The 47,882-nt window shown below is 61.5% G+C and carries 48 protein-coding genes and 1 riboswitch (1 of these 49 only partly in view); of the genes, 28 read left to right on the plus strand and 20 right to left on the minus strand.

The features are described from left to right. A protein-coding gene (gene ileS, locus ACP15N_RS17735) for an isoleucine--tRNA ligase (RefSeq protein ID WP_425093685.1) crosses the window boundary here: on the plus strand, window positions 1–1,191 show its final stretch. The gene continues 1,758 nt to the left of window position 1, outside the view; only the last 1,191 of its 2,949 coding nucleotides appear in the window; its start codon lies off the left edge, out of view; it ends in the stop codon at window positions 1,189–1,191. Here ileS and ACP15N_RS17740 read toward each other — a convergent pair. Continuing rightward, the gene (locus ACP15N_RS17740) at window positions 1,188–1,679 is read right to left on the minus strand and encodes an asparaginase domain-containing protein (protein ID WP_425093686.1); all 492 of its coding nucleotides are present in this window, start codon (window positions 1,677–1,679) and stop codon (window positions 1,188–1,190) included. The two genes, ileS and ACP15N_RS17740, sit on opposite strands and share 4 nt — an antisense overlap. Window positions 1,680–1,821: 142 nt before the next feature. On the opposite strand from ACP15N_RS17740, the gene ACP15N_RS17745 reads away from it, so the two are divergent. The 4 genes from ACP15N_RS17745 (at window position 1,822) to ACP15N_RS17760 (ending at window position 7,185) form a co-directional block, all read left to right on the plus strand. Continuing rightward, window positions 1,822–2,199, plus strand: coding sequence for a DUF3307 domain-containing protein (locus tag ACP15N_RS17745; protein ID WP_425093687.1), 378 nt, complete (start codon window positions 1,822–1,824; stop codon window positions 2,197–2,199). A gap of 140 nt (window positions 2,200–2,339) precedes the next feature. Next, window positions 2,340–3,713, plus strand: a complete 1,374-nt coding sequence (locus ACP15N_RS17750; RefSeq protein WP_425093688.1) for a TolC family protein — start codon at window positions 2,340–2,342, stop codon at window positions 3,711–3,713. Then, window positions 3,710–5,866, plus strand: a complete 2,157-nt coding sequence (locus ACP15N_RS17755) for a type I secretion system permease/ATPase (RefSeq protein WP_425093689.1) — start codon at window positions 3,710–3,712, stop codon at window positions 5,864–5,866. The genes ACP15N_RS17750 and ACP15N_RS17755 overlap by 4 nt, the downstream gene beginning before the upstream one ends. Continuing rightward, a complete protein-coding gene (locus ACP15N_RS17760; protein ID WP_425093690.1) occupies window positions 5,866–7,185 on the plus strand; it encodes an HlyD family type I secretion periplasmic adaptor subunit in 1,320 nt (439 codons plus the stop codon). The genes ACP15N_RS17755 and ACP15N_RS17760 overlap by 1 nt, the downstream gene beginning before the upstream one ends. Here the strand turns inward: ACP15N_RS17760 and ACP15N_RS17765 are convergent, their stop codons facing one another. After that, window positions 7,186–9,399 (minus strand): CHASE2 domain-containing protein, encoded by a 2,214-nt coding sequence (locus tag ACP15N_RS17765; protein WP_425093691.1) that lies wholly within the window; start codon window positions 9,397–9,399, stop codon window positions 7,186–7,188. 207 nt (window positions 9,400–9,606) lie between these two features. Between ACP15N_RS17765 and ACP15N_RS17770 the strand changes: the two genes are divergently transcribed. Beyond that, entirely contained in the window at window positions 9,607–13,263 is a 3,657-nt protein-coding gene (locus tag ACP15N_RS17770; protein ID WP_425093692.1) for an Ig-like domain-containing protein, read from the plus strand. Here the strand turns inward: ACP15N_RS17770 and ACP15N_RS17775 are convergent. Next, on the minus strand, window positions 13,260–14,273 hold the full coding sequence (locus ACP15N_RS17775) for a phosphotransferase family protein (RefSeq protein ID WP_425093693.1): 1,014 nt from the start codon (window positions 14,271–14,273) through the stop codon (window positions 13,260–13,262). The two genes, ACP15N_RS17770 and ACP15N_RS17775, sit on opposite strands and share 4 nt — an antisense overlap. Then, window positions 14,270–15,475: an acyl-CoA dehydrogenase family protein gene (locus tag ACP15N_RS17780; protein ID WP_425093694.1), complete on the minus strand. Its 1,206-nt coding sequence runs from the start codon at window positions 15,473–15,475 to the stop codon at window positions 14,270–14,272. The genes ACP15N_RS17775 and ACP15N_RS17780 overlap by 4 nt, the downstream gene beginning before the upstream one ends. Before the next feature lie 132 nt (window positions 15,476–15,607). Here ACP15N_RS17780 and ACP15N_RS17785 point away from each other — a divergent pair, with 132 nt between their 5' ends. After that, window positions 15,608–16,501, plus strand: a complete 894-nt coding sequence (locus ACP15N_RS17785) for a YihY/virulence factor BrkB family protein (RefSeq protein WP_425093695.1) — start codon at window positions 15,608–15,610, stop codon at window positions 16,499–16,501. Window positions 16,502–16,504: 3 nt separating this feature from the next. Here ACP15N_RS17785 and ACP15N_RS17790 read toward each other — a convergent pair whose 3' ends face one another. The 6 genes from ACP15N_RS17790 to fabA all read right to left on the minus strand — a co-directional run bounded on the left by ACP15N_RS17790 (window position 16,505) and on the right by fabA (window position 22,084). Next, window positions 16,505–17,764: a TCR/Tet family MFS transporter gene (locus ACP15N_RS17790; protein WP_425093696.1), complete on the minus strand. Its 1,260-nt coding sequence runs from the start codon at window positions 17,762–17,764 to the stop codon at window positions 16,505–16,507. Between the two features lie 104 nt (window positions 17,765–17,868). Beyond that, window positions 17,869–18,588, minus strand: a complete 720-nt coding sequence (locus tag ACP15N_RS17795) for an alpha/beta fold hydrolase (protein ID WP_425093697.1) — start codon at window positions 18,586–18,588, stop codon at window positions 17,869–17,871. Then, window positions 18,581–19,369, minus strand: coding sequence for a 3-oxoadipate enol-lactonase (gene pcaD, locus ACP15N_RS17800; RefSeq protein ID WP_425093698.1), 789 nt, complete (start codon window positions 19,367–19,369; stop codon window positions 18,581–18,583). The genes ACP15N_RS17795 and pcaD overlap by 8 nt, the downstream gene beginning before the upstream one ends. Before the next feature lie 140 nt (window positions 19,370–19,509). Next, window positions 19,510–20,298, minus strand: coding sequence for an enoyl-ACP reductase FabI (locus tag ACP15N_RS17805; RefSeq protein ID WP_425093699.1), 789 nt, complete (start codon window positions 20,296–20,298; stop codon window positions 19,510–19,512). Window positions 20,299–20,324: 26 nt separating this feature from the next. Continuing rightward, window positions 20,325–21,554 carry a beta-ketoacyl-ACP synthase I gene (gene fabB / locus ACP15N_RS17810; protein WP_425093700.1) on the minus strand — a complete coding sequence of 410 codons (1,230 nt, stop codon included), beginning with the start codon at window positions 21,552–21,554 and terminating at the stop codon, window positions 20,325–20,327. A gap of 20 nt (window positions 21,555–21,574) precedes the next feature. Continuing rightward, window positions 21,575–22,084 (minus strand): bifunctional 3-hydroxydecanoyl-ACP dehydratase/trans-2-decenoyl-ACP isomerase, encoded by a 510-nt coding sequence (fabA, locus tag ACP15N_RS17815; protein ID WP_425093701.1) that lies wholly within the window; start codon window positions 22,082–22,084, stop codon window positions 21,575–21,577. Between the two features lie 222 nt (window positions 22,085–22,306). On the opposite strand from fabA, the gene irr reads away from it, so the two are divergent. Further along, on the plus strand, window positions 22,307–22,726 hold the full coding sequence (gene irr, locus ACP15N_RS17820) for a Fur family transcriptional regulator Irr (RefSeq protein WP_425093702.1): 420 nt from the start codon (window positions 22,307–22,309) through the stop codon (window positions 22,724–22,726). Window positions 22,727–22,792: 66 nt separating this feature from the next. Here irr and metK read toward each other — a convergent pair whose 3' ends face one another. The 6 genes from metK to miaB all read right to left on the minus strand — a co-directional run bounded on the left by metK (window position 22,793) and on the right by miaB (window position 29,511). Beyond that, window positions 22,793–23,977, minus strand: coding sequence for a methionine adenosyltransferase (gene metK, locus ACP15N_RS17825; protein ID WP_425093703.1), 1,185 nt, complete (start codon window positions 23,975–23,977; stop codon window positions 22,793–22,795). Between the two features lie 5 nt (window positions 23,978–23,982). After that, window positions 23,983–24,031: riboswitch (SAM-SAH riboswitch) on the minus strand. 33 nt (window positions 24,032–24,064) lie between these two features. Continuing rightward, a complete protein-coding gene (gene lnt / locus ACP15N_RS17830) occupies window positions 24,065–25,564 on the minus strand; it encodes an apolipoprotein N-acyltransferase (protein WP_425093704.1) in 1,500 nt (499 codons plus the stop codon). Window positions 25,565–25,578: 14 nt separating this feature from the next. Beyond that, complete coding sequence (locus tag ACP15N_RS17835) at window positions 25,579–26,511, minus strand: hemolysin family protein (RefSeq protein ID WP_425093705.1); 933 nt, start codon at window positions 26,509–26,511, stop codon at window positions 25,579–25,581. Between the two features lie 40 nt (window positions 26,512–26,551). Continuing rightward, window positions 26,552–27,079: an rRNA maturation RNase YbeY gene (gene ybeY, locus ACP15N_RS17840; RefSeq protein ID WP_425093707.1), complete on the minus strand. Its 528-nt coding sequence runs from the start codon at window positions 27,077–27,079 to the stop codon at window positions 26,552–26,554. Next, on the minus strand, window positions 27,066–28,079 hold the full coding sequence (locus ACP15N_RS17845) for a PhoH family protein (protein ID WP_425093708.1): 1,014 nt from the start codon (window positions 28,077–28,079) through the stop codon (window positions 27,066–27,068). Before ACP15N_RS17845 ends, ybeY begins: the two co-directional genes overlap by 14 nt. 118 nt (window positions 28,080–28,197) lie before the next feature. Continuing rightward, the gene (gene miaB / locus ACP15N_RS17850) at window positions 28,198–29,511 is read right to left on the minus strand and encodes a tRNA (N6-isopentenyl adenosine(37)-C2)-methylthiotransferase MiaB (protein WP_425093709.1); all 1,314 of its coding nucleotides are present in this window, start codon (window positions 29,509–29,511) and stop codon (window positions 28,198–28,200) included. A 27-nt stretch (window positions 29,512–29,538) separates the two neighbouring features. On the opposite strand from miaB, the gene ACP15N_RS17855 reads away from it, so the two are divergent. The 4 genes from ACP15N_RS17855 (at window position 29,539) to trmB (ending at window position 32,225) form a co-directional block, all read left to right on the plus strand. Then, complete coding sequence (locus tag ACP15N_RS17855) at window positions 29,539–30,504, plus strand: hypothetical protein (protein ID WP_425093710.1); 966 nt, start codon at window positions 29,539–29,541, stop codon at window positions 30,502–30,504. A 204-nt stretch (window positions 30,505–30,708) separates the two neighbouring features. Continuing rightward, window positions 30,709–30,966 carry a YjhX family toxin gene (locus ACP15N_RS17860; protein ID WP_425093711.1) on the plus strand — a complete coding sequence of 86 codons (258 nt, stop codon included), beginning with the start codon at window positions 30,709–30,711 and terminating at the stop codon, window positions 30,964–30,966. A gap of 9 nt (window positions 30,967–30,975) precedes the next feature. Continuing rightward, window positions 30,976–31,437, plus strand: coding sequence for a GNAT family N-acetyltransferase (locus tag ACP15N_RS17865; RefSeq protein ID WP_425093712.1), 462 nt, complete (start codon window positions 30,976–30,978; stop codon window positions 31,435–31,437). Between the two features lie 68 nt (window positions 31,438–31,505). After that, on the plus strand, window positions 31,506–32,225 hold the full coding sequence (gene trmB, locus ACP15N_RS17870; protein ID WP_425093713.1) for a tRNA (guanine(46)-N(7))-methyltransferase TrmB: 720 nt from the start codon (window positions 31,506–31,508) through the stop codon (window positions 32,223–32,225). Here the strand turns inward: trmB and ACP15N_RS17875 are convergent. After that, window positions 32,201–32,362 (minus strand): hypothetical protein, encoded by a 162-nt coding sequence (locus ACP15N_RS17875; RefSeq protein WP_425093714.1) that lies wholly within the window; start codon window positions 32,360–32,362, stop codon window positions 32,201–32,203. The genes trmB and ACP15N_RS17875 overlap by 25 nt on opposite strands. Further along, window positions 32,359–33,135: an aldo/keto reductase gene (locus ACP15N_RS17880; RefSeq protein ID WP_425093715.1), complete on the minus strand. Its 777-nt coding sequence runs from the start codon at window positions 33,133–33,135 to the stop codon at window positions 32,359–32,361. Before ACP15N_RS17880 ends, ACP15N_RS17875 begins: the two co-directional genes overlap by 4 nt. A 114-nt stretch (window positions 33,136–33,249) precedes the next feature. Between ACP15N_RS17880 and ACP15N_RS17885 the strand changes: the two genes are divergently transcribed. The 13 genes from ACP15N_RS17885 (at window position 33,250) to ACP15N_RS17945 (ending at window position 43,583) form a co-directional block, all read left to right on the plus strand. After that, window positions 33,250–34,086 carry a LysR family transcriptional regulator gene (locus ACP15N_RS17885; protein ID WP_425093716.1) on the plus strand — a complete coding sequence of 279 codons (837 nt, stop codon included), beginning with the start codon at window positions 33,250–33,252 and terminating at the stop codon, window positions 34,084–34,086. A gap of 91 nt (window positions 34,087–34,177) precedes the next feature. Next, window positions 34,178–35,524 (plus strand): 3-phosphoshikimate 1-carboxyvinyltransferase, encoded by a 1,347-nt coding sequence (aroA, locus tag ACP15N_RS17890; RefSeq protein ID WP_425093717.1) that lies wholly within the window; start codon window positions 34,178–34,180, stop codon window positions 35,522–35,524. Window positions 35,525–35,526: 2 nt separating this feature from the next. Beyond that, window positions 35,527–35,931, plus strand: a complete 405-nt coding sequence (locus ACP15N_RS17895; RefSeq protein ID WP_425093718.1) for a GFA family protein — start codon at window positions 35,527–35,529, stop codon at window positions 35,929–35,931. Then, window positions 35,928–36,572 (plus strand): (d)CMP kinase, encoded by a 645-nt coding sequence (locus ACP15N_RS17900; RefSeq protein WP_425093719.1) that lies wholly within the window; start codon window positions 35,928–35,930, stop codon window positions 36,570–36,572. The genes ACP15N_RS17895 and ACP15N_RS17900 overlap by 4 nt, the downstream gene beginning before the upstream one ends. A 27-nt stretch (window positions 36,573–36,599) precedes the next feature. Beyond that, window positions 36,600–36,986, plus strand: coding sequence for an H-NS family nucleoid-associated regulatory protein (locus ACP15N_RS17905; protein ID WP_425093720.1), 387 nt, complete (start codon window positions 36,600–36,602; stop codon window positions 36,984–36,986). Between the two features lie 234 nt (window positions 36,987–37,220). Further along, a complete protein-coding gene (gene rpsA, locus ACP15N_RS17910) occupies window positions 37,221–38,900 on the plus strand; it encodes a 30S ribosomal protein S1 (RefSeq protein ID WP_425093721.1) in 1,680 nt (559 codons plus the stop codon). A 246-nt stretch (window positions 38,901–39,146) separates the two neighbouring features. Continuing rightward, the gene (gene ihfB / locus ACP15N_RS17915; protein WP_425093723.1) at window positions 39,147–39,434 is read left to right on the plus strand and encodes an integration host factor subunit beta; all 288 of its coding nucleotides are present in this window, start codon (window positions 39,147–39,149) and stop codon (window positions 39,432–39,434) included. A 4-nt stretch (window positions 39,435–39,438) separates the two neighbouring features. Then, a complete protein-coding gene (locus ACP15N_RS17920; protein ID WP_425093724.1) occupies window positions 39,439–39,804 on the plus strand; it encodes a lipopolysaccharide assembly protein LapA domain-containing protein in 366 nt (121 codons plus the stop codon). 9 nt (window positions 39,805–39,813) lie between these two features. Then, window positions 39,814–40,470, plus strand: coding sequence for a phosphoribosylanthranilate isomerase (locus ACP15N_RS17925; protein WP_425093725.1), 657 nt, complete (start codon window positions 39,814–39,816; stop codon window positions 40,468–40,470). A gap of 87 nt (window positions 40,471–40,557) precedes the next feature. Then, a complete protein-coding gene (gene trpB / locus ACP15N_RS17930; RefSeq protein WP_425093726.1) occupies window positions 40,558–41,787 on the plus strand; it encodes a tryptophan synthase subunit beta in 1,230 nt (409 codons plus the stop codon). A gap of 218 nt (window positions 41,788–42,005) precedes the next feature. Further along, window positions 42,006–42,407: a hypothetical protein gene (locus tag ACP15N_RS17935; RefSeq protein WP_425093727.1), complete on the plus strand. Its 402-nt coding sequence runs from the start codon at window positions 42,006–42,008 to the stop codon at window positions 42,405–42,407. 153 nt (window positions 42,408–42,560) lie between these two features. Then, window positions 42,561–43,034, plus strand: coding sequence for a hypothetical protein (locus ACP15N_RS17940; protein ID WP_425093729.1), 474 nt, complete (start codon window positions 42,561–42,563; stop codon window positions 43,032–43,034). A gap of 39 nt (window positions 43,035–43,073) precedes the next feature. Further along, the gene (locus ACP15N_RS17945; protein WP_425093730.1) at window positions 43,074–43,583 is read left to right on the plus strand and encodes a helix-turn-helix transcriptional regulator; all 510 of its coding nucleotides are present in this window, start codon (window positions 43,074–43,076) and stop codon (window positions 43,581–43,583) included. A gap of 3 nt (window positions 43,584–43,586) precedes the next feature. Here ACP15N_RS17945 and ACP15N_RS17950 read toward each other — a convergent pair whose 3' ends face one another. After that, complete coding sequence (locus tag ACP15N_RS17950) at window positions 43,587–43,985, minus strand: DUF2237 family protein (RefSeq protein ID WP_425093731.1); 399 nt, start codon at window positions 43,983–43,985, stop codon at window positions 43,587–43,589. 56 nt (window positions 43,986–44,041) lie between these two features. Then, window positions 44,042–44,749 (minus strand): aminoacyl-tRNA hydrolase, encoded by a 708-nt coding sequence (pth, locus tag ACP15N_RS17955; protein ID WP_425093732.1) that lies wholly within the window; start codon window positions 44,747–44,749, stop codon window positions 44,042–44,044. Between the two features lie 138 nt (window positions 44,750–44,887). Here pth and ACP15N_RS17960 point away from each other — a divergent pair, with 138 nt between their 5' ends. The 3 genes from ACP15N_RS17960 (at window position 44,888) to ACP15N_RS17970 (ending at window position 47,523) form a co-directional block, all read left to right on the plus strand. Continuing rightward, on the plus strand, window positions 44,888–46,060 hold the full coding sequence (locus ACP15N_RS17960) for an alpha-hydroxy acid oxidase (protein WP_425093733.1): 1,173 nt from the start codon (window positions 44,888–44,890) through the stop codon (window positions 46,058–46,060). A gap of 71 nt (window positions 46,061–46,131) precedes the next feature. Further along, window positions 46,132–46,749 (plus strand): sulfotransferase family 2 domain-containing protein, encoded by a 618-nt coding sequence (locus ACP15N_RS17965; protein WP_425093734.1) that lies wholly within the window; start codon window positions 46,132–46,134, stop codon window positions 46,747–46,749. A gap of 126 nt (window positions 46,750–46,875) precedes the next feature. Then, window positions 46,876–47,523: a 50S ribosomal protein L25/general stress protein Ctc gene (locus ACP15N_RS17970; protein WP_425093735.1), complete on the plus strand. Its 648-nt coding sequence runs from the start codon at window positions 46,876–46,878 to the stop codon at window positions 47,521–47,523. Window positions 47,524–47,882: the final 359 nt, after the last annotated feature.

Consider the following 47,882-nt stretch of genomic DNA (forward strand, 5'->3'; position numbering starts at 1 on the left):
CAGGTGTTTGACATCCTGGACGTCTGGTTCGATTCCGGGTCAACGCACGCATTCGTGCTGCGCGATCGTCCGGACGGGTCCGAGGATGGACGCGCCGACCTGTACCTGGAAGGCACAGACCAGCATCGTGGCTGGTTTCATTCGTCGATGTTGCAGGCTTGCGGAACGCGCGGAATGGCACCGTATCGCGGGGTTCTCACGCACGGCTTCACGCTCGATGAAAAAGGAATGAAGCAATCAAAGTCGCTGGGAAACACCGTGGCGCCCGAAGAGGTGATCAAGCAATACGGTGCGGACATCCTGAGGCTTTGGGTGGCGCAGTCGGATTATACGGTCGATCTGCGGATCGGGCCGGAAATCCTCAAGAACGTGGCCGACAGCTATCGCCGTCTGCGCAACACGATGCGGTTCATGCTGGGCTCTCTGCCGGCGACGGTGCCGTCGATGCCAGCAGAACTGCCTGAACTCGAACGTTTGATCCTGCATCGTCTGTGGGAAATCGATGCAGAGGTGCGCGAGGCGTATGCGGCGTACGACTTTCAGCGCGTCTGGCGCACCGTTTTTGACTTCGCGACGCTGGATCTGTCAGCATTCTACTTCGACGTCCGAAAGGACGCCCTGTATTGCGATGCAGAGGATAGCCCGCGCCGGATCGCATGCGAAGCGGTTCTCGGTGAATTGTTCACACGCCTGACCGGTTGGCTTGCCCCGATCCTGGTTTTCACCATGGAAGAAGTGTGGTTGGAGCGGTTCCCGGGCGATGACAACTCGTTGCATTTGCAGGATATGGTGCCGGTTCCGGACCTCTGGCGCGATGATGATCTGGCGGCGCGCGCCAAAAAGGTGCGCGCTGTGCGGCGGGTCGTGACCGGTGCCCTGGAACAGGAAAGGACGGCCAAGACTATTGGCTCGTCCCTGGAAGCGGCACCCGTCGTGTACCTGTCCGACGCGTTTGCCCAGATCATCACGGAACCTGAAACCTTCGCTGATCTTTGCATCACGTCGCAGATTGAACTGAGCAGTGATCCCGCGCCGGAGTCTGCGTTCCGTTTGGAAGACGTACCGGGCGTCGCCGTGTCTTTCCGGCATGCCACTGGCCAGAAATGCCAACGCTGCTGGAAAATCCTGCCGGATGTGGGCACCCACGCAAATCCGGGCGTTTGCTCGCGGTGCAACAGCGCTGTCGGCTAAACGTCGAACCGGCCCTGTTCGGTGTTCTTGTCAAGCGATCGGGCGGGAAAAACCCGCCCGTTCATCACCCCCCAGATGCCCGGTTCAAGCAATTGCGCCGCGACCACCGCGCCGCCCAGATTGAACTCCCCGTCAGAGGCATAAAGCGAGAAGGGCCGCATCGCCCCCGTCAGAACAATGGTTTTGCCGGAAACGCGGGTTTCCAGAAACCGCGCCGTTTCGCCCATCGTTCCGGTGCCATGGGTGATGACCAGCTTGTCCTCCGCAGCTGCACTGGCCGCTTGGGCGATCGCGTCGCGGTCGGCGTCGTCGAAATACAGGCTGTCTTTCAGCATCACGACTTCAAGACTTGGAAAGTGACACCGCCCGATCCGCAACAATTCGGGAATGTGCGTGGCGCCATCCGGAGAAAACGCCAACCCTTCGGTGCGCGGATCATGTACCTTGTCGATGGTTCCGCCCGTGACCAGAATTCGAACATCCTGCATGGATCAGCTCTCCTCCGCCCGCTTGACGATTGCGGCGGGCCCATGTCACACGAGGACGTGATTTCGCAGAGGCGGTCAAGCCGATGGTGCCTTTCCACGTGTGGTTTTCCAGGGGAGATGCGTCCCGAGACAGGCCACGCCCATGGTTCTGAGCGTGCTGCTGCTTGTGCTCATGTTGCAGATCAAGCACCTGTTTTTCGACTTCTTTTGGCAATCCAACTGGATGGCCACGCATAAAGGCACCTATGGCCATCCCGCGGGACTGGTGCATGCTGGACTGCATGGCTTCGGCACCGGGCTGGTTCTGATGGTTGTTCCGGTTCCCATCGGACTTGGTGCGATCGCGGCCCTAAGTCTGGCGGAGACCGTGTTGCACTATCACATCGACTGGGTGAAATCTCGTGTCACCCGTCGGGCCGGCGTCGATGCCTCGCAAAAGCGGTTCTGGGTGATTACGGGCACAGATCAGGCCTTGCACCAGGCCACGTATCTGGCGATCGCGGGTCTTGTATTTTCCTGAACCAGCCTTCACTGGTCTGATACCGGTGCGCGATTTCGGCGCCGTGGTGCGATTTTCAGCGCAGGTCGTGTACTAACCTGCTGCATTATTGAATGTTTTCTTTGTTTCAAGATAAATTGCCGCCCATAGGGAGGATCAAAATGTCCGGACGGAGGGGGATCGCAGCCATTGCTGTCTGTCTCGGACTGGGGCAGCCCGTTGGTGCGATGACGCTTGAACAGGCCGTCCGCGTCGCCGTCACGTCCAGCCCCACAATCAGCAAGGCCACAGCGGAAGCGCGTGCCAGCGCGCAGGATCTCGGCGCGCTGGAGCGGGAGTACCTCCCCACAGTGTCGCTTACCGCGCAGGGCGGTGCGGAGCGCGTGGACGACCCGGTTGGCCTGACGCCTGAGGACAATGACGAGACGAAGTTCGCCCGGCGTATTGATCTGAATGCGGAGTTGGTGCTGTTTGACGGCTACCGCAGGTCCAACCTCGTCTACCAGGGGGCGGCGGACCTTGATGGTAGCCTGTTCCGGATGCTTGACGCGTCCGAGACGCTCGCGCTGAACGCGACCGAGGCGTATATCGACGTGGTGCGCCATCGCCAGTTGGTCGATGCGGCACGACGCAATGTCGCGCGGCACAAGGAGATCGGTGCGCAGGTTCGCGCGCAGGTCGAAGGTGGTCGGCTGCCCGCCTCCAGCGCGCTCCAGGTCTCCGACAGGATTGATGCGGCGGAGTTGGCGGAGCTAGAGGTGCGACAGGCGCTGCGGGATGCCAACGCCCGGTTCGAGCGGATCGTGGGACAGCCGCCCGGCACGGACATGGCCATTCCGCGCCCGACGCAACTGCCGGGGACCGAGGATGATCTTGTTCAGGCGGCGATGCGCAACAGTTTCCGCCTGCGGGCTGCCCAGACCGCGATTGACCGTGCGCGCTTTGAAAAGACGATCGTGGAGTCGAACCGCTTGCCGCGCGTTTCGTTAAATGCCGGTGCGATGTATGGCGAGGACCTTGAGGGGTCGCGCGGGGAAGAGAGTGATCTTTACATCGGGTTCCGTTTGAACTGGGAGCTGTACGCAGGCGGACGATCACCTGAGAGCCGCGCCTTGGCCGAACGGGTTGTGCAAGCACAGGCAGAACGGGACGAGGCCCTGCGCGAGGTGCGCGCTTTGGCCCAACGCAGCTGGAACACGTTTCAGAGCGCTACCGAACGCGCGATCTTGTTGGAACGCCAGCTACGTGCGAACCGGTCCCTCGTGCGCCAGTACACGGATGAATTCGAAGCCTCGACCCGGTCGCTTCTGGATGTGCTGGAGGCAGAGCGCGCATTGTTCAGGGTGCAATTCCAGAAAATCAGCTCGGACGCGAGCTTTGCATTCAGTCAGTTTCGCCTTCTGGCAACGCAGAGCGTTCTGGCCGGTTACTTCGGTGTGAAGCCCACTGGCATCGCCTTGGAACCGGGTTTCCAGAGTCAGGCCTTGCAATCCCCAACAGCCGTTTTTGATACGGCGATCGAACCACTTCAGTGAGCCGCGCGCTGCCCGCCCAACCGGCCACAGCGCCGGATGTGCTCAAGGCCGATGCCGTCTTGCGCTGGATTGCGCGCGCGCATGGCCGACCTTATGCCGAAGAGGCCTTGCGTACCGGGTTGAGCGCTGGGTTCGACCCGACACGTGCGGACGACGTGATCGGTGCGCTCGCCGTCCTTGGCCTGACGGCGGAGACGTTGGTGAGAGCGCCCGACAAGGTCGATGCGGCGGTCTTGCCCGCGGTAGGTTTCCACAAGAGCGGTGCGCCCGTCATTCTGCGTGCCGGTCCGGGCGGTATCGAAGCCTTTGTCCCGCCCATATCGCAAAGCGGGGCAGAAGTTTCAGCTGCCCTGAGTGATCTCAAGGACGCTGTGATCCTTGTGCGGCCCGCCAAAGCCCTGTCCGAGGCGCGGCTTGAGCAGACTGCGAGCACGGGCGATGCCTTTGAACAACGGGACTGGTTCTGGTCGCCGGTGCGGGCGCAATGGACGGGCTGGGCGCAGCTTGCTCTGGCAGCCTTCCTGATCAATCTGCTGGGCTTGGCGTTGCCGATATTTGTCATGAACGTGTATGACAGGGTCATTCCGAACCTCGCCTTCGTGACGTTGACCACGCTGGCCATCGGAGTCGCGATCGCAATTTTCCTGGACCTGGTGTTGCGTTCGGTCCGGGCTGCCGTGCTGGACCGGATCGGACGGCGTGTGGACCTGCAGGCCGGGTCGGTTGTCTTTGCGCAGGCCATGCGTATCGGGTTGCTGGACCGTCGGGGCGGCGCGGCAGGATTGGTGCAGACGATCCGCGATTTCGAACTTGTACGCGATTTCTTCGGGTCTGCCACGTTTGTCTCTTTGATTGATCTGGCGTTCATCGGTGTCTTCATTGCTGCTCTGTTCGTGCTGGTCGGCCCGCTGGCCTGGGTGCCGTTGATTGCTGTCCCGCTGGTGCTTGTCATCGCGCTTGTCGCGCAAGCGCCGATGGGTCGTGCGGCAGCCGAAGCCCAGAGGCTGGCAACCAAACGCCACGTGGTCCTAGTGGAAACACTTAACGGGGTCGAGACGATCAAGAGCCTGAACGCAGAACCGGTCATGCAGCGCGAATGGGATATCGCCGCCGCAGCTGCCACGCAGGTGTCGGGACGCACCCGATTCTGGTCCAGTTTTGCCACGAACGGAACGCTGGCCGTTCAACAGGCGGTGAGCGTCGTCATCATCGTCTGGGGGGTCTTCCTGATTTTCGAGGGGCGCATCTCAATCGGGGCGCTGATCGCGGCGAACATTCTGGCCGGCCGCGTCCTTGCACCTCTCGGGGCCATCGCTCAGACCGTGTTTCGGTCGCAGTATGCGGTTCGGGCCAAACGCGCGTTGGATGAGTTGATGGCCTTGCCGACGGACGGGCGGCACATCAAGAGCGACCACCGGATTACGACGGGGGCAATTCAGTTTGACGGCGTACGCTTTTCCTATCCCGGCCAAACGGTGGCCGCGCTGGATGCAGTGAGCTTCCAGATCGCGCCGGGTGAGGTTGTCGCGCTTCTGGGGCGTGTGGGGTCCGGCAAGACAACAACCGGCAAGCTGTTGTCAGGGCTGATTGCACCGCAGGAGGGCAGCATCCTGATCGATGGTATCGGTATCGGACAGTATGACCGCGCCGAGTTGCGCGCCGGGATCGGGTATTTGCCGCAGGATGCGGAGTTGTTCTCCGGGACGTTGCGCGAAAACCTGACCATAGGACGCCCCGATGCCAGTGATGCCGACATTCAAGCAGCGCTTTACACCGCAGGGCTGGACCAGTTCGTGGCAGCATCCGCTGACGGGCTCGACATGCTGATCGGCGAGCGGGGGCATCGGCTGTCCGGCGGGCAGCGGCAAGGGGTGTGTCTGGCCCGGCTTCTGCTGCGCAAGACGCGCGTATTGTTCCTGGACGAGCCGACCAACGCGATGGACCAGCAGATGGAGGCGACAGTGACCGCGCGGCTACGCGCGCTTGGCGAGACCGGTATCAGCCTGATCCTGTGCACGCACCGGCAGTCACTGGCGCAGATCGCCGACAGGTTTGTCGTGCTTGATCAGGGACGCAAGGTGTTGGACGGCCCGCGCGCACAGATGATGGCGCGGCTGGCGGGCCAGAAACCGGATGCGGATGGGTCTGCGTGATGTTCGGGGCGCGGATAGAGGACAGGTACCTACAGGATCCAGCCCGCATCTCGGGGCGTGGCGGTGGAGCGGGTTGGTTCCTCTTGCTGACCATAGCAGGCGGGCTCTTGGCGTTCCTGATCTGGGCGGCGACATCGGAGATTGAGGAGGTGGCCCGGGGGGCAGGGCAGGTGGTGCCGTCCCGGCAGGTGCAAGTGGTGCAAAGCCTTGAAGGCGGCATCATCACCGCGCTGGAGGTGGCCGAAGGAGACCTGGTCGAGGCAGGCCAGCCCCTTGTTCAGATCAGTGATGTGGGTGTCGCGGCCGAACGCAGGGAACTGTTGCAGAGCCGCAATGCGTTGCTCGCCGAAGCAGCCCGGCTGGAGGCGGAAGCCTCTCTGGAGACGATGGCGCGCTGGCCCCCAAGTCTGGCGGAGCGTGCGCCGGGCGCGGTCGCAGCGGAGCTGGCCATTCTGGAGACCCGCCATGCGCAACTGGACAGCGAATTGCAGGTGCTGTCCGATCAGCGTGTCGGTCGCGAGGGAGAGTTGGCCGAATTGCGGGCCGAAGCGCTGAAACTGTCCACGGTCCTCGAACCGCTGCGCGCGGAACTTGCCCTGACCGAAAACCTCGTCGCGCGTGGCGCCCTGCCTCAGATCGAGCTTTTGCGCCTGCGCGGACGGCTGGCCGAAATCGAAGGAGATCTGGCCGTCGGTGCGGCACGCGCGCCCACTCTGGAAGCAGCCATCCGCGAGGCCGACGCCCAGATCGACGCAACGCGCGCGGCATTCGTGACGCGAGCGCGTCAGCGCCTTGCCCGGGTTCAGCTTGAACTCGCAGTGGTCGAAACTGGTCTCGAGGCGGCCACAGACCGCGTCGATCGTACTGTTTTACGCGCCCCGGCGCGTGGTATCGTCAACCGTATTCCCGCGACCACGATCGGAGCAGTGGTGCAACCGGGCGCGCCGGTTCTGGAGATTGTGCCAGTTGAGGACCGGCTGCTGGTCGAGGCGGACATTGCCCCGCGCGATGTCGCATTCATCACGGTTGGCGAGCCTGCGTCGGTCAAGATCACGGCCTATGACTATCTTGTCTATGGGGCTCTCGAAGGGACGGTGGACCGCATCGGTGCGGATGCCGTGCAGAACGGTGATGGTCTGCCGGTGTTTCGGGTGGCCATCCGGACGGATGCGGACCATCTGGCCCACAACGGCGCGCTTCTGCCGATCCGGCCCGGGATGCAGGCTCAGGTTGATATCCAAACCGGGTCACGCACGGTGTTGAGCTATCTTCTGCGTCCGCTGATGCGCACCGGGTCCGAGGCCTTGCGGGAGCGGTGATCAAGGATCAAGCGGCGGATAGGCTCCATCCCAATCGGGTCCGGGGGGAGCCGCGGCAAGGTGGATGATCCGGTCGCGGAAAAGCGCCACCAGTCCGTCAAGAGAGAGACCTGCGTCCGCGGCCGTATCTTTGATCTCGGGCAGGGCGGACAGTGCCGCACCCCAATCCTGCGCGCGATAAACACCCAAGAACAGGGTGATCGCCGTCTGCACTGCCCGAAATGCCTGGGTGCGCGCAAACTCGGCATCGCCCAGCAGGGCGTGGATCCTTTCGGGTGCCGATTTTCCCTCGACCCGGATCAGATCGAGTTCCACCGTGGCAAAGCGCCCTGCGACCGCTGCATGGGTCTTGTCGCCAAGAATGATGTCCACTGCGTAAGCCTTTGATTGTGCTTCCAACCGACTGGCGAGGTTCACCGCATCGCCCATGGCGGTGTAGTCAAATCGGGCGGGTGTTCCCATGTTGCCAACGACACAAGGGCCGGTGTTCAACCCGATGCCGACGCGTAATGGCGGCGCGGATCCGATCTCCGCACGAGCCAGGTTCAGTTGTGTCACGCCCTCTCGCATCGCCAAGGCGGCCCGGCACGCCGCAGCGGCGTGGCTTGAGTGATCGAGCGGCGCGTTCCAGAACGCCATGACCGCGTCGCCCAAAAACTTGTCGATAGTTCCGCCCTCTGACAGGATCGGCTCCGAGAGGGTGGTAAGCAGCTTGTTCATAAGGGCGGTCAACCCCTGCGGGTCGTTCCTGAACTCCTCTGAGACGGCCGTGAAGCCGCGCATATCGCTGAAGAGAAGCGTTAACTCCCGCGTCTCCCCGCCGAGGCGCAGGGGCGTGTCCGTGTCCGTCAGGCGGCTGACCAGCTCAGGCGAAACGTATTGCCCGAAGGCGGCGCGTATCCGTTGACGGCGACGTTCTTCTCGCAGGTAGTTGCCGCCCGCCATCAACATCAGCAGGCACAGCGCGGTGAGCATCGGCCATGACGGATCCAACAGCAGGCGTTCCCGCAGGAAGGCCGCATAGCTTGCCCCGCCAACCGTTGCCAGAACGCCCACGGCCCCGATGACCAGCCAGAGGGCGGGGATAAGTGGAGCCGCCAGAATGATCACAAGCCCCAGTGCCGTGCCCAGGGCCAGCTCCGCGCCGATTGCATGGTTCGGGCGCAGGAGCATCGAGTTTGTGAGAATATTCTCAAGGACTTGCGCGTGGATCTCGACACCCGACATCGGGATACCGAGCGCGGTAGGGCGAAAGTCCTCCAATCCTATGGCGGAGGAGCCGATAAGCACCAGTTGGCCCGCGAGGCGCCCGTCGGGCACGCGGTCTTCGAGCACGTCCGCCGCAGACAGTGAGCGTGTCGGTTCCGGTGGCGTCAGCCAGGGCCACAGGGTACCGTCCCTGTCCGTGGGGACCATCTGCTGTGCCAGGACCACGCCTTCGATACCGGCTTCGTTGGTTCGGATCGCAAAGGGCGCGCCTCCGGTGGCGACCCGCAGGAGTTCCGGCGCGAGGCCAAGGCGGAACTGTTCTCCCACCACAAGGGCCACGGGAATACGCCGGTACACGCCATCGCTGTCGGGCCGCACCGAAAAAAAACCCTGGCCGGCAGCCGCGGTCTCAAGGATTTCAAGGTTTCGCACCGCGCGTGGATAGGTTTGCAACCAGGGCCGCGGATCAGGGCCGATCAGGGCATGGGGTACCGGCTCAAGCGCGGTCGGGCCTGCGACACCCTCTTCGAGCCGCAGGCTGGCCTGACCGGCAATGACGCGGCTGCGTTCAAAGGCCTGCGCGAGGGCGCTGTCATTGTCCGGCAAGCTGGCAAGCGCCTCGCGCACAACCGCGGGAAGCGCGCGGTTGTCGGATGCAATCCAGGCTGGCGACAGCCGGTCAGGTTCCGAAAAGACGATATCGAACGCCAGCGCAACACTGCCTGCCGCAGTTGCTGCGTCCACCAGGTCTGCAACCCTCGTGCGAGGCCACGGCCATTGCCCAAGTTCCGCGAGGCTGGCGTCATCGATATCGATGATTGTCACGGGTGCATCAGTGTAGACGCGTGGGTGGGACTGTTGAAACAAGTCAAATGTCCCGAGCCGCAACCGCTCCAGCGGGGCGGGGTCTGCGATCCGCAGCAGGATCATGGCAAGCAACACACCAGCCCCCGCAAGACGCGTCCAGTGCACCCGTCGCATCCAATGTCCCGCGTTTTTCTTCATACTGGTCCAGCCTGCCTCGTACTCGGTATCAAGGCCTGGCCTGCGGTGCAGCGTCAAGTGGGGGCCGGGATGTCGGGCTAATCCGGCCCCGTACGCCGCCTGGGGTCGGGTTCAAAAATGACGCAGCGGAAGCCCTTATTCCCTTTGTCCCGCGCAAGGCGTGGCAGTAGGGTGCCGGGTTAAGGACTTCTTAAGGGTATTTGCCAGATGGCGCTGATCACCGAGCCAGTGGGATTTCAAGCCGAGAGCTTTGTCAGTCTGCATGCAGATCATGCTGGAGTTTTTACTGTCCCGCAGGCCGATCAGCTTTTCGGCGCCGAGTTTCGCCGATCCGGCCCCGATCTTTTACTGATCAACGAGGGCGCTCCGACCCTCGTGTTGCAGGGATACTTTGCGACCGCAACACCCGCGGACATCCTTGCCCCGAATGGCGCGGTTTTGCGGGGGCACCTTGTTGAAATGCTCGCCGGTCCGGAGGCCCCGGGTCAATATGCGCAAGCCGGCGGCGGCACCCCGGCAAGTCCGATCGGGCAGGTCGAGACGCTTGTGGGAACCGGAACGGTGCGTCGCGCCGATGGCACACAAGAGGCATTGGGCGCCGATACACGGATTTTTCTGGGCGATCTCGTCGAAACCGATGCAGGGTCTGGGGTTTCGCTGACCTTTGTTGACGGTACGATGTTCACGCTGTCGGCTGATGCGCGCATGGTAATCGACGCGCTGATCTATGATCCGAACGCCTCTGACAACGGGGCGACCTTCAATCTGATCCAGGGTGGTTTCGTGTTCATCGCGGGACAGATCGCCCCTTCGGGCGGTATCGAGGTTTCCACCCCAACTGCAACGATGGGCATCCGCGGGACAACTGTTCTGACCAACGTCTCGACCCTGAACGGCGTCGTCATTGTCGAAGTCAGCCTGCTGCAAGACCGCGATGGCAGCGTTGGTGAGGTAGGACTGTTCGACCTTATGGGGGTGCCGATTGCCGACGTGACCACCACGGATGTCAAATGGATCGTGACCTCGGATGGGTCCCCCCCGCAGCAGGTGGTCAAGACCGCGCAGGAACAGGCCGAAGATGCTCCGCTCATCGCGCAGGCGTTCTTGGCCTTTGACGGTGCAGCCGCACGGGTGGCGGGGGGCGGGACATTCGTGACAACGGGGCCATCCCTGCCTGCCCCATCGCAGGACGCACCCGGTTTTTCTCCACCGCCACAGCTCGGCATCGACCCGCAGGATGACACCCCCGCCGCACCGGATGCAGGCGGGACCGCGCCCCCGCCACCTCCGCCGCCGCGCGGGGGAAGCGATGTGCTTGAGGAGGGCAGCCTGCGGCGCGGATCGGTGCCCGAAGGACCGTTGCCCGCATCCGCGCCAGCGACCGAGCCAGGCTCGGGCCTTCTTCCGACATTCCAGGTGACGGGCCCGGAGGATGCGCCGGGCCCGGGCATCAGCGGACAGGTGGCCTTGCCCGCGGGCGCGCTGCCAAGTTTTGTCGTGGTCACACAACCGCTGAACGGGACTGTCACATTCGATCCCACCGGCGCGTTCAGTTACGCGCCGACCCCGAACTTCAGCGGCCCGGACAGTTTCACGTTCCAATTCATCGGTACCGGAGGCGGCGTTCAGACCGGTACAGTGACAGTGCTTGTCCAGCCAGTGAATGATGCGCCGACGGCTCTGGATGCAAACGTTCAACTCGACGAAGACACCGTGTTTTCCGGCGTGTTGCCTGGGACAGACCCTGATGGCGATCCGCTGGCGTTCGCCGTCGCGCAAGGGCCCCAGAACGGGACAGTCACGCTTGGTACGGGCGGGGCGTTTGCGTATACTCCCGCAACGGATTTCGCGGGTCAGGACAGTTTCTCCTATGTCGTCACTGACACGTCCGGTCTGACAAGTACCGGCACGGTCACCGTGCTCGTCGCAGCCGTGAACGATCCGCCCGTCCTGATCACACCCCCCGATGCCCTTGACGTGACGCTTTCAGAGGATGCTGGAGTTCCGGCGAGTGGAACGCTGGTCGCGCAGGATACCGATCCGGGCACGACCCTTGTCTGGAGCGGGTCGGCGCGCGGTACCTTCGGAGAGTTCACCGTCGATGCGGCAAGCGGCGCATGGACGTACCAGATCAACGCCCCTGCCGCTCAGGTACTCGATGCCGGAGACAGTTTCGTAGAGACGTTTACGGTCACGGTCTCGGATGCGGCTGGCGCCAGTGCGGAACAGATCGTCTCTATCACTTTGACGGGGTCGAACGATGTGCCTGTTGTCCGCGATGTCGTTGTGCAAACCGGCAACGGCAGCACGATTTCAGGGCAACTGACCGCGTTTGACCCCGATGCCAGCGCGGTCGTCAGTTTTGCCGCTGGTCCGGCCGGCGCACAAAACGGTCAGGTCAGCATCGCACCCGACGGCACGTTCGCTTACACGCCAGACGCCGGGTTTGCCGGACAGGACAGTTTTGAGTACACAGCTTCGGATGGTCAGGGTGGCGTCGCAGTCGCAACGGTTACGGTGCTTGTGGAAAACAGTGCGCGGACAGGGCCGGGCGGTCAGGTCATCACGCTCGGGATTGATCCGCCCGTATCAGAGCAGGCCATACCCGGACCGGTTCAGATTTCCCAGACAGCCGTTACCGCGCCTGCCGTGAATATCGCGGTCCTGCTTGACTGGTCGAGCAGCGTCGATAGCACGGATATCGCATCCATGACCGCGAACGTATCGCAAGCTTTGGAGGCTATCGCCACGCGGTTCGATGGGGCGCAGACGCAGGTTGACATCCATCTCCTCGCGCGTGGGCCGACGGGGACCTTGCAACAAACCTTCGACGTACAGGACCCTGCCCTGGGTCGGGCGCTGGACAGCTTCAGGTTCTTAGGGGAGGCGTTTCCCCTGAGCCAGTCGCTCATGGCTGCGGAAACCTTCTTCGCAAGCGAACCGCTGGGGGAAGAAAACTTCCTGTACATCGTCACGCCGGCGGATGCGGCCGATGTGTCCGCTCAGGACACACTTGCCGCGATCCAGAATGCCTCTGCCAGCGGATTCGACGTGACAGTCGAAGCGTTCATTTACGGCAATGTTGCCGATGCCGACACGCTCGCGGTTCTCAGCCCGTCACCGATTGGGCTGACTGGACCCGAAGCGATCAGCGATCTTGCCACGCCGACGCCGATCTTCGAAGCGGAGCTTGTGGACCTGTCGGTCTCTGTGATTGCCGACGGCGAGGATCGGGGCGAGGTCGCGGACGAGACCAGCGCCGCACTTGTCGATACGGGCGATGGTGTCTCGCTTGATTTGGTCGGGCTTGCCACGCTGGACCGTTTGCTCGGGTCAGAGAATGTCGTGACTGTGGCCGCAGGGTTCGACCTTGATCGAGATGCTGAAAGCATCGAATTGACCCTTTTCACGTCGCAAAGTCTGGATTTATCGGGAACGGCGACGGGGACTGGTAGTCGTTCTGTGGTGGAGCTTACGCAGGCGGGCGATTTGACGGAAGCTTTGGGCGCGCTGTCCGCATCCAGCAATATCGAAGTTGTCGATATGGACAATGAACAGGACAACACCCTGACTTTGTTCGGTTTTGATGTGCTGGGGCTGTCGGAGCGACCCGATGCGTTGCTGGAGGCTCTGCTGGGCGATCTTCCGGGCAAGGCGGTGACGGTGTACGGTGATCCGGGGGATACAGTGACGCTGGTGTCGTCAAACTCCGGAACCTTTGATGCAGCCCCGGACGCTGCCTTGGATGATGGCGCAGGCAATACCCTCGCGCTGTATAACCTCAGCGATGCCAACAGCGTTCTGGCAACAGTTGCCGTCGATGCAGAGGTCGCAGTGGCGCTTGCGTCCGCGCAAACGGCCTAGATCCCGGCGATATCCCGTCCTCTGTGCGCAAAGGCGGCTGCCATCGGGGCAAGGAGCGCAGCGTTTTCGCCCGCAGCACTCCCTGACCGGGCCCTGTCGGCGATACCGACAAAGATCACCGCAAACCGGAACATCGCGAAGGCGATGTGGAAAGGACGCAAGGGCGCTGTGGGTGGGGCGGCTTCGGTATAGGCTGCGACGAAGTCGTGGTGGGATGGCAAACCCTCAGCCTCCAGATCAAGGCCCAGCAGGCCGCCATACTCGTCCGGGGCCGAAAACCACGCCATGGACGCAAACCCCAGATCGGCCAAAGGGTGCCCCAGCGTCGACAACTCCCAATCCAGCACGGCAATCACGCGTGGCTCTGTCGGATGCAGCATCATGTTGCCCATGCGAAAGTCGCCATGGGCGATCGCCCCCTTGCCATCGTCGGCAGGCAAATTGACCTCCAGCCATGCCTGCAAGGCGTCGAGGTCGGGCAGACGCGGTCCGGCAGACGCTTCGTACTGGCGCGACCAGCGTGAGAACTGCCGTGCAAAGTAGTCCCCGGTCCTGCCAAAATCCGACAGGCCGACCGAATGGGGATTCACGCTGTGCAAGCGGGCAAGCGTGCGCGCCATGGATAGCAGTGCCGGGGTGCGATCCGCGCGGCGCAGGTCGGGCAGGCCGTAGGGTTGAAAAACGCGCCCCTCCAGCCGCGTCATCAGGTAGAATGGCGTGCCAATGACACGCGCATCGTCCTCGTAGGCCAACAGAGACGGGACCGGAACGTCGGTTTCGGCAAGGGCCGACATCACGCGGTATTCCCGGTCGATGGCGTGGGCGCCGCGCAGAAGCTCTCCGGGCGGTTGCTTGCGCAGCACCATGCGCCGACTTCCCCAGTCGCAGTAGAACGTCGGGTTGGATTGCCCGCCAGAAATGCGCGCGAGGGTGAGCGGACCGGCCTCGCCCGGGAACGCGCCGCGCAGGTATTCCGACAGCCGCGCCGGGTCGAATTCGACTGCCGTCACGACTGGGCCTCCCACCTCCAGAAATCGCGACCTTCCTCCGACAGAATACGGTTGAGGACCATGCGGTGCACTTCGTCCGCGCCGTCCACCAAACGTGCCTGCCGGGCATAGCGATAAATCCATTCCAGCACGGTATCTTTCGAATACCCGCGCGCGCCATTGATCTGGATGCAGGTGTCCGCTGCCTTGTGCAAAAGGTTGGCGACATGGATCTTGGCCATTGACACTTCCTTTCGGGCAAAACCGCCGCGGTCAATCTCCCACGCGGCTTTCATGGTCAGCAAGCGTCCGACTTCGATATCCATTGCAAGACCGCCTAGCATCAGCTTGATCGACTCGCGGTCCGCAAGGCGCACGCCAAATCCTTCGCGTTTGGCGGCGTAGTCTTGCGCAATCTCCACGCACCGCTTGGCAAGACCCAGCCAGCGCATGCAATGGGTCAGACGCGCCGGACCAAGCCGGGTCTGCGTTACCTTCATGCCGCGCCCCTCAGCCATCAATACGTTGTCCTCGTGCACTTCCAACCCGTCGAAGGTCAGTTCGCAATGGCCACCGTGTTCCTCCGGTCCCATGATCGGGATGCGCCGGTCGATCCGCCACCCAGGCTGATCCGCATCGAACAGGAACGCCGTGTGGCCGCGTTTCGGGTCATCGGAAGTGCGCGCGATCAGGATAAAGTGCTGCGCCTCGGCGGCGCCGGTGATGTACCACTTGTGGCCATGGATCACCCAGGTTCGGCCGCGTTTCTCGGCCCGGGTGCGCATCATGCCGGGGTCAGATCCGCCACCGGGATGCGGTTCCGTCATTGCAAAGGCGGATCGTGCCGTGCCGTCGATGATCGGTTGCAACCAGCGGTCTTGCTGATCCGGAGTGCCGAGCCGCGCCAGAATGCTCATGTTGCCGTCATCCGGGGCAGCGCAGTTGAAACAGACCGGGCCGAAGATGGACCTGTTCGCCTCTTCATAGAAAACCGCGCGCGCGACCATCGACAGGCCCATGCCCCCGCGTTCCACGGGCGATTGCGGCGCCCACAAGCCCGCAGATCGCGCCTTGTCGCGGATTTTCGACAAGACCGGCAGCGCGATGTTGTCATGCGCATCGAAATTCTCGCGCTCAGTTTCGAGCGGCAGAATGTGTTCGGCCACGAACCCGGCCACGCGACGGCGCAGCGCGTCCTGCTCCGACGTCAGTTCGAAATCCATTGAAATCCTCCCTTGGGCACACCCTACGTCATGAAATCGCCGTGAAAACAGGAGAAAAGCGCGCCAAGGGATCGAATTCCCGCAGGACGGCGTTAGACTTTCACCAAACGCTATTGCAACGGAGGCCCCCTGATGCCGCTGCTGTTCAAACACCCACCTCGAACCTGGGTGAAGGCGGGAAAGGCCGTTTTCGCCAACATCGACGACTGGAACCTCGGTTTGATTTCGGCCGGCGTCGCATTTTATGGGTTGTTCGCGCTGTTTCCGGCTCTGGCGGCTGTCATTGCCATTTGGGGGCTTGTGGCCGACCCTGTGGTCGTGGACCAGCAGATCGAGTTGATGGAAGAGTTGATGCCAACCGAAGCCTACGGGCTGATCGATGCGCAGATCGACACGTTGACGTCTACGACATCGAGTACGCTCGGATGGGCCACGGCTTTGTCCATTCTTGCGGCGTTGTGGTCAACGCGCGCCGGGGTCAGCGCGCTGATGCGTGGGCTGAATGCGATTTACGGAACACCGAACCGAAAGAGCTGGCGGCACTATGTTGCGGCGCTGAGCCTGACCGCGGTTCTGGTCGGCGTGGCCCTGGTGGCACTTGCAATGGTGGTGATCACGCCGATCATTCTGGCGTTTCTGCCACTTGGGCCATTTGCGACCCTTGCGTTGAGTTTTGCACGCTGGGTCATTGCGATCGGCGTCCTGATGGTCGGTCTGGCGATCGTGTACCGCTATGGCCCCAATCGGACCTGTGTCCGGATGCGCTGGTTGACGCCTGGCTCGATTGTCGTGCTGCTGCTTTGGGCCGGCGCATCGATCGGGTTCAGTTTCTACCTCGCGAATTTTGGCAATTATAACGAGGTCTATGGCTCCATCGGTGCGGTGATCGCGCTATTGATGTGGCTTTACATCAGCGCGTTCCTGCTGCTTCTGGGCGCGGGTCTGAACGTGGAACTTGAAGCGCGGGCGGGGATTGGTCCGAATGCGGTGCCGCCGGAGGAGCTGACCCGGTCGAATGCGGCTTGACCCTTACGCCAGCACGCGCGGTCGTCGCGCAGGCAGATAGATCGCAAGGCACAACGCCATAAGCCCCATCGACAGAAAGAAAGGCGCACCCGGCGCGTTGAGGCCATAGGCTGGATCGGTGGACAGAAAGAAAATCTGCGTCATCACCAGCGGTGACAGTATGGCCGACACTGCGCGTATGGACGAAACCAGTCCTTGCAGCTCCCCTTGCTGGTCCTCACCTGCGGCGCGAGACATCAGCCCCTGTAGTGCAGGCGTCACCACCGCCCCCAGTGCGGTCAGAGGGGTCAGGATCAGGGCCATGCCGCCCGACGTTACCGTGGCAAGGGCCAAAAAGGCACAAAAGTTAAAGGCAAAGCCGTAAACGATGGTTCTGGCCTCTCCGAATGTTGGAAGTATCCAACGGATCAGCCCGCCCTGCACGACTGCAATGGCCACTCCGAACAGTCCCAGAGACAATCCGACCATGCCGGGCTCCCACCCGAATTGGGCTCGGGTGAAGTACGCCCATATGGCCGGATAGACGAAAAACGCAAACTCATAGAGGAAAAAGAGGGTCAGGTAGCGACGCACGCCGGGCAGGGCGGAGATATGGCGAAACGCCCCCAAAGGGTTGGCCCGGCGCCACGAGAACGGACGGCGGATGCGGTCGGTGACGGTTTCGGGTAGGACGTAGTAACCGAGGATCAGGTTGAACGTTGCAAGCGCAGCGGCAGCGTAGAACGGCGCGCGCAGGCCCAGTTCACCCAACACCCCGCCAATCAGCGGGCCAACAACGAACCCGATCCCAAAGGCAGCGCCCACAAGGCCGAAGTTTTTCGATTTTTCTTCGGGTTTGGAGATATCGGCGATGAAGGCCGTGGCGGTCGCCTGCGTGGCGGCGGCGACCCCGCCGACGATGCGGCCTGCAAGCAGCAACCAGATCGATCCGGCAAGCGCCATGACCACGTAATCCAGAGCCATGACGGTGAGCGAGATCAGCAAGACCGGACGCCGTCCAAAGCGATCCGACAATGACCCGATGGTGGGGCCGCACAGGAATTGCATGATTGCGTAAGAGGTAGAAAGGACACCCCCCCAGATCGCCGCTTGACCCAAAGTGCCCCCGTTGAGCTCGGAAATCAGGTCCGGCAGCACGGGCAGGATCAGACCGATCCCCATCGCGTCGATGGCCAGTGTGATCAGGATGAACACGAAGGCCAGCCGGGGCGGCTTGCTGCCCGTGTCTTGGGCGGGTGTCTGGCGCGGGGTGGACTGGGTCATCGCGGTCGGATCGGTTGATGCTGGTCTGGTCAGCGCCAATCCTATGCGACTCTGGATGTGTAATCAACAATTGACACTATTGTGTAAATTAAAAATGACACATCCTAGACCGCTCTGGCGATGCGCGCGATTTCGGATGCGAGGCCTTTGGGGTCCGTGAAGAACGAGGCGTGCGATGTCGCCAAGCGTCTTATGTTCGATTGGGGGATCCCCTCCGCCATCTCCGCCTGATACTCGGGAGAGATCATGTGGTCATTCTCTGTGATAATCGCGTAGCGCGGAACCCGTATGGCCCGTTCCAAGGCGTTCAGCGGCACGCGCAACGGGGCGACAGGCTCTCTGTTGATGCGCGCGCCCGCGTAGGTCAGAATCCCGGGTGGGCAGTCGTGGTACAGCAGATCGTGCACGGCGTCGGGACAGATTGCGAACGTCTGCCCATCATCTGCCGCCCGGGTTATGCCGTCAAACGGGTCTCTGGCCGCGCGCGCCCGCATATCGGCGACCGATCTGTGGGCGGAGGGAATATAGGCGCTGACATAAATGATGCCGGCGGTGCGGTCGGTTGCAGCTTCTGCCGCTGCCGAAACAGCATACCCGCCCATGCCCTGTCCGACCAGAAGGGTCCGCGGACCCATTTCGGCGAGCACCGCGCGGGCGTAGCTTTCGAAGGTGATGTCTTGCACCGGGGTCGGATCAGCGCCGTGCCCCGGCAGATCAATCGCCCGCACCGACAGGCCATGTTCGCGCAACTCCGGTGCGACGTCGCGCCAGCACCAGGCGCCGTGCAATTCCCCGTGTACCAGAAGAACTGAGATGTCAGACATGACCGGTTTCCTCCAAAAAATCTGTAAGCAGGGCAGCATAGGCCTTCGGCTGCTCCACGTGCGGCAAATGTCCGGCCTGCCGTATCAGTTCAAATCGTGCTCCGGGTATCAGCGAGATGGTCTCCCGCACCAGATCGGGTGGGGTCGACCCGTCCTCATTGCCTGCGATCCCCAGCGTCGGCAGACGTAATCCGCTGGTTGGTGTATAAAAATCGGTTCCTGCAATGGCTGCGCAACACCCTGTATAGCCCGAAACCGGCGTATCCAGAAACATTTGCCGCCACGGGGCGATGTCCGGGCTGTCGCGAAAGCGGCGGGTAAACCATTTTTCCATCACGCCATCAACAATTGCGTCAAGCCCGCCCGAAGTGACAGCCGCGATCCGGTCGGTCCACATTTTCGGTTGCCCGATCTTGGCGGCGGTGTTCGACAGGACCAGCGTACGCACCTGGTCAAGCCGCTTGACGGCCAGACCCTGTGCCACCATGCCGCCGATCGATAGGCCGACGAATGCGCAGTCCCGGACGCCGAGGTGATCGAGAAGGGTTTCGGCATCGCCTACCAGTTTGCCCATCGGGTAGGCCCCCTGCGGCACGGACGAGTTGCCATGCCCGCGCATGTCATAGCGAATGACCCGGAGCGTATCCGGCAGCAAGGGCAGGATCGGCGCCCATAGGTCAACGGTTGTCCCCAATGAATTGGCGAAGACAAGCGTTGGACCATGCCGCGGCCCTGCGTCACGATACGCAATCGTGACGTCGTCGTGAGTGAACGTGGTCACGCCGAATAATCCCCTAGAAGGAAGACCTGGAAAAGCCCGTGAGTGTTTGGGCTGCATGGACCGTGACACATGCCCAAGACAGTGCCAACCTACCCTTTAGATAGGGTGAAGCGCACAAATCACGCCGAATTTCGGGCGTTTCAGATGTTTTCGACCTGCGGCATACCCAGAACATGGTACCCGCCGTCGATATGCACGACCTCGCCGGTGGTGCAGGCCCCGGCCTCCGAGGCGAGCCACACAGCCGTGCCGCCCACGGCTTCCAGTGTCGCGTTGGCACGCAGCGGTGCGTTCTGCTCCGTATGGCGATAGGTCTTGCGTGCACCACCGATGGCGGCCCCGGCAAGGGTCTTCATCGGGCCGGGCGACAACGCGTTCACGCGGATGCCTTCGGGGCCAAGGTCGTTGGCCAGATAGCGCACGGTGCTTTCCAGGGCGGCCTTCGCAACGCCCATCACATTGTAAAACGGCGTGACGCTATTGGAACCCTGATAGGTCAGGGTCAGCATCGTGCCGCCATCGGGCATGAGAGGGCGCGCCCGGCGCGCCACTTCGATGAAGGAATAGCAACTGATTTCAAGCGAGGTCTTGAAATTGGCCCGGCTGGTGTCAACGAACCGGCCGGTCAATTCTGCCTTGTCCGAAAACGCGATGGCATGAACAAAGAAGTCGATTTTGCCCCACCGCTCTGAGAGCGTCTCAAACGCGAGATCAAGCGATGTATCTTCCGTTACATCCACATCGACCAGAATCTCGGACCCGACCGAAGCGGCGAGCGGTTCCACACGCTTGCCGAAAGCCTCTCCCTGATAGGTGAACGCCAGTTCCGCGCCTGCTTCGTGCATGGCCTTCGCAATGCCCCAAGCAATGGATCGCTCGTTCGCGACACCCATGATGAGCCCACGTTTTCCCTGCATCACTCCGGTCATCTGGAGATACCTTCTCTCGTCATGTCTCAGTCGAGGTATTTCGACATCAGCAGTGTTGCGTTCGTACCGCCAAAACCGAAGCTGTTGGACAGAACACTGTCAAGCGACACGCCTTCGCGCAGTTCGGTGACGATTTCTTCGGGTTTGATCTGAGGATCAAGTTCGGTGACGTTGGCCGAGGCTGCAATGAAATCACCGCCCATCATGATCAACGAGTAGATCGCCTCGTGCACGCCGGTCGCGCCAAGCGAGTGGCCTGTCAGCGACTTGGTGGAAGCGACCGGTGGGGTGGACCCATCGCCAAACACGCGACGTACTGCTTCGATCTCCGTCACGTCGCCGACCGGGGTCGAGGTGCCGTGGGCGTTGATGTAGTCCACGCTGCGGCCTTCGGGAAGGGTGCCGAGCGCCTGACGCATCGACCGCTCGCCGCCTTCGCCAGAGGGGGCGACCATGTCATATCCGTCAGAGGTGGCGCCGTAGCCGGTCACTTCGGCATAGATCTTCGCGCCGCGCGCTTTGGCATGCTCCAGTTCTTCGAGCACCAGAACACCGCCGCCACCTGCAATCACGAACCCGTCCCGCGTCGCGTCAAAGGTGCGGGACGCGGTTTCAGGCGTGTCGTTGTATTTCGAGCTCATCGCGCCCATCGCGTCGAACAGGCACGAAAGGGTCCAGTCAATCTCCTCGCCGCCGCCGGCAAACACGATGTCCTGTTTGCCCATCTGGATCAGCTCGGTGCCGTTGCCGATACAGTGTGCCGAGGTTGAGCAGGCGGACGTGATCGAGTAGTTCACGCCCTTGATCTTGAAGGGCGTTGCAAGGCAGGCGGAGTTTGTCGACGACATGCAGCGCGTGACCATGAACGGTCCCATGCGCTTGGGCGCGCCTTTTTCCTTCACCGTGGTAAAGGCCGTGAAGAAGTTGGACGTGGACGGCCCGCCAGAGCCCATGACAAGGCCGGTCCGCTCGTTCGAGACGTCGCTTTCCTCCAACCCGCTGTCAGCGATGGCCTGCTCCATGGCGATGTAGTTGAACGCAGCACCCGGTCCCATGAACCGCAGTTGGCGCTTGTCGATGTTTTCGGCAAGATCGATGTTCGGCACACCGTGGACCTGGCTGCGAAAGCCATTCTCGGCATAGGTTTCCGAGAAGGTGATCCCGGATTTGCCGGCCCGCAGGCTGGCTTCGACTTCGGTGACGTTATTGCCGATGGGCGAGACGATGCCCATCCCGGTGATCACAACGCGGCGCATGGTGCTCTCCTCCCTCTCGCTCAGGTCTCTGACAGAGCGACTTTCATATCCTTGACCTGATAGATCAGCTCGCCGTCGGCCTCAACTTTACCATCGGCGACCCCCATCGTCAGGCGTCTTGTCTGCAGGGCTTTGGTGAAATCAACCGTATAGCGCAACATCTTGCGGTCCGGACGCACCATGCCTGTCAGCTTCACTTCGCCGACGCCCAAGGCGTAGCCGCGCCCCTGCCAGCCGCGCCAACCCAGATTGAACCCAGTCAGTTGCCAAAGGCCATCGAGGCCAAGACAGCCGGGCATGATGGGGTTGCCGGGGAAATGGCACTCGAAAAACCACAGATCGGGCGTGATATCGAACTCCGCAACGACGTGACCTTTGCCATGCGGTCCGCCATCGCCTGAAATTTCGGTAATCCGGTCCATCATCAACATCGGAGGGGCAGGCAGCTGTGCATTCCCGGGACCAAAAAGCTCTCCTCGCGCGCATTTCAGGAGGTCGTCTTTGTCGAAGCTGGTCGGGAAGGCCGTCATGGAGCGAAATCCTCGCGTCGTCGCTGTTTTTGGGTCGTTTTTGTCTGTGGTGGACCCTTAGCACCGGAGTTTTGCCAGTGACAAGGGCTGTGACTGACCGGGCGTGTACCGCAACATGTTGGGTGCGACCGGTTATGGCGTGCGTTGCGTCGCTTTTGCGAACGGTTTGCAATTGATATTTCGGCGTCTGCAGACATATAAAAGGACACAGGCAGGTAAGAGATGACGCACACGATGATCGACCGAGGAACGACATGGCTGGCCGAAGGCGGCGTTCGCCCGACCCGTCAGCGCGTCGCGTTGGCTGAATTGCTGGTCGGTGATGGCCATCATCGTCATGTCACGGCAGAGAGCTTGTACGTCGCGGCGCAATCGCGCGGCGAAAAAGTTTCTCTTGCGACGGTCTACAACACGCTACGGACCTTTTGTGAGGCTGGTCTGGTACAGGAAATCACTGTCGATGGCTCCAAGAGCTACTTTGACACCCGCATCGACGACCACCCCCATTTTTATTGGGAAGACGAGAACAAGCTGACGGATGCACCTGCGAGCGAGCTGGAGATTGCCCGCCTGCCCGAGACGCCCGAAGGCATGGAAGTGGCGAAGGTCGATGTCGTGATCCGGTTGCGCAAGACACGCTGAGCCTGCAAAGAAACCGGATATGAAAAAGGCGCCCGACGGCGCCCTTTTTTGATGTGTGTGCCGTAATCAGACTGCGGCTTTGAGCGCGTCGACCAGATCCGTCCGTTCCCAGCTGAACCCGCCATCGGCTTCGTGTGCCCGACCGAAATGCCCATAAGCCGCGGTGCGCTGGAAGATCGGCTTGTTCATGCCCAGATGCAGGCGGATGCCCCGAGGGGTCAGATCCATCAGGTCGCCCACGGCTTTTTCGATCGCGGCCTCGTCCACCTGACCGGTGCCGTGCGTGTCGGCGTAAATCGACAGGGGCTTGGCAACTCCGATCGCGTAGCTCAGCTGGATCGTGCACCGGTGTGCGAGACCGGCGGCCACGACGTTCTTTGCCAGATAGCGCGCGGCATAGGCAGCCGAACGGTCCACCTTGGTCGGGTCCTTGCCGGAAAACGCGCCGCCGCCATGGGGTGCTGCACCCCCATAGGTATCGACGATGATCTTGCGCCCCGTCAGGCCCGCGTCCCCATCGGGACCACCGATGACGAATTTGCCCGTTGGATTAACCCACCATTCGGTCTCGGCGGTAATCCAACCGTCTGGCAATTCGTTGCGGATGTAGGGTTCCACCACCGCGCGCACGTCGTCGGAGGTCATCGTCTCGTCGAGGTGCTGCGTCGACAACACTATCGAGGTCACACCGACCGGTTTGCCGTCTTCATAGCGTACCGAAAGCTGGGATTTCGCATCCGGGCCAAGAGTCGGTTCCGCACCGGACTTACGCACCTCTGCAAGGCGGCGCAGAATGTTGTGGGCATAGCAGATAGGCGCAGGCATCAGTTCGGGCGTTTCGTTGACCGCATAGCCAAACATGATGCCCTGATCGCCAGCGCCTTCATCCTTGTTGTCCTTGGCGTCCACGCCCTGCGCGATATGGGCAGATTGCTGGTGCAGGAAGTTCTGCACCTTGAGCGTTTTCCAGTGAAACTTGTCCTGCTCGTAGCCGATGTCGCGCACACAATCGCGCGCAATCTGGTCGATCCGGCCCATGAATTCGGTAAGACGGTCTGCATTGCTCAGGCCGACTTCACCACCGATGACAACCATGTCCGTGGTTGCAAAGGTCTCGCAAGCGACGCGAGCTTCGGGTTCTTCGGCGAGGAATGCGTCGAGAACGGCGTCCGAGATACGGTCACAGACCTTGTCGGGATGCCCCTCCGAAACGGATTCGGAGGTGAATACATAGTTCTTACGGGCGGTCATGGGGGTGCTCCATTCGAGAAATGCGGTCACGCCAGGAAGCCGTTGTGACAGCAACTCAGGCGGGCATATACCCGGCTTCGGGAAAGTTCAATCGCTACTGCCGCGGCGCAGAATCAGAAGCGATGAAAAAAGCACAATGAGGATCAGGACCGTTGGGGTATCTCCCCAGCGTGCATGTGGCGGCACAGAAAGTCGCGAGGGCAGCGCCGCGTCGAGCGCGCCCGTCGTGTTTAGCGGCAACGCCTCTAGAACCCGTCCGCGCGCGTCGATCATCGCGGAGACGCCGGTGTTTGCGACCCGTATCAGCGGTAGCCCCCGTTCAATGCTGCGGAAACGCGCGATGGCGAGGTGTTGTTGCGGCCCGGCAAATCTCCCGAACCACGCGTCATTTGTGATCTGGACCATCCAGTCGGCGCGCTGCGACAGGGTGCGCCCGAACTGTGGAAATATCGCTTCGTAGCATATCAGCGGCAAGGCGATGCCAAGCCTCCCCATATCGAGCAGTTGCGGCCCCGGTCCTGGCGCGAACCCGCCTCCTTCTCTGGCTGCGAGGCCGCGGATACCAAGCCGCGCGGCAACATTTCCGAGGGGCACGTATTCCCCGAAGGGTACAAGATGTGCCTTGTCGTAAAGTGCCTCGATCTCCCCGCGAGGCCCAATGACGGCAAGCGCGTTGGCCGGCCCGTCAAGACGCCACCGGTTTGCGCCGAGTATCACGGGGCGGCCTTGGGTAAATCGGCTGATCTGCTCCAGCAGGCTCGACGCCGACCCAAGCGGTTGAGAGATCGCAGTCTCAGGCCAGACAATCAGATCTGCCTGTATTTCACCGGTGCTCAGCGTGAGCTGACGTTCATAGAAAACCTGAACGAATTCGGGATCCCACTTCAGGTCCTGCGCGGCGTTGGGTTGGACGAGCCTGACGAGCGGTGCATCGGAGGGCGCAGGCACCGGGGCAGTGTGGGGCAAGCCATAGACAAAAAGCGCCCCGAAGACGCCAACGAGCGGCACGGCTGCCAGGCTGCGCCTCGGCCCCTCAAGGGCAGACCACAAAGCGAGTGTGCAGGCGATGGTCATCACGGTCAGCGCGCTCAATCCGTGCAGGCCGAGAAATCGCGCGCTTTGCGCGACAGCCGTGTCGAGCCAGATGCTGCCCAACAGTGCCCAGGGGAACCCGGTCAGGACGTAGCCGCGTGCGACTTCGGCCAGTGCCAACGCCGCGGCAAAGCCCAACCTGCGGGCCGCGCCTGGGCGCAAGCGTGTGGCGAGTGCTCCGGCCGTGCCCCAGAACAGGGCCAGCCCGCCGGGCAGAAGGACAAGTGCGAATGGGGCCATCCAGCCATGCCGCACCGGATCGACCAGAAACGGTTCCACGATCCAGTGCAGGCACACGAGGAAATACCCGAACCCGAAGGCCCATCCGAATGCCGCAGCAGACCGCCAGGCTCGCGCCTCGGAGACGGTCCAAATCCCGACGCCAAGACCGAACAGTGAAACCAGTGTCAGCCCGAACGGAGCTTGACCCAGCGCAGTCAAGCCGCCGGCAAACATCGCCAGAGCGACGCTTCTGGTCGTTGCCGACCTTGGCATGCGCACGGACCGCGTCAGTTCGCTGAGGGGGCCGGTTGTGCAGAACGTTCCGGCTGGCGCGGTCCGTTCATGCGAACCCTGATCCGTTTGATGCGACGCGCATCCGCATCGACAATCTCGAACTCGTGCCCGCCGCCATGGGAGACGACTTCTCCTCGGGCTGGCACCTTGCCCGTCAATTTGAAGACGAGACCGCCAAGTGTGTCGATTTCCTCTTCATCCTCGCCGGTGCGGAGGCGCATGTTCAGTTCGTTCTCCAGCTCTTCAAGAGGCGCGCGCGCCTGTACCAGATAGCAGCCGGTCTTCTCCCGCGTCCAAAGGACGTCTTCGGGCTCGTCATGCTCGTCCTCGATTTCGCCGATGACCTGCTCGATCAGGTCCTCGATCGTCAGGAGGCCGTCCGTGCCGCCATATTCATCGATCACGAGGGCCATGTGCATTCGGTCGCTCTGCATTTTCTGCAACAGAACGCCAATGGGCATGGAGGGCGGAGCGAACAGCAGGGGCCGCAGCATCCCGCGCAAAGAGAATTTGCCCGGGTTGCCGTTGAACCCATACCGCAGTGCAAGGTCCTTGAGGTGAATGATCCCGAGCGGCGTGTCCATCGTATTGCGATACACCGGCAGGCGGCTCATCCCGCTTTCGCGGAATGTCTCTACCAGATCATCAAGCGAAATGTCCGACGGAACGGCCACGATCTCGGCTTTCGGCACGGCGACGTCTTCGACGCGGAGGTCGCGCAGGTTGCCCATGCCCACGGGGCCGGACTGCCCGTTGGCCTGCGGAACGCTGGCTTGGTGGTTGTCCTCCTCGGTCGTGACCGGCGGGGCGGAGGAAAAAACGGAAAAAATGCGGTTAAGTACCCCGCTGCGGGGACTCGCGTCGCTGTCGAGGGTGTCCTGCGCGCCACGCGCTGCGGGAGACGACCCATCAGAAGTATCGGACATGGCTCCTTTCCAAGGTAACGCCCGGAGAAAACGGGCAAGATCAGTCTAGCACGGAAACCGAATATGGGTCAGCAATTCCTAAAGTTGCAAGAATTACGCGCTCCAGGGCTTCCATACGGGTCGCATCCGCGTCCGTGATGTGGTCAAAACCCAACAGATGCAGCGTTCCATGCACAATCAGGTGGGTGACGTGGTTCTGCGCGGAAATCCCGGCTGTCTGCGCCTCGGCCATGCAGGTCTCATATGCCAACGCGAGGTCGCCCAGTTCGCGCTCCATCGGATTGTCCGGCTCCGGCAGACGCGGAAGCGCGCCGGGCACGTCTGGCGCGCGATCCTCGGCAGGCCAACTCAGGACATTGGTTGGCACGGGCTTGTCGCGGAACTCTGCGTTCAGATTTGCGATCCGGGCATCGTCACAGGCCAGCATCGACACTTCGAACGCCTCTGGCGGCAGGTTCAGCGCGGACAGCGTCGCGCCGATTGCGCGCGGGGCGAGGGACGGCAGGTTCATGGAGGCCCAACGCGGGTCCTCTACCGCAATCTCGGTCGTTGCGTCAGGCGGGGTCATCGGCGGCATAGGCCTCGATAATGCGGGCCACGAGGGCGTGACGAACAACGTCCTTTGCCGTGAAATAGTTGAAGGATACGCCCTTGACGCCCTTCAGAATGCGCTCTGCATCCCGCAGACCGGAGGTAACACCACGTGGAAGGTCAACTTGTGACCGGTCCCCGGTGATCGCCATGCGCGAGCCTTCGCCAAGACGGGTCAGGAACATTTTCATTTGCATCGTCGTCGCGTTCTGCGCCTCGTCCAGCAGTACGAAGGCATTGGCCAAGGTCCGCCCGCGCATGAAGGCGAGCGGTGCGATTTCGATCTTCTTTTCTTCGATCAGCTTTGTGACCTGCTTGCCGGGAAGGAAGTCGTTCAGCGCGTCATACAGCGGCTGCATGTACGGATCGACCTTGTCCTTCATGTCGCCGGGCAGGAACCCAAGGCGCTCGCCCGCCTCGACCGCAGGTCTTGACAGGATGATCTTGTCCACGTGCCCGCCCAAGAACAACGACACGCCCACGGCTACGGCCAGATATGTCTTGCCGGTACCGGCGGGGCCTATGCCGAACGCCAGTTCATTCTGAAACAGCGAGGCCACATAGGCTTTTTGTGCCTCGGTCCGCGGTTCGATCGTTTTCTTCCGGGTCTTGATCTCGAACTGGCCCGGCTTGAACATTTCCATCTGGTCGCCATCCAGACCGCCGATATCCTCTTCCGCGGTGCCCAGCCGGATCAGACCATCGATATCGCCGGGTTCGGTGCCTCGTCCGGCTTCCACACGTTGATAGAGCGCGTGCAGAACGCTTTCGGCTTTGATCTGGGCCTCGGGCTCGCCATACACGGCCAGCATGTTTCCACGGCGCAGGATCTGCACGCCGAGCTGGTGCTCTATCTGGGCGAGGTTGCGGTCATACTCGCCGCACAAATCAATCAGGACGCGGTTATCAGGAAATTCTATCAGCCGTTCTGCTGGGGCCGATTGGGCGGAGGGCGGTGTGGTAGCGCTCAGGGCCAAGAGGATCTCCGAAAAGGAATCTGCGCCAAGCGTGCCAACTTGCCCGGACGCTGGCAAGCACGGAGTGCAGGAATTGTGGGTCGCTGCGAAAAAACCACAGGGTCTTGCGGTTTGCCGCTCAGGAAGTGATCAGGCGACCGGCTAGCGAATTCGCGGCGCTTTCAACGATTTCGACACTCACCAGGTCCCCGCGTTCCGCCTCAGGCGCATGCACGTGGACGGCATGCAGATGCTCGGACTTTCCGACCATCTGACCTTCGAGTCGTCCGGGTTTTTCGAACAGAACCTTGGCACGCCGACCGACCATGCGGTTCTGGACGTCGTGTTGTTGCCGGGACAGCAGGGCCTGCAACGTCTGTAGCCGCTCATCGGCAACCTCAGTCGGCACAGCTTGCTTCTCCGCTGCGGGCGTACCGGGGCGAGCCGAGTACTTGAAGGAATAGGCCTGTCCGTATTCCACAGTCTCGACCAGCGCCATCGTGTCGGCGAAATCCTGTTCCGTTTCGCCGGGAAAGCCCACGATGAAATCGCCCGACAAAAGCAGATCGGGACGCGCGGCGCGAATACGCTCGATCAATCGGATGTAGCTTTCGGCGGTGTGCTTACGGTTCATAGCCTTCAGGATCCGGTCGGACCCGGATTGTACCGGCAGATGCAGGTACGGCATCAGCTTTTCGCAAGTGCCGTGTGCGTCGATCAGCGCGTCGTCCATGTCGTTGGGATGCGAGGTGGTGAACCGGATCCGCTCAAGCCCGTCGATTTCGGCCAGCGCCCAGATCAACCCGGCCAGACCCTTATCGTGGCCGTGATACGCATTGACGTTCTGGCCCAGCAGGGTGATTTCGCGTACGCCGCGCCCCACCAGATCGCGCGCCTCGCTCAGAACGCGCGCGGCGGGGCGGCTGACCTCGGCCCCACGCGTGTAAGGGACCACGCAGAACGCGCAGAACTTGTCGCATCCCTCTTGCACCGTAAGGAACGCTGTCGGGCCGCGCTTGGCCTTCGGGCGTGCGTTCAGGTGTTCGAACTTGTCTTCCTCGGGGAAATCGGTGTCGAGGGCTTTCGCGCCCGTTGCAGCCTTGGCCGCAAGGTCGGGCAGGCGGTGATAGGCTTGCGGGCCTACGACCAGATCGACCAGTGGCTGGCGGCGCATGATCTCTTCGCCTTCGGCCTGTGCGACGCAGCCCGCCACGCCGATCTTCAGATCCGGATTTTCGGCCTTCAGCGGCTTGAAACGTCCGAGTTCCGAATAGACCTTCTCGGCGGCCTTTTCACGGATGTGACAAGTGTTCAGCAGGATCATGTCCGCATCTTCGACACGCGCTGTCTGGACATAGCCTTCGCCGCCCATCGCCTCTGCCATGCGCTCGCTGTCGTAGACATTCATCTGACAGCCATAGGTCTTGATGAAGAGCTTTTTCGGTTCCGCCATCGCGCGCCCCTGCGGAGATAGGAAAAGATGTATCGCCGCGGTGTCTACACGGGGGGCGGCGGCGTTGCAATCGGGCGACGGATCGGAAATGCTTCGGGCATGGCGCGCGATCAGACCCAGACATTATCACACGTCGCACCCGATCTGGACACCTTCTTGCGGGCCAGCGCAGGAGGGCTGGGGGATGGGCCCGTGGCGCTGATCTTCGCCGAAGACGGGATCGAGCTGGCTTCGACGCTCCAGCATCATCTCGACAAGGGATTTCGTACCGTGGTGATGCTGGGACCAGCGGGCTTGCAACTCCCCGAAGCGCTGGCCGCGCGGATACACCGCGTCAGATTTCAACCGGGCGGGCGCGAAGCGGTCGCGGACGCTGTCACACGGATCGCGGCGCGCCTGCCGGGGACATGGATCTACTGGGGGTACAACGCCGAGTATCTGATCTACCCCCATGCCGAGACCCGTACAGTTGGCGAGATGCTGGCGTTTCATGCCGAAGAACGGCGCGAGGGCATGATGACTTATGTGGTCGACCTTTATGCCGCCGATCTCGGAGCCGCGCCGAATGGTGTCTCGCTTGATGCCTGCTGTCTCGACAAGGCGGGTTACTACATGCTCGACAGGTATGACGGGGATGGCGCGCGCCTCGACAGGCAATACGATATCTTCGGCGGTTTGCGGTGGCGGTTCGAGGAACACGTCGCGGAAGACGCGCGCCGCATCGACCGGATCGGTCTGTTTCGGGCCAAGCCGGGGCTTACATTGCGCCCGGATTTCACCTTTTCGGATTCCGAATACAACACCGTTTCCTGTGCTTGGCACCACAACCTGACCGCAGCCATCTGTTCGTTCCGCGCCGCGAAGGCGTTGAAAGCCAATCCGGGGTCTACCCACCTGATCCCCAGTTTCCGGTGGCAGCATTCCGTGCCGTTCGAATGGTCAAGCCAACAGCTTCTGGAGCTTGGCTTCATCGAACCCGGCCAGTGGTTCTAGCGCACTGAAGCAGCGATTTCGATTGCCCGATGCGGCCAAGATACGTTATGCGCGATCTACCGGGCGCGCGCCCGGCAATGGAGAATTTATGAAAGAGACTGTCGTCTCCCGCTAAGCTCCCGACCAATCGGAGCTTCACATCCCCCGACCTGCTGCGCGGTGCCAGCGGGGCGGTTGTTTGCGGATAAACTCCAGAGAAGACTCATGAATATTTCCAAGCAGGAACAGCGTGTCCTGCATGTCCTCGCGCAAGGCGGGGCCATTCACTTTGAACGTGGCTCAAACGGCAAGGTGCGAGCCGTGTCGTGCTTGACCCGAGACGGTTACAGGCTGACCGACTGCACCTTGACCGTATTCGAACGGCTCCGCCGACGACGGCTGATCCGGTCCAGCGGCGGCCACCCATACCGCATCACGCGCGACGGGCTGCATGCCGTGCGTGCGCAACTCGACAACCGATAGGGGCTGAGAATGACAAACCCTGACATCCGACCCGCCCGGGTCGAAGACATCGCGGCACTGGAGGAGGTCGTTGCGGCTGCCGATCTTTTCCCGCCGGAACTGGTCGCGGACATGCTCCGCGCAGCGCTCGCCGCTGGGCATGTTTGGCTCGTTGCCCATGCCGAGGATGTTCTGACCGGCTTTTGCCATGCCCGCCCCGAAGAGATGACGGAGGGGACGTGGAACATGCGCGCCCTGGCCGTGCTTCCCGATCAACAGGGGCGCGGCACGGGCCGCGCGCTTGTGGCCAAGTTGGAACGTCTGTTGGTGCGGCGGTGTCAGCGCCTGCTGATCGTGGACACTTCCGATGCCTCGGCCTTTGCGGATGCGCGGGCGTTCTATCGCGCGACCGGCTATGCGCAGGTGGCCACTGTCCCGGATTACTGGGCAGACGGCGATGCGAAGGTTACGTTTGCCAAGTCCCTGGGATGACGGACATACAAGGGCGGAGGTCACTCCGCCCTTGACCCGGGGCGGCGGCTTTGGCATCTCCCCGCGCCATGACAGACCCAGCCAATCCCAAACCCGACGGTGCGCCGTGGCGCAACTTCTATGGTCGGCGCAAGGGCAAAACCCTGCGCCCCTCGCAGGAAGTCTACCTTGCAGAAGACCTTGCAGCCCTGTCGCCCGGTCCAGTGGATTGGGAGGCGAACCCGGACCGTACCCCCCTTGATCTTGCGCAGCTTTTCCAGGGCCGTCCGGTCTGGCTGGAGATCGGTTTCGGTGGTGGCGAGCACATGGTGCACCAGGCCGAAACCCATCGCGGTGTCGGGATTATTGGCTGCGAACCGTACATCAACGGTGTTGCGATGTTGCTTGGCAAGATCCGCAAGGCGGAACTGGACAACGTGGCCGTCCACCCCGGCGACGCGCGCGACATCTTCGATGTGTTGCCGGTCGCATCGGTGGACAAGGCGTTTCTGCTCTACCCCGATCCATGGCCGAAAAAGCGGCATCACCGGCGCCGCTTCGTCACCCCCGAGCATCTGGAACCGCTGGCGCGGGTATTGAAACCCGGCGCGGAGTTTCGCGTGGCGACGGACATCGCGGATTACGTGCGCCAGACCCTTGAAGAAGTGCCGCGCGCCGGCTTTGAATGGCTGGCAGAAGGACCTGAGGACTGGCGCGCGCCGTGGGATGACTGGATCTCGACCCGGTACGAACAGAAGGCCATCCGCGAAGGGCGCCCGCAGCATTATCTGACTTTCCGACGCCTCTGAAGCACGGTCATCGCGGCGACCATCAAGCCGCTCAGGACCAAAGTGCGCAGTGGCAAGGGCAGGGTCCCGAGCACCGGGTCGAGCGCGAAGCTCAACCCGGTGACCAGTCCCCAGACGATCATCCAGAGTTTGATCATGCCGGCATCGCCTGAACGGCAGCCACGTTTGCCCGCAGGTGGGCCGGGTCGGTCGTGCCGGGGATCAGGATGATGTTCGAAGACCTTTTCAGAAGCCATCGCATCGCCGCGCCGGGGTCCAGCCGGGCCCCATACTGCATCGGTGCCGCGCCGAGAGGGCCATAGGGCAGATAGGCAATACCAAGCGAGGCCGTATAGTCCACGAGGTCCGCGTCTGACTGTTCCGCCTTGTTGAAACGGTTCTGGACGCTCGCAATCGGGGCGACCGCGCGGGCTCGATCCAGATCGGCGCGCGTTACATTGGACAGCCCGATATGCGCAATCCACCCGCGTGCCTGCGCCAGCGCCAGCGCCTCCACCGAGCGTTCGATTGGCGTGTTCGGGTCAACCCGGTGCAATTGGAACAGATCTATCCTGTCGCGGCGCAGCCAGCGTCGCGCTTCCTGTATCTGGCGCAGCAGGGTGGCGGGGCGCCCATCCACGGTAATGCGGCCCGGTTCGGGTTTGTCGACGCCACCCTTGGTGGCGAGGAAAACCTCGGGCCGGTCGCCGAGCGCCTGTCCCAACAGGCGGTCCGCATGCCCGGGGCCATAGGCGCGCGCGCTGTCAAAGACCTGCACGCCCAGATCGGCGGCCTCCTGCAGGAGGGCAACGCCCTGATCCCAGTCGGGGTAAGGGCCGAAATTCCCGGGTTGACCGGTCAGACGCATAACCCCCATGCCAAGCCGGTTCAGGGTGTTTGCCGTGTCAAAGGAAAAGGGTGTTGGGGTCATCGGTATCTCCATCGGTTGTGATGAAGCAAAGGTGGTCCGGTAACTAATAATTTGGTATAGGTATGATACTAATAGCTGCTATACGTTTTATGGATGCCAAAACCTTCGGATCGCTTGACACTGCTGACCTGCTTTGCGCGCGTCGCTGAACTTGGGTCTCTGTCTGCTGCCGGTCGCGACCTGGGGGTGTCGCAACCCACGGTCACACGGCAGATCGACACGCTGGAGGCTATGCTTGGCACCAAACTGCTGCACCGGAGCCCGCATGCGGTCACCTTGACCCCCGCTGGGGAGGTCGCCCTTGCCGACGCGCGTAAACTTCTTGCCGAATGGGACGCCTTTGCCGATCGCAATGGTGAGGCTGGCGAGATATCCGGAGGGCTGCGCGTGATCGTTCCCGTCGCCTTGGGCCAGACCGTTTTGGCAAAGGCTGCCGCAGCTTTTCAAAGCCTGCATCCGCTCGTCACCCTCGATTGGCGGTTGAGCGATGCCGATATCAATCTGGTTGCAGAAGGGGCGGATTGCTGGATCAAGGTCGGTCCTGTTCGGGATGATCGGTTGATAGTCCGGTCTCTTGCGAAAATTGCACGTCGCGCGGTGCTTGCCCCGGCGGCGGACGCGACAAGAATGATTGCTTTGGGTGGATTTGAAGCCGTCTCTCCGGTCCTGAAAAACAGTGCGGGTCAGACGTACTCGCCAGAGGCCAGAGTGGTCTTTCGCACCAACAATTTCATGGCTGCGTACCAACAGGTGCGCGCCGGGGCAGGGTTTGCGGTTTTGCCGGACTGGTTCGTGCGCTCCGATCTGGCGTCGGGTCATCTGGCTGACCTTGCCCCCGGGTTTGCAGCGCAACCGATGCCCTTGTCGGTCGCGTTTCTACCGGGTGCGCGGCCCAAGCGCCTCGACGCGTTTTTATACCATATGGAAGAGGCAGCACAGCACGTGACCTAGGCGTGATGCCAGAGGCGTGTCGGTATTTGCGGTGGACGCTTTTGGGCAGGCGCGCTAACAGTCGCTCCACTTCAGACGATGAGGAGGCCCCATGTCCGGCCACGGCGATCCCATTCCCATGACTGCGCACAAGGCATCGGCCCTGACCGGTACCGCGGAAGTTCCGGGGGACAAATCTGTCTCGCACCGCGCGCTGATCCTCGGGGCCATGGCGGTGGGGGAGACCAAGATCACCGGCTTGCTTGAAGGTCAGGACGTGCTCGACACCGCCAAGGCGATGCGCGCGTTCGGGGCTGAAGTGACCCAGCACGCGCCGGGAAACTGGTCGGTGCACGGCGTCGGTGTCGGAGGGTTCGCAGAGCCGGAAGACGTGATCGATTGCGGTAATTCGGGTACCGGCGTGCGGCTGATCATGGGGGCCATGGCGACAAGCCCGATCACGGCGACATTCACGGGCGATGCGTCACTTCGCAAACGACCGATGAGCCGGGTGACGGACCCGCTTTCGATGTTCGGCACGCAAACGGTGGGTCGTTCGGGTGGCCGGTTGCCGATGACCCTGATCGGCGCGGAGGATCCTATCCCTGTTCTGTACGAAGTGCCGGTCCCCTCGGCGCAGGTAAAGTCCGCGATCCTCTTGGCGGGGCTGAACGCACCGGGCCAGACGGTCGTTTTCGAGGCAGAAGCCACCCGCGACCATACCGAGCGCATGCTGCGCGGTTTCGGGGCCGAGGTGCGGGTCGAAGTCGGCGAGCGCGGGCAGACGATAACAGTGACCGGTGAGCCCGAGCTCGAAGCGCAGTCAATTGCAGTGCCGCGCGATCCGAGCTCTGCCGCCTTTCCTGTCTGCGCGGCTCTGATCGTGGAGGGTTCGGACGTTCTGGTGCCTGGTATCGGGTTGAACCCAACGCGCGCAGGGCTGTACCAGACGCTGCGCGAGATGGGAGCCAATCTGACCTTTGAGAACGAGCGCGAGGAGGGCGGCGAACCGGTTGCCGACCTGCGGGCGAAATTCTCCGACAAGCTGGTGGGGATCGACGTGCCGCCAGAGCGCGCGCCGTCGATGATTGACGAATACCCGATCCTGAGCGTGGTCGCTGCCTACGCCAAGGGAAAAACCGTGATGCGCGGTGTGAAGGAGTTGCGCGTCAAGGAAAGTGATCGCATCGATGCGATGGCGCGTGGGCTTGAAGCCTGTGGCGTGAAAGTGGAGGAAGACGAGGATACTTTCACGGTACACGGTCTCGGGGCAGGAAACGTGCCCGGCGGAGCAACTTGCGAAAGCCGCCTCGACCACCGGATCGCCATGAGTTTTCTGATTTGCGGCATGGCCTCGAAGAAGCCTGTGTCCGTGGACGACGGCGGCCCGATTGCGACCAGTTTCCCGATTTTCGAGCCGCTCATGGAAGAGCTCGGCGCCAAGCTGGAGCGCACCTGACCATGTCGGTGCGCGGCGGTTGCCTGTGTGGTGCGGTCCGTTATGCCATCACGGGACCGTTGCGCCCGATCGTGGCCTGTCACTGCACCCAATGCCGCAAGACAAGCGGTCACCATGTTGCGGCGACCTCCGCTCCGCGCGAGACGGTCGAGATTGACGGCGCTGTAACATGGTACGCGTCTTCGCAGGCCGCGCGGCGCGGTTTTTGCGGGATCTGCGGCTCAAACCTGTTCTGGGATGGTCCGGGAACGCACATATCGATCTTTGCAGGCACCCTCGATGGTGACCCGGGTGTTCAGCTTGCCGGCCACATCTTTTGCCAGGACAAAGGCGCCTATTACGACATCTCGGATGGCTTGCCGCAAAGGTCCCAGGACGATCCGACCCTGACGACGCAGGTCACATGAGTTTCACGATCGCAATCGATGGTCCGGCTGCTGCCGGAAAGGGCACGATCGGCCGGGCTCTGGCCGAACGGTTCGGGCTCGCGCATCTTGATACCGGGCTCTTGTATAGGGCGACAGCGCGTCTGGTGCTGGACACCGGGGTTACACCGGTAGAGGCCGCGCGCGCACTGACTTCCGACGCATTGGACCGTGATGATCTGCGCACCGCCGAAGTGGGGCAGGAGGCCAGCAAGGTGGCCGCGATTCCGGAGGTGCGCGAAGCGCTGTTGAATTTCCAGCGGGCTTTTGCTCAACGCGCAGGCGGGGCGGTGCTTGACGGTCGAGATATCGGGACGGTCATCTGTCCGGATGCGGAGGTGAAACTGTTTGTGACAGCTTCGGATGTTGTGCGCGCGCAACGACGCCATGCGGAACTTGCCGCAACCGGCAGCACCCTTGGATTGGACGAAGTTCTGCAGGAGATAAAGGCCCGCGATGCGCGCGACAGTGCGCGCGCAAACGCGCCATTGGTGCCCGCCGAGGACTCAATCCAATTGGATACATCCGAATTGACGATTTTGCAGGCCATTGAAAACGCAGCCGAAATAACCTACGCGCGAATGTCTGAAAGCGGGTTTCAAGCCGATCTTGATTCAAATTAATCTAGCGTTTGCCTTTTCCCAATAATCGTGTTTGAAGGACATGTTTTTGAGCAGGGAGGGAACACCATGGCCAAAAAACCAAAAACAATTTCCGCAAATGACCTCGATGCGATGTCGATGGATGAATTGCAGGCGCTCGCCGCCAATGTGAAAAAAGCAATGGCGAATGTCGAGAAAAGACGCCGCAAGGAAGCGCGCGATGCAATTGAGAAAGTTGCACGTGAATATGGCATGAGCATATCAGATGTCCTTGGCAGCGCCCCGGCTGCAAAGAAGTCGAGCAAGGCCGCCGCCCCGGCGAAGTTCGCAAATCCCGAAGATCCGTCCCAGACCTGGTCCGGGCGTGGTCGCCAACCCGGCTGGTACAAGAAGGCTGTTGAAGGCGGCGCAGACCCGTCGAGCCTCGCGATCTAAGGCGAAAACGAGGGAATCACGGGTTGCTTTACGGCGGCCCGCCCTCTATACCCGCGCGCATCGAGCGGGCGGAAATCCATATCCGCATATGACACCACTAGGGTCGGGCTTATTGCTGCGGCCCTCGTTGTTTAAGACATGTGCTTTTGGATCGGCCGCATCAAACCCAACGAAAGACCGGTGGAGACAACCACCCGGCCCGAATAGATGATGAAAAAGGAAATACGAGACCACATGGCTCAATCAGCATCCATGGAGGAATTCGAAGCCCTCCTGCAAGAAAGCTTCGAGATTGACACACCCCAGGAAGGGTCCGTTGTCAAAGGCAAGGTCATCGCAATCGAAGCGGGACAAGCCATCATCGACGTAGGCTACAAAATGGAAGGCCGCGTCGAACTTAAAGAATTCGCAAACCCCGGTGAAGCGCCTGAAATCGCAGTTGGCGACGAGGTTGAGGTGTTCCTCGACCGCGTGGAAAACGCGCGTGGCGAAGCGGTCATCAGCCGCGACAAGGCCCGCCGCGAAGAGGCCTGGGACCGTCTGGAAAAAGCCTACGAGGACGACGCCCGCGTCGAAGGCGCGATCTTCGGTCGTGTCAAAGGCGGCTTCACGGTCGATCTCGGCGGCGCTGTGGCGTTCCTGCCCGGCTCGCAGGTCGATGTGCGCCCCGTGCGCGACGCGGGCCCTCTGATGGGTCTCAAGCAGCCGTTCCAGATCCTCAAGATGGACCGCCGCCGTGGCAACATCGTTGTCTCTCGCCGCGCGATCCTCGAAGAATCCCGCGCCGAGCAGCGCGCCGAGGTTATTGGCAAGCTGAACGAAGGGGACGCCGTGGACGGTGTCGTCAAGAACATCACAGAGTACGGCGCATTCGTCGATCTTGGCGGTGTGGACGGCCTTCTGCACGTCACCGACATGGCATGGCGCCGTGTGAACCACCCCTCCGAGATCCTGTCGATCGGCGAGACGGTGAAGGTTCAGGTCATCAAGATCAACAAGGACACGCATCGCATCAGCCTTGGCATGAAGCAACTGCAGGCCGATCCGTGGGACGATGTTCAAGGCAAGTTCCCGCTGGATTCTGTCCATCAAGGCCGCGTCACCAACATCACCGACTACGGCGCTTTCGTGGAGCTGGAGCCGGGTGTTGAGGGTCTTGTGCACGTCTCCGAAATGTCTTGGACGAAGAAGAACGTCCATCCGGGCAAGATCGTCTCCACCTCTCAGGAGGTGGACGTGATGGTTCTGGAAATCGACCCGATCAAACGTCGCGTCTCGCTCGGTCTCAAGCAGACCATGCGCAACCCGTGGGAAGTGTTCGCCGAAAGCCACCCCGAAGGCACAGAGGTCGAGGGCGAGGTCAAGAACATCACCGAATTCGGTCTGTTCATCGGTCTGGACAACGACATCGACGGCATGGTGCACCTCAGCGATCTGAGCTGGGACCAGCGTGGCGAAGAAGCGATCCAGAACTACCGCAAGGGCGATGTCGTCCAGGCGGTCGTCTCGGAAGTGGATGTCGAGAAAGAGCGCATCTCTCTGTCGGTCAAGGCCCTGGGCGGTGACAAGTTCGCCGAGGCCGTTGGCGGCGTGAAGCGCGGCTCGATCATCACGGTTGAAGTGACCGCGATCGAGGAAGGTGGGATTGAGGTGGAGTACGAAGGCATGAAGTCCTTCATCCGCCGCTCCGACTTGAGCCGCGACCGTGCCGAGCAGCGTCCCGAGCGCTTTGGCGTGGGTGACAAGGTCGATGTGCGCGTGACCAACGTGGACAGCAAGACCCGTCGTCTTGGCCTGTCGATCAAGGCGCGCGAAATCGCTGAAGAGAAAGAAGCCGTCGAACAGTACGGCTCCTCCGACAGCGGCGCGTCGCTGGGCGATATTCTGGGTGCAGCGCTCAAGCAAGACGACTGAGCAACGGCCCGTTGAGCAGACAGAAACCCGTCCGGGAAACCGGACGGGTTTTTTCGTGTCGATTCGGTATTGTTGAGCCGGAAAACCATGTTTTGCGCGGCGATTCAGCGCTAATGCACGGAAATTTAGGCCAAATTTCGCGCTCTGCGGCGGCTTTAGCGTTTTCCAGATTTCGGAAATCTCGCTATAGTGAACAAGGCTGGCGTGGCTACGACATGAGTCTCGGTAAGGTGGGAGGACCTATAGATGATCCGTTCGGAGTTGATTCAATTGGTTGCGGAAGAAAACCCGCATCTCTATCAGCGCGATGTCGAGCGGATCGTGAACGCTCTGTTCGAAGAGATCATCGAGGCAATGGCAAGTGGCGACCGGGTCGAGTTGCGCGGTTTCGGTGCCTTTTCGGTCAAGCAACGGGACGCCCGAACCGGTCGTAACCCAAGGACTGGCGAAGCGGTTGCGGTCGAAGCGAAGTCGGTGCCGTTTTTCAAGACCGGCAAGCTGCTGCGTGACCGTCTGAACGGCAACGAAGGGTAGTGTGATGCGCTATGTGAAGTACCTGTTTCTCGCGCTGCTTGCGATCTGCCTGCTGACAATTGCCTTTGCGAACCGGAATATCGTGACGCTGACGCTTCTGCCCGCAGATATGGGGGCGTTCTCCGGATTTAACGCATCGATTTCCCTGCCGCTCTATGTCGTGATTTTCGGTGGGATCGGTGCTGGCTTGCTGATCGGGTTCTTTTGGGAATGGCTGCGCGAAACCAAGCATCGCAATGAAGCTGCCCGCCAGCGCACGGAAGCCCGCCGTCTCAAGCGCGAGGTAGAGGTCATGAAATCGCAAAAGGCGATGGATGATGGCAAGGACGAAATCCTCGCTCTGCTTGAGGATGGCAGCGGGGCGCGGTAAGCTCGACGCATGACACCCGACGTTTCAGTAAAGATTTGCGGTCTTACGCGAGCCGAAGACGTGCGCGCGGCCGTGGATGCGGGCGCGCGGTATGTCGGGTTTGTTTTCTTTGCCGCGTCGCCGCGGAATGTCAGCGCTACGCGGGCGGCGCAGCTTGCGGCTCTGGTCCCGCCGGGCGTGGCCAAGGTGGGGCTGGTTGTCAATGCGGACGACAAGACGCTTGACGATATCCTGTCAGCGGTCCCACTCGATATCCTGCAACTTCACGGCTCTGAAACGCCCGAACGCGTTGCGGCAGTGAAGGCCCGTTTCGGCCTGCCAGTGATGAAGGCAGTGGGCGTTGGGGACGCAGGTGATCTGCCCAATCTGGACAGGTACTTTGGAGTTGCGGATCAGGTTCTTGTGGATGCCAAACCTCCCAAGGGCGCAACGTTGCCCGGTGGGAACGGGCTGGCCTTCGACTGGAACCTCATTGCGGGGCGGCGCTGGCCCGTGCCCTGGATGCTGGCCGGGGGGCTGACACCCGACAATGTGGCCGCGGCCGTTCGACTGACTGGCACACGGCAGGTGGATGTGAGCTCGGGTGTCGAATCCTCGCCGGGCGTGAAGGATGCGGACAAGATCCGTGCACTGGTTTCGGCTGCACACGACCGGACGCTGGCATGATGCGTAGCGGCATGGTGCGGTAAAACCCGTATTTACCCGGCCCTTCAATCGCACTACACCTCCGGTGTTCTGCAACGGGAGCGCGCGATGCCTGACGATCTGATCAATTCCTTCATGACCGGCCCGGATGAAAACGGGCGCTTTGGCCAGTTCGGGGGGCGGTTTGTCTCCGAAACTTTGATGCCGTTGATCCTTGAGTTGGAAAAGCAGTACGAGTTCGCGAAAACCGACCAGGCGTTCTGGGATGAGATGCACGATCTGTGGACGCATTATGTGGGCCGGCCCAGCCCGCTCTACTTTGCCGAGCGGCTGACCGAGAAATTCGGTGGGGCGAAAATCTACCTGAAGCGCGACGAGTTGAACCACACGGGCGCGCACAAGATCAACAACGTGCTGGGCCAGATCATTCTCGCGCGCCGCATGGGAAAAACGCGGATCATCGCGGAAACCGGGGCAGGGCAGCACGGTGTGGCGACCGCCACCGTCTGCGCGAAGTTCGGGCTGAAATGCGTGGTCTACATGGGGGCGCATGATGTCGAGCGTCAGGCTCCTAACGTGTTCCGGATGCGCCTGCTGGGCGCCGAGGTCGTTCCGGTGACCTCCGGTCGCGGGACGCTGAAAGATGCCATGAACGACGCCTTGCGCGACTGGGTGACAAATGTGCGCGATACGTTCTACTGCATCGGCACGGTGGCCGGGCCCCACCCGTATCCGGCGATGGTAAGAGACTTTCAGGCCATTATCGGCAAGGAAGCCCGCGATCAGATGCTCAAGGCTGAGGGGCGTCTGCCCGACACGATCATCGCCGCGATCGGCGGCGGGTCTAACGCGATGGGGCTTTTCTATCCGTTCCTTGACGACAAGGAGGTCAGTATCATCGGGGTAGAGGCCGGCGGCAAAGGCGTGAACGACAAGATGGAGCATTGCGCCTCGTTGACTGGTGGCCGGCCCGGGGTTCTGCACGGAAATCGCACGTACCTCTTGCAGGATGCGGATGGACAGATCCTCGAAGGGTTCTCGATCTCGGCGGGTCTCGACTACCCCGGTATCGGCCCGGAGCATTCGTGGCTGCACGATATCGGGCGCGCGAGCTATGTCTCGATTACAGACAAGGAAGCTCTGGAGGCGTTTCAGGTGTGTTGCGAGGCAGAAGGCATCATTCCGGCGCTGGAGCCGTCACACGCGCTCGCCCACGTTGCCAAAATTGCACCGGATCTGCCCAAGGATCACATCATCTGCATGAACATGTGCGGACGCGGCGACAAGGACATCTTTACGGTCGCCCGTGCCCTCGGGTTTGACATGACCGGCGCATAAGCCCGTTTCCTGATTGTTTTTCAATGCCCTGCGGTGAATGCCGCAGGGTTTTGCGCATCTATACCTGCGGTTTATGGCTCTAAACCCGGTGCTGAGGTACCACCGTTTAAACCGATGGCGGATTCAGGCCAACGGAGAGGAACGACAGTCTGGCGGTATGCGGCGCAAGTTCGCGCCACATGCACTTTTGCAAAACACGCTTACCGAAAGGAAAGATCATGACCGCCAAGACAACCCTTCCGATCATCGCCATTGCTTGCGCCTTTGGGCTGCCAACCTCCGGCACCGCCATGTCCATCCATGACATCGCAAAAACCGAGACGGCGATCATCCTCGTGTCGGACCGCGAAACGCCGCAAAGCTTCCGCGAGGCGTGGGAGATGTTCCGCAGCGATGTACGGCAGGCCCGCGATGAGATCACTTCGATCAGCTTGCGCGGTGACACTGACGACGCCCGGGATGATGACTACGACGACTACGACGATTATGACGATGACTACGATGATCACGACGACGCCGACGACGACTACGATGATGACTACGATGACGATTATGATGACGACGGTGACGACGACCGTGATGATGGCGATGACAGCGATGATGACGGAGACGACGACTGAGCATCGCAGCTGTGCGGGCACCCGGCTTTCTGAGCGGGTGTATTCTCGGGCGGTGCTTGGCGCGCCGCCCGTTTGGGCTCGTGGACCCAAAAGCTGTCATGCGAAGCACCTGGTGGGGCTAAAAATGGCTGAAACAGAATGAACCAAATACGAATGTTCTTGATTGTGGTGCTGCTCACCCTCCTCGGCGTCGGCCCGGCGCTGGCGGATGCCACGCAGTCGGTTGTCCGGCAGCTGCGACAACAGGGCTATGAGGTTCAGTCGGTTGAGCGAACGCTGCTGGGGCGGGTTCGGGTTTTGTCCACCAAGGATGATATCCGCCGTGAAACCGTTATGGATCCTCGAAATGGGTCCATCCTGCGGGACCTCGCCCGCCGATCCTCCGCAGGAGGCGCGCCTACCTTGTTCGGAGGCAACGATGACAGCGATGACGATCGCCGCAGCTTTGGTGCGGCAGAGCGTGATGATCGCGATGATCGCGGCTCTGAAGACGACTCTGACGACGGAGATGACGACCGCGACGACAGCCGTGATGACGGCGACGACGACTCCGATGATGACGGCGATGACGACGGCGATGACGATGGTGGGGATGACGATGGTGGCGATGATGACGGGGACGATTGAGCAGCCTGTCTCAGATCTGGCATACGGGACATCGGCACGATGAAGTCGCTCACGCTGCCGTTGCTGGCGATTATCGTGCTCCAGGGGATTTGTGCCGTGTTTTTTGTGGGTGATATACTGTTGTCGGTGCTTGGCGTCCCGCTCGCACCGCTCGATTGGGCGTTGATCGAACTTATCGAGATTGGGGCTGCGCTTGGGTTGATGATGGGCGTCGCGCTTGGGGCGTGGGTTCTGGTGCAGGCCCGACGGCGCACCTACGTTGCTGAGCAGGCTTTGCGCGCAGCGTCCGGCGCGTTCATGGACCTCGTGGCGGAACGATTTGAGGAATGGCGGCTCACGCCAGCGGAACGGGATGTTGCACTCTTTGCGCTGAAAGGACTGTCGGTTCAGGAAATTGCTGACCTGCGCAACACGTCCCAGGGCACGGTCAAGGCCCAGACCAACGCCATCTACCGCAAGGCGGGTGTTGCCAACCGATCGCAGTTGCTCAGTCTGTTCGTCGAGGATTTGATGGGCGAACGGCTGGTGCCCGCTGCCGCGGGCTCCTGAGCCTCAGTCGGTCTTGCCTGGCGTGGTATCTGCCGCGTTCTCGGTAAGGACTTCGAGAGAGACGGCTTCCAAGGCCCGCATATGCGTGCTGGCCAGCCGCACCTTGGGAGCGCAGCCTTCTTCGTGTGCTTGCAGGAACCTTCCGGCGCACAGGCACCATTGATCGCCGGGTTGCAGTCCCGGAAACATGAACTCGGGTCGCGGGGTCGACAGGTCGTTTCCGACATACTTCGAAAAAGCGAGGAATTCAGCGGTCATGATCGCGCAAACGGTATGATTGCCCTGATCCATTGCAGAGGTGTCGCAACAGCCGTTCCGGAAAAAGCCCGTGATCGGATCCAGAGAGCAAGGTTCGAGGGTTTCACCCAGTACGTTCAGCGACGCCGCACGCTCGTTGCTCATCATCCCACTCCTTGTCCCTGACTATCAACCTAGAGAGGACCGTGGGGGATACAAGCTCATCGGAACTTATCCACAAGCTTTTGTAGGGGGCTGCGTGAGTCATCTGCCGGTGACGGCGGCGCGCTTGCGGGGTTCGATTGGCTTTTCTCGGGCGGAGTTTCCGATTTTGCCTTCTTTGGGCTGCCGGATGATCTTGGGGGGGCTGTGCGCAAGGAAACGGCATTCAGGAACCGCCCTGTATCACCGTCTGCGAGAAAAACCGCGCCATCTCCGATGCCCCGGATCAGTGCGTCCAGCCAGTCCGCATCCGCCTTGGCGAAATCGCCCAAGACGTAGGGCGACACGCGGTCCTTGTGCCCCGGATGACCTATTCCCATCCGAACGCGGTCATAGTCGGCTCCGATATGCGCGTGAAGAGACCGCAACCCGTTATGCCCGGCATGCCCTCCGCCGGATTTGATGCGGCATTTGCCGGGTGCGAGATCAAGCTCGTCGTGAAAGACCACCACGTCTTCGGGTTCGAGTTTGAAAAAGCGCATTGCCTCGCCAACCGATTGGCCCGAATTGTTCATGTAGGTTTCCGGTTTCAACAGGGCGACGCGTTCCCTCCCGAGGCGGCCTTCGCTCAACTGCCCCTGGAATTTGCTCCGCCATGGGGGAAATGCATGATCGTCTGCAATCTGGTCAACGGCCATGAATCCGATGTTGTGCCGGTTCCGGGCATATTTTGTGCCAGGATTCCCAAGGCCGACAAATAGCTTCATCTTGTGATCCTCAATGTCTCCGCTGCCGTACGTAGCGCAGAGCCGACCTGAAAAACAGTCGTGACCAAAACGCCGCATTGCAGAAGTTGTGCTGTATTGGTAATGAAATTTTACCAATACAGCGGAGGGGACCCGTACATGCCTGTCATTACCGAGATTGCCGATCTCAAGCGCATCTACAAACGGCGCGTGCCGAAGATGTTCTATGATTACGCGGAATCCGGCAGCTGGACCGAGACGACCTTTCGCGAAAACACCACGGATTTCGATCTGCTGAAACTCCGCCAGCGCATTGCCGTCGATATGACCGGACGCTCGACCGCATCGCGAATGGTGGGGCAGGAGGTGTCCATGCCCGTCGCGCTTGCGCCCGTGGGGCTGACCGGGATGCAACACGCTGACGGGGAGATCAAGGCTGCCCGCGCGGCAGAGAAGTTCGGCGTGCCCTTCACCCTGTCGACAATGTCGATCTGCTCGATCGAGGATGTGGCGGAGAATACGGAAAAGCCGTTCTGGTTTCAGGTATACACGCTCAAGGATGATGATTTCATGAAGCGGCTCTTTGCGCGTGCGAAAGATGCAAAGTGCTCCGCGCTCGTGATCACCGTTGACCTGCAGGTCATGGGCCAGCGGCACAAGGACATCAAGAACGGTCTCAGCGCCCCGCCAAAGCTTACCCCGGCGTCGGTCGCCAACATGATGACCAAAGTACCGTGGGGGTTGGAGATGCTCCAAACCAAAAGGCGTTTTTTCGGCAATATCGTGGGTCATGCCAAAGGGGTCTCTGACGGTTCTTCACTGAGTTCGTGGGTCGCCGAGGCCTTTGACCAGGCGCTGGATTGGGAGCGGATCAAGCAGTTTCGCGACTGGTGGGACGGGCCGGTCATCCTGAAAGGCATCCTCGATCCTGAGGACGCCAAGAAGGCGCTGAGTGTCGGGGCCGATGCAATCGTCGTTTCGAACCACGGCGGACGGCAACTGGACGGGGCGCTGAGCTCCATTCGGATGTTGCCCCAGATCATGGATGCCGTGGGCGACAAGATCGAAGTGCATCTGGACAGCGGAATCAGGTCGGGCCAGGATATCCTGAAGGCGCTCGCGCTTGGGGCGCAGGGTACGATGGTCGGCCGCGCATTTGTCTACGGGCTCGGGGCGATGGGCGAAAAGGGTGTGACAGAGGCTCTGACCGTCATGCAAACGGAGCTCGACCGGTCGATGGCGTTGTGTGGCCGCCGCCGGATCGAAGATCTCGATCCTTCGATTCTGCTGATGCCGGATGATTTCGCAACGCGTTGGAAAACAGCGGTTTAACCAGTCTCAAGCACCTGAATTGACATGGATTTCGGGGAATTGCATCCTGCACGCATCCACGGAGGCGCAGGATGCTTGTTTTCCACAATCAGTCCATTGTGCTGCTTGGTGTCCCCAAGACCGGGACATCCGCGCTTGAGGCTGCCGTGGCAAGACAGGCTTCGGTTGCGATTCAAGGGCCCCCAACTTTGCGCCACATGACCTTCAACATGTTTCAACGTGACTGGGCACCCGTCTTGCAACGGACTTACAACACCCGGTTTGAGACAATGGCGATCATACGTGAGCCGCTTGAACGTTTGCGCAGTTGGTACCGCTACCGAGCGCTGCCGCAGTTCGAAGACACGCCGTTGAGCAGCCGCGGCATGGATTTTGACACCTTCATCGAACAAACCCTTCAGGCCGATCCGCCTCGGATCGGGCGGATAGGGGCGCAGGATCAGTTCGTCAATGCACCCGATGGTCGGGTCGGGGTGACGCATCTTTTCGATTATGCGCAGTTGGATCGGGCTTGCGCTTGGCTTGCCGACCGGCTGAAACGCGACATCACACTGCCGCCGCGCAACGTCTCGCCGGATGTGCCGGCAGAGCTTTCTTCATCGCTGGAAACGCAGGTACGCGCTGTGCGGGCGGCCGAGTTTGCGCTTTATCAGAGGGTTGCGCAGGCGGGGCATCTCGAGGCGGCCTGATCCCCAGCGGGTGCGTTACGGCTTTTGGGGTTGTCAAACGGGCTCCTACCGTTTAGGCCGCGCGAGTTCGCACGCATACACCCTGGAGGATGCGGCGAGCGGAACTGTAATTTTAGGAGAATTCCAATGGCTGGAGAGATTCCAGATCTTGTAGCCGTGGCACGCGAGGGGACAGGCAAGGGAGCCGCCCGCCAAGCGCGTCGCGACGGATACGTTCCGGGTGTTGTCTATGGCGGCGGTGCCGATCCGGTGACGATCAACATCAAGTTCAACGAACTGCTGCGCCGTCTGAAGGCAGGCCGCTTCATGTCCACGCTGTTCAACCTGAAGGTTGAAGGGCAGGAGGACGTGCGCGTCATCTGTCGCGGTGTGCAGCGCGATGTGGTCAAGGACCTGCCAACCCATGTCGACCTGATGCGTCTGCGTCGGACCTCTAAGGTCAATCTGTTCATTCCGGTCGAGTTCGAGAATGAGGACAACGCACCCGGCATCAAGAAGGGCGGCGTTCTGACGGTTGTGCGTCCCGAGGTCGAGCTGGTTGTGACCGCTGGCGAAATCCCGGATCACCTGACCGTCGATCTGTCCGGCCTCGAAGTGGGCGATACGGTAACGATCAGCAGCATCACGCTGCCGGCCGGGTCGAAGCCCACGATCGACCGTGACTTCGTTATTGCGAATATCTCTGCGCCCTCCGGTCTCCGCTCGTCCGAAAACGAAGACGACGATACGCCCGCAGCAGACGAAGTGCCTGCAACCGAGGTTGCAGACGACTGATCCTGACGGGAACGGCGAAAAGACGAAAGGCAGGGCTTTGGCCCTGCTTTTTCATTTTTTTACAAAAAGAAAAACGGCCGGCCCTTTGGTTTTTGACCATCTGGGCCAGCCGTCCGCGACGCACCTTTTGGGTCTCTCTTTTTGTCAGGGGGTTGTCCGGGGGTCTGAGAGCCGTGGTGTCGGGTGGGTCGGTGTGGGGCCCGCGCAGGCAGGGAGGGGACCTGCGCGGGGGGATCAAGGCCTCGCCGGGCGGGGGTTAGCGAAGCCTTAGGGATTTGGCGGTACGCCTTAGTCGTTGGCGTTGTCGCGCTGTGCCTTCAGGGCCAGGATCTCGCCGACCGAGTACTCTGCCGGGTTCA

It is taken from the genome of Tropicimonas sp. S265A (assembly GCF_049800835.1).
GTDB lineage: Bacteria > Pseudomonadota > Alphaproteobacteria > Rhodobacterales > Rhodobacteraceae > Dinoroseobacter.

What these genes read in the sequence shown, in the direction of transcription:
- ACP15N_RS17880 (WP_425093715.1), bottom strand. Translation starts at nt 33,135, where the DNA reads ATGACCCCAACACCCTTTTCCTTTGACACGGCAAACACCCTGAACCGG.
- ACP15N_RS17940 (WP_425093729.1), top strand. Translation starts at nt 42,561, where the DNA reads ATGTTCTTGATTGTGGTGCTGCTCACCCTCCTCGGCGTCGGCCCGGCG.
- irr (WP_425093702.1), top strand. Translation starts at nt 22,307, where the DNA reads ATGACGCACACGATGATCGACCGAGGAACGACATGGCTGGCCGAAGGC.
- fabB (WP_425093700.1), bottom strand. Translation starts at nt 21,554, where the DNA reads ATGCGCCGCGTTGTGATCACCGGGATGGGCATCGTCTCGCCCATCGGC.
- ACP15N_RS17765 (WP_425093691.1), bottom strand. Translation starts at nt 9,399, where the DNA reads ATGAAGAAAAACGCGGGACATTGGATGCGACGGGTGCACTGGACGCGT.
- ACP15N_RS17860 (WP_425093711.1), top strand. Translation starts at nt 30,709, where the DNA reads ATGAATATTTCCAAGCAGGAACAGCGTGTCCTGCATGTCCTCGCGCAA.
- ACP15N_RS17790 (WP_425093696.1), bottom strand. Translation starts at nt 17,764, where the DNA reads ATGACCCAGTCCACCCCGCGCCAGACACCCGCCCAAGACACGGGCAGC.
- aroA (WP_425093717.1), top strand. Translation starts at nt 34,178, where the DNA reads ATGTCCGGCCACGGCGATCCCATTCCCATGACTGCGCACAAGGCATCG.
- ACP15N_RS17925 (WP_425093725.1), top strand. Translation starts at nt 39,814, where the DNA reads ATGACACCCGACGTTTCAGTAAAGATTTGCGGTCTTACGCGAGCCGAA.
- ACP15N_RS17965 (WP_425093734.1), top strand. Translation starts at nt 46,132, where the DNA reads ATGCTTGTTTTCCACAATCAGTCCATTGTGCTGCTTGGTGTCCCCAAG.
- ACP15N_RS17835 (WP_425093705.1), bottom strand. Translation starts at nt 26,511, where the DNA reads ATGTCCGATACTTCTGATGGGTCGTCTCCCGCAGCGCGTGGCGCGCAG.
- trmB (WP_425093713.1), top strand. Translation starts at nt 31,506, where the DNA reads ATGACAGACCCAGCCAATCCCAAACCCGACGGTGCGCCGTGGCGCAAC.
- metK (WP_425093703.1), bottom strand. Translation starts at nt 23,977, where the DNA reads ATGACCGCCCGTAAGAACTATGTATTCACCTCCGAATCCGTTTCGGAG.
- ACP15N_RS17865 (WP_425093712.1), top strand. Translation starts at nt 30,976, where the DNA reads ATGACAAACCCTGACATCCGACCCGCCCGGGTCGAAGACATCGCGGCA.
- lnt (WP_425093704.1), bottom strand. Translation starts at nt 25,564, where the DNA reads ATGCCAAGGTCGGCAACGACCAGAAGCGTCGCTCTGGCGATGTTTGCC.
- ihfB (WP_425093723.1), top strand. Translation starts at nt 39,147, where the DNA reads ATGATCCGTTCGGAGTTGATTCAATTGGTTGCGGAAGAAAACCCGCAT.
- ACP15N_RS17770 (WP_425093692.1), top strand. Translation starts at nt 9,607, where the DNA reads ATGGCGCTGATCACCGAGCCAGTGGGATTTCAAGCCGAGAGCTTTGTC.
- ACP15N_RS17900 (WP_425093719.1), top strand. Translation starts at nt 35,928, where the DNA reads ATGAGTTTCACGATCGCAATCGATGGTCCGGCTGCTGCCGGAAAGGGC.
- trpB (WP_425093726.1), top strand. Translation starts at nt 40,558, where the DNA reads ATGCCTGACGATCTGATCAATTCCTTCATGACCGGCCCGGATGAAAAC.
- ACP15N_RS17805 (WP_425093699.1), bottom strand. Translation starts at nt 20,298, where the DNA reads ATGACCGGAGTGATGCAGGGAAAACGTGGGCTCATCATGGGTGTCGCG.
- rpsA (WP_425093721.1), top strand. Translation starts at nt 37,221, where the DNA reads ATGGCTCAATCAGCATCCATGGAGGAATTCGAAGCCCTCCTGCAAGAA.
- ACP15N_RS17920 (WP_425093724.1), top strand. Translation starts at nt 39,439, where the DNA reads ATGCGCTATGTGAAGTACCTGTTTCTCGCGCTGCTTGCGATCTGCCTG.
- fabA (WP_425093701.1), bottom strand. Translation starts at nt 22,084, where the DNA reads ATGACGGCCTTCCCGACCAGCTTCGACAAAGACGACCTCCTGAAATGC.
- ybeY (WP_425093707.1), bottom strand. Translation starts at nt 27,079, where the DNA reads ATGACCCCGCCTGACGCAACGACCGAGATTGCGGTAGAGGACCCGCGT.
- ACP15N_RS17945 (WP_425093730.1), top strand. Translation starts at nt 43,074, where the DNA reads ATGAAGTCGCTCACGCTGCCGTTGCTGGCGATTATCGTGCTCCAGGGG.
- ACP15N_RS17750 (WP_425093688.1), top strand. Translation starts at nt 2,340, where the DNA reads ATGTCCGGACGGAGGGGGATCGCAGCCATTGCTGTCTGTCTCGGACTG.
- ACP15N_RS17875 (WP_425093714.1), bottom strand. Translation starts at nt 32,362, where the DNA reads ATGATCAAACTCTGGATGATCGTCTGGGGACTGGTCACCGGGTTGAGC.
- ACP15N_RS17795 (WP_425093697.1), bottom strand. Translation starts at nt 18,588, where the DNA reads ATGTCTGACATCTCAGTTCTTCTGGTACACGGGGAATTGCACGGCGCC.
- ACP15N_RS17745 (WP_425093687.1), top strand. Translation starts at nt 1,822, where the DNA reads ATGGTTCTGAGCGTGCTGCTGCTTGTGCTCATGTTGCAGATCAAGCAC.
- ACP15N_RS17935 (WP_425093727.1), top strand. Translation starts at nt 42,006, where the DNA reads ATGACCGCCAAGACAACCCTTCCGATCATCGCCATTGCTTGCGCCTTT.
- pth (WP_425093732.1), bottom strand. Translation starts at nt 44,749, where the DNA reads ATGAAGCTATTTGTCGGCCTTGGGAATCCTGGCACAAAATATGCCCGG.
- ACP15N_RS17855 (WP_425093710.1), top strand. Translation starts at nt 29,539, where the DNA reads ATGTATCGCCGCGGTGTCTACACGGGGGGCGGCGGCGTTGCAATCGGG.
- ACP15N_RS17780 (WP_425093694.1), bottom strand. Translation starts at nt 15,475, where the DNA reads ATGGATTTCGAACTGACGTCGGAGCAGGACGCGCTGCGCCGTCGCGTG.
- ACP15N_RS17970 (WP_425093735.1), top strand. Translation starts at nt 46,876, where the DNA reads ATGGCTGGAGAGATTCCAGATCTTGTAGCCGTGGCACGCGAGGGGACA.
- ACP15N_RS17740 (WP_425093686.1), bottom strand. Translation starts at nt 1,679, where the DNA reads ATGCAGGATGTTCGAATTCTGGTCACGGGCGGAACCATCGACAAGGTA.
- ACP15N_RS17760 (WP_425093690.1), top strand. Translation starts at nt 5,866, where the DNA reads ATGTTCGGGGCGCGGATAGAGGACAGGTACCTACAGGATCCAGCCCGC.
- ACP15N_RS17960 (WP_425093733.1), top strand. Translation starts at nt 44,888, where the DNA reads ATGCCTGTCATTACCGAGATTGCCGATCTCAAGCGCATCTACAAACGG.
- ACP15N_RS17895 (WP_425093718.1), top strand. Translation starts at nt 35,527, where the DNA reads ATGTCGGTGCGCGGCGGTTGCCTGTGTGGTGCGGTCCGTTATGCCATC.
- miaB (WP_425093709.1), bottom strand. Translation starts at nt 29,511, where the DNA reads ATGGCGGAACCGAAAAAGCTCTTCATCAAGACCTATGGCTGTCAGATG.
- ACP15N_RS17785 (WP_425093695.1), top strand. Translation starts at nt 15,608, where the DNA reads ATGCCGCTGCTGTTCAAACACCCACCTCGAACCTGGGTGAAGGCGGGA.
- ACP15N_RS17950 (WP_425093731.1), bottom strand. Translation starts at nt 43,985, where the DNA reads ATGAGCAACGAGCGTGCGGCGTCGCTGAACGTACTGGGTGAAACCCTC.